The organism is Bacteroides sp. MSSM.1001136sp1_RTP21357st2_D2_RTP21359_211015, assembly GCF_040913205.1.
GTDB lineage: Bacteria > Bacteroidota > Bacteroidia > Bacteroidales > Bacteroidaceae > Bacteroides > Bacteroides ovatus.
Map to the genome: position 1 here is coordinate 115344 of NZ_JBDFVF010000008.1, position 53784 is coordinate 169127.

Sequence of the window (53784 nt, forward strand, 5' to 3'; positions counted from 1 at the left end):
GGAAACAACCTGTTGGCGTACTTCGCCGAACGAATGGATAGTTATGCTTTTTATGAGGTAGATGTATGGATAAAGAGTCTTTCGACGATGCTGATTGCCATTGTTACCCTTGTTGTTCTTTTCATTCTGGCGTGGCGCAACGGACGAACCTATTGTAATACGATCTGCCCCGTAGGTACTGTATTAGGGTTTATATCCAAATATGCGATATTCAAACCGGTAATTGATACTTCCAAATGCAATAGTTGCGGTTTGTGTGCCCGCAATTGCAAAGCATCGTGTATTAATCCGAAAGCTCATGAAATAGATTATAGCCGTTGTGTGACTTGTATGGATTGCATCGGAAAGTGTAAGCATGGAGCCATTACATACACAAGACGGAAACCTAAGAACGAAATAGCTACGAGCGAAGATACGAAAGCAAAGTCTGTCACTACTGAACAGGTAGACAATGCCCGTCGTAGCTTCCTTTCAGCATCGGCCATTTTTGCAACAACTTCTGTACTGAAAGCACAAGAGAAAAAAGTAGACGGAGGATTGGCTACTATCGAAGATAAAAAGATTCCCCAAAGAGAAAACCCTATCTATCCTCCCGGTGCTTTAAGCGCACGCAATTTCACTCAACATTGCACAGCCTGCCAATTATGTGTCTCTGTTTGTCCCAACCAGGTATTGCGCCCATCGGACAACCTATTGACATTGATGCAACCGGAAATGTCATACGAACGTGGGTATTGCCGTCCCGAATGTACTAAATGTTCGGAAGTTTGTCCTGCCGGTGCTATTCATCTCACCAGTCTTGCCGAGAAATCAGCTATTCAGATCGGACATGCCGTATGGATTAAAGAGAACTGTGTACCTTTGACAGATGGAATGGAATGTGGCAACTGTGCCCGCCATTGTCCGACAGGTGCCATACAGATGGTAGCTTCCGATCCTGAAAAAACAGATTCTCCAAAGATTCCGGTAGTAAATGTAGAAAAATGTATCGGTTGTGGGGCGTGTGAGAACCTTTGTCCGTCCCGTCCTTTCAGCGCTATTTATGTGACAGGACATCAGATGCATAGAATTATTTGATCTAAATCAGTATAAGATTATGGAAGATAAAAATAAGAAAGATATAAATAGAAGAGATTTCATTAAGATTGTAGGTATTAGTGCAGCCACGTCGACAGGGCTATTATACGGATGCTCTTCAAAAAGTACTTCCTCTTCAAGCAGCGCAACAGGAGAAGGAGAGGTGCCTAACGATAAAATGACTTACCGCACGTCTCCGACTACCGGTGACCGTGTTTCACTCTTGGGATATGGTTGTATGCGTTGGCCTCTTAAACCTGCTCCCAACGGTAATGGTGAAGTAATCGACCAAGATGCCGTGAATGGACTGATTGATTACGCAATCGCTCACGGAGTAAACTATTTCGATACATCTCCGGCATACGTACAGGGCTTTTCCGAAAAGGCAACGGGTATTGCATTGAGCCGTCACCCCCGTGATAAATATTATATTGCCACCAAGTTATCCAATTTCTCTCCCGATACTTGGTCTCGTGAAGCATCGCTCAAGATGTATCATAAATCGTTTGCAGACCTGCAGGTAGATTACATTGATTATATGCTGCTTCATGGCATTGGCATGGGAGGAATGGAAGCCCTTAAAGGACGCTACCTGGATAACGGAATGCTTGACTTTCTAGTGAAAGAACGGGAGGCAGGACGTATCCGCAATTTGGGATTCTCCTATCACGGAGATATCGAAGTGTATGATTATCTGCTTTCACGGCACGATGAATTCAAGTGGGATTTCGTACAGATACAATTGAACTATGTAGACTGGAAACATGCAAAAGAAACCAATACCCGGAATACGGATGCTGAATATCTGTATGGAGAACTGCATAAACGAGGAATTCCATCTATCATCATGGAACCGCTTTTAGGAGGACGTTTATCCAAGTTGAACGACAACCTGGTAGCACGACTCAAACAACGCCGTCCGGAAAGCAGTGTCGCTTCCTGGGCTTTCCGTTTTGCCGGTTCATTTCCGGACATTCTGACTGTGTTAAGTGGCATGACTTATATGGAACATCTGCAAGATAATCTCCGCACTTATTCTCCTTTGGAACCGTTGACAGATGAAGAAAAAGAGTTTCTCGAAGAAACGGCACAATTAATGTTGAAATATCCAACGATCCCTTGCAACGACTGCAAATATTGTATGCCATGTCCGTATGGGTTGGATATACCTGCTGTGTTGTTACATTACAACCGTTGTGTCAATGAAGGGAATGTCCCCAAGAACGGGCAGGATGAGAATTATGCGAAAGCCCGGCGTGCTTTTCTAGTCGGATATGACCGTAGCGTGCCCAAACTTCGTCAGGCAAGCCATTGCATCGGTTGTAACCAGTGTGTGGCACACTGTCCGCAGAACATTGATATTCCGAAAGAGCTGCATCGGATAGATCAATTCGTAGAACAATTGAAACAAGGTACTTTATAAAAGAAAAGATGGAAGAATTAATCAATTTACTACATACGGGAGGATATTCCTGTACTATTGCCAACAAAGGAGAAATCCGTACTTTCACTCAACGCGGTGTGGCTGATATCTATGATTTACTAACCCAGGAACCGGAGTTTCTTAAAGGAGCCTCGATTGCTGATAAGGTGGTTGGAAAGGGAGCTGCCGCCCTGATGATTCTGGGAGGTATCAAAGAGTTATATACTGATATTATCAGTACCAAAGCTCTGGAGTTGCTTCAGAAATCAGATATAAAAGTTGATTTTACAGAGGAAGTACCTTTTATCTGGAACCGTAACCATACAGAAGGATGTCCTGTAGAGACAATGTGCAGCGAAGTGGAATCAGCAGAAGAAATATTACCACTGATCCGCGATTTTCTGGAAAAGATCAGAAATAAGAAGTAAAAAGAAGAAACTTGAAACACGAAATAAAGTATGAAAAGAAATACAGCTTGTTTATTCCTGTTCGGTAGCTTGCTTTCCATCTCGGGAATGGCACAGACTAAAAAGGATAGCATACAGGCCGGAAGAAATTATATGATTGATGAAGTCGTAGTCACCGGAACACGTAATGAAACCGATGTGCGTCATCTTCCGATGACCATTTCCGTAGTCGGCAGGCAACAAATTGAGAAAAGATATGAGCCTTCTCTTTTGCCGTTGTTAACGGAGCAGGTACCGGGATTATTCACTACCAGTCGTGGCATCATGGGATATGGCGTATCTACCGGAGCTGCAGGTGGCATGAGCTTGCGTGGTATCGGTGGTAGTCCGACAGCGGGATTATTGGTACTGATTGACGGTCATCCCCAGTACATGGGGTTGATGGGACATCCGATAGCGGATGCTTATCAATCTATGATGGCAGAGAAAGTGGAAGTTTTACGTGGTCCAGCATCTGTACTTTATGGTTCGAATGCCATGGGTGGTGTGATTAATATTGTTACCCGTCGGCAACAGGAAGAAGGTGTGAAGACGAATATGCAAGTTGGGTACGGTTCATATAACACGTTGCAGACTGAATTTTCCAACCGTGTCAAGAAGGGACGTTTCAGTAGCGTCGTAACCGGATCATATAATCGTACAGATGGACATCGTCCCGATATGGGGTTCGAGCAATATGGTGGATACGCAAAGTTAGGTTATGATATCAGTTCTTTCTGGAAAGTATGGGGAGATGTGAATGTAACCCATTTTAATGCTTCCAATCCGGGGACTATCCAAGTACCACTGATTGACAACGATTCTCGTATCACTCGTGGAATGACATCGTTCGCTTTGGAAAATCATTATGAAAAGACTTCAGGAGGTTTGAGCTTTTTCTATAACTGGGGACGGCATAAAATCAATGATGGCTATCAGATAGGAAAAGAACCGCAAAAATCACATTTCAACTCTAAAGACAAAATGCTGGGTGTATCATGGTATCAGAGTGCCACTTTCTTTACCGGTAATCGTTTGACCGTAGGATTTGATTATCAACACTTCGGAGGTGAATCATGGAACAAAGTACTGGCTACGGGTGAACATACTCCGGGAGTAGACAAGCAAATGGATGAGTTTGCCGGATACGTTGATTTCCGTCAGGATATCAGCAGTTGGTTCTCACTGGACGCAGGTATTCGTGTAGACCACCATTCACACGTAGGTACAGAATGGATTCCACAAGGCGGACTGGCTTTTCATTTACCCAAGAATGCAGAACTTAAAGCAATGGTCAGCAAAGGATACCGTAATCCAACCATTCGTGAGATGTATATGTTTCCTCCTGCCAACCCGGAATTGAAACCGGAAAAACTAATCAACTATGAACTTTCCTATTCACAACGTCTGCTGGAAGGGGCATTGTCCTATGGAATCAGCCTTTACTATATCAATGGCGACAATCTGATTATGTCAAACGGACTCTTTCCTCCATTGAATATCAATTCCGGAGAGATAGAGAATTGGGGAGTTGAAACGAATATAGGCTACCACATCAATTCACACTGGAATGTGAACGCCAATTATAGCTGGTTGCACATGGAGAATCCCGTTCTTGCTGCCCCCGAACATAAATTGTATGCAGGGGCGGACTATACTTCCGGACGTTGGAGTATATCGACTGGAGTACAATATGTGAAAGGACTTTATACTTCTGTTGTAAAGGGTAGCGAGCAACAGGATCATTTTGTTTTATGGAATCTTCGTGGGAATTATCGTGTCTGCCGTTTCGCTAACCTCTTCATAAAAGGAGAGAACCTGCTGGCACAGCGTTATGAAATAAATGCAGGTTATCCCATGCCCAAAGCTACGTTTATGGGTGGTATTAATTTGAACTTTTAAATAATAAAATGATATGGAATCAACTACTGTAAAACTCTATTCGCTGAATTACGGCAATGTGAGAACTTATCTGGCAGCCTCGTTATTCATCGTTGGCAACATCCTTTTTCCCCAATTTTTTCATCTCATACCGCAAGGAGGAATAACCTGGCTGCCTATCTATTTCTTCACACTGATCGGAGCTTATAAGTACGGGTGGAAAGTCGGTCTGCTGACTGCTGTTCTTTCCCCTATTATCAACTCCTCACTTTTTGGTATGCCGATGCCGGTGGTGCTGCCTGCTATTTTATTAAAGTCCGTATTGCTCGCCATTGCTGCCGGTTGGGCCGCACAACGTTTCGGACGTATCTCCATCCCGGTATTGGTTGGCGTAGTACTTACCTATCAAGTTGTAGGGACATTGGGAGAGTGGATGTATATAGGAAATTTCTACAATGCCATTCAGGATTTCCGCATTGGAATTCCCGGAATGTGCCTGCAAGTATTCGGAGGTTATTTATTCATTAGATATTTGATTCGCAAATAACTTCCTTATCAATAACCGCTTTTCCCTGAAAAGAGTTATAAGCCTTGAAAAAGAAAGTTCTCCTCTGTTATAGATACCCATAACAGAGGAGAACTTTTTTAAATACAACGTATCTATTCGCTTTTTATTTATCAATCTTCTTCGTCATCTTCCAGTTCAGCAGAGGGATTGCCTCCTTCTTTAGCATACCTGCTCGGACTCATCTTATAGTATTTTTTGAATACTTCCCGAAAATATTTAGTTTCAGAGAATCCAACCATGTCTGAAATCTCATTAATAGCATATTCACCCTCTTTCAATAACTCGGTAGCACGTTTCAAACGCATCCCCCGAATAAACTCTGTCGGAGACTGTCCCGTCAATGCTTTCAATTTACAATAGAAACTGGTACGGCTCATGCCACTTGATTCACAGAGCACATTAACGGAAAATTCAGGGTTGTTTATATTCTCATCCACGATTTTCTTTACATTTGATATAAACTTCCAATCGAGGCTGTTAGTACCGTTTGCAGATGGAACCATTGATTTCGCTTCTATATCCAGATTGGCATATCTCATGCGCAACAGTTCCCGGTTTGCCAACAGATTAGCGATATTCGCCCGTAATATTTTCACGCTGAAAGGTTTGATGAGATATTCGTCCGCACCAATCGACAGTCCATCCAGAATATTATTTTCTTCTCCCAAAGCAGTGAGCAACAACACAGGAATATGTGAAATTTCAATATCACTTTTGATAGCCACACACAATTCATCTCCCCGCATCTCTGGCATCATGATATCAGAAAGAACCAGTTCCGGCCAATATTCTTTGATAATAATCAATGCTTCCTTTCCGTTAGCGCAAGCTTGTACATTATATATAGAAGACAATGAACTGACCAGATAGGAGCGTAGCTCATCATTGTCTTCTACAACAAGAATCCGTCGTAAATTTGGATCATCTATCGTAGCGGTTGTCTTTGCCGGTACATTCGGAGCGGGCAGTACAGGAGCCAACGCCTCAAATTTAGAAGATGCTTCGTCACTGATACTTTGAGAAGTCTTATTCTTTTTCGGAAAAACAATTTTGATTGTCGTACCTTGATGTTCGACACTATCTACACTAATTTTACCTCCATGAAGGCTCACCAGTTTTCCTACCAACATTAATCCGATACCACTACCCGTCACTTTAGAGTTAATAGCATTGCTGGCACGGAAATGAAGCTTGAACAACTTACTTTGTTCACTGGCAGGAATACCTATACCTGTATCCTTGATTATCACTTTCCATGAATCATTCGTATCGGACACGGAAATGCTGACCTTTCCATTTTCCGGAGTATATTTTAGCGAGTTCGATATTATATTCTTCAAAATAGAATCCATCTTCTCCTTATCAAACGATACATTCATATAGCTGAAAGTACTCTCGTATGTATATTCAATACGCCTAATGGCAGCATAAGAAGAGAATGAATTATATATTTCATTCATATAGGTATTCAACTCATACTCGGAAACACTCATTTTAGAGGAATATACATCCGTTCGCTCAAAATTAATCAGATTGCTGACCAGTCGTAAAAGAACTTCCACATTCCTCAATGCAATGTTCGTACGAGTTATTCCATTGTCGGTAAGCGTCTCTTCTTCCAATAATTCCTCCAAAGGTGCTTTTATTAAAGTTAATGGAGTACGTATATCATGGGCCGTATTGATGAAGAACTGCGTTTTTTCATCAGATATATTCTTTTGTTTTCTTAGATTTATCACACGTAGAACAAAATAAAATCCCCCTATTACCAACAGAATATAACACAAGATAGCCCACCAACTCGACCAAAAAGGTTGCGTGATGATAATTTTCATAGCACGTTCCTGAAAAACAATGTCATGTTCTTCTCTGGATATAGCACGTACATGAAGAATATATCTACCTGGAGGCAAATTGGTAAAACGAATCAAATTATTTGCTCCCGGTTGAGTCCATTTCTCATAAAAGCCTTCTAATTTCCATGAATATAGTGCATTTCCGGGAGAATCATAATTGATTGTAGAAACTTCAAATGAAAACGTATTCTCATCATAAGCCAGCTCTAATACATCTGTCTCATCGATACTTTTCTGTAAAGGAGAATCCTTGACACCCGGATAAACAGGTTGATAAGACAGATGAAAGTCGCTAAATACCAATCTGGAGAACTTATAATCCGGGAATTTCACATTCATCGGAAGTTCAATTGCTCCATCCGTACTACCGAATACAAAGTTTTTATTTTTACGCACCGTTCCTGCCGCTGCGTTAAAGTATGCAGGCAACAAGCCTTCTCCTCTAGTCCAATTACGAAATATCTTTTCTTTAGTATGAAAACAGGTTATTCCGTTCTCTGTACTCATCATTATACGTCCATCTACTTCCGGCAATATTGTAAATATTCTATTTGAAACTAAAGCAGAATTATCAGAAAAATAATGTTCGAAAGTCTTATCTTGAGGATTATAGATAAATACTCCCATACCATTTGTCCCGATATATAACAACCCATTATCTGCCTGATAAAGCGTATTAATATAAGTGATTCCTATCTCCATTTCAATATACTGATATTCACCAGTATTTCGATTCAATAAATACAAGCCAGCAGCAGTTCCGATCCACATATTATCTTTGTCTTTTTCAACAATTGATGTTATGGAATTCAGTCCCGGATATAGACGTGCACTGTTAGTCTCCAAATCAAAACATTTTAGATTATAATAGCCTCCCGACCAGATATGTCCTCTTGAATCTTTAACTATATCACGAATATATTTATCCGGACGCATATTGACGTGAGAAAGAAGGTAAGGAGAGAAGTATTCAACTGATAGCGTTTCTTTATTTATTTTATAAATGCCGGAAGTATATCCTCCTGCCCATATAATGCCAGGAGCCACTTCACATAAAGTAATAAATATATGATTCTTGTCCTTTAGTTGATGATTAAAAGAGCTTAGAAATGAATGCCACTGACCTGTTTTTGAATTATAAAGACTAATACCATTACTAGTTCCAAACCACAGATCACCTTCATGATCTTCGATAACCGCTTGTACCTGATCATTGATTAATGACTGTGCATTACCCATAGCATGTTTCATCCAATGATAATTTTCATAGCGATTATCAATCACTGTAATTCCTGTTGGATAATTAGCAAGCCATATCCGCTTTTCTTCATCTACAAAAACATCATTGATATTATTTCCATTCATTTCATTATAACTCTGATAATTAGCAATAATGTAATCTTCCAGTTCACAGGTATTTACGTTAACTTTATACACCCCCATTCCTTCCGTTGCAATCAGTAACTCTGTTTCATTCAATGGGCTGATACGAGCTATGTTTACATCACTAAGATCAGCGTCCGGACGTATAATTTCCTGTGTATTCATATCGTACACAAAAACTCCTCTTTCAAATGAACCAATGAACAATCTTTTTAATTGCCGATGAAAATACAGTTCACTCACCTGTGCATGAAAATAGTCCAGTGTTTCAACAGGCATGGTCTCTAAAATACCATTCTCCAGTTTGACATATCGTACGCCCGTCTCCGTTGCTATAAAGAAATGGTGCTCATCTACTTGTTCTATTGCCGTAATACTACTATGCAATACATTGGGAAATCGAACTATATGAGCATCTTTAATATTATACAGCAATACAGTATCTTTACGACATATCCAGATATTATCATTGCGATCCAGATAACCACAACTTATTGCTTCAGAGGTATCCGGTAATTTATATACCATTTTGAAATCGTCTCTGTCGGCTTCGTATTGAAAGACTCGTCCTTGTTTGCCAACCACCCATATACCGATATGTGGTTCTGTATATAACCATCCCAAACGTATGGGAGCATCCAAAATAGTGCCTTCTTTATTTAATTTATAGTGTTTTATATCTTTACCGTTGTATCGGTCCATCCCTTCATTTGTAAGAAACCACATATAGCCCTGAGCATCTTTCTGAATATTGAATATCCGGCGATTGCTCAAGCCATCTTCTATTCCTATATATTTGTATGTTTGTGCTGTAACCCAAACAGGAAAAAAGAGAAGAATATATACAATGTATTTCATATAAATAGTTGTTTTTTAAACTACTTCTAACGATCATATAAACATAACAGTTAACGAAACTAGACAAAAACAATGACAAATGCAAAGAAATAGGAGAGATTCTACAAGAAAACATCTATTTAGAAACATTTTTATTTCCAAAGTTGATTATTTACTTTGCGAAGTTGATTTATCTGAAAGTGTTCTTTTGCTATATGTTATAATTAGCGCATGTTTTGTTTTTGTTAATTTAACTAATCAGATTTGATTCCAGTTTCTTCTTATAGACCCATATACTTATTGTAAAATAAATAAGTGCCTGTATCCAGAGAGTTATATATTCCGGTCTGATATCAGCCATACTGGCTCCCATAGAATTCAGTTTCACAAAAGCGAGTGTGCCTGGTGCAGCTGGGAAAATGTAATGGACTACTTTCCAATACCAGGGCATTAGTTCCATTGGATAGGAAACGCCGGAAAGAAAGATTAATCCTACGGAGAAGAAGGCGATCATGAGTAGGGGAGCTTCAGAATCCGTAAAATACCTGGATGCAGCCAATCCCAAGAAAGAAGTTGCCATCAAATATGGAATCAATAATAGTACGATGTACAATCCGTTTCCAATATTGGGGATGCTGAAAAAGTGAGGGAGCAAGCCTAATAGAAAAAAGGCAAAGATGGCATAAAGAGTACAGTACACGGACGTTTTTCCTGCCACTATACGAATAGCAACTCCCCAGCCATACCCCAAAGGAGTATATGCACGGATTCCTTTACTACTGTATTCTTCTCCGGTCACCATACCAATAACCATCAGCAAGGTCTGGAAAATTATAATCATCATGACTGCCGGAATAAGATAGGAACCATATCCTTCGGTATAATTGTAGAGTGCAGTGCCTTCCACATTGATCGGTTTCGCCATAGCTACGGCGAGCAATCCTTGTGGTGGAAGAAACACTGCTTCATCTGGCCGGTATTTATCATTAATAGCCAGCATGACACGTGAAGAAGCACCTTGCAAAGCTTCGAAATACAAGAAGGCATCAGTAGTTGCATAAAGGGAAAATACGGCTTCATCTCCCCGGAACACCCGTTCCTCAAAATCATGAGGCAGGTAGAGTATTCCCTGTACTTTGCCTTCTTTCATCCATTCTTTTGCTTCGTGATAGTCCATAGCCTGACTAAAAATCTCTGCTTGGGGAGTAGCATCCAGCCAACGGATAAAATCACGGCTCAATTCACTGTGCGAATTGTCGACTACGGCAACAGGTACATCGGTTACAATATTCGGTGCATACATATAATTGTAGAGCAACCCGTAAACGAAGATTCCTCCCATCAACACCAGTAAAACCGCATAACTGGTACTGATAGCTAGAAATTCACGACGAATGATGAATGACAACTGTTGTAACTTACTTAATGTTTTCATACTTATGACTTTCTATAGCTCGTTTTAAATGAGGAAGCAGCGACAGGGCCAGCAACGGGAAGATACAGAGTATCACAGCCGACGGCCAAAGATGGATAAACCCACCGCCTCCATAGAGCATGGTTTGCATCATTTCCGTAAAATGACGGACAGGGAACAAATTGGAAGCATCCCTCACCAACGGATACATATTGGGAACCGGAAAGGTTACTCCGGACAAAGTAGCCCCCAGAGAACCTACCATAGAAACTACACTTATAACCAACGATATTGCCGGAAACAGCGAGAATAAAAACAGCCCTAAAGCCTGTGTTGCAATGATGAAAAGCACAGTCATGATATTCATTAACCACCAACTCCCCTGAAAAGGAATATGCAAAATACCAAACATGACGTAATTAGCCAACCATCCTATCAGTATATATATAATGGTATAAGGTAATAATTTACCTAAAACAGCTGTCACTATATTGCCTTTTGCAGTCGCCAGCCAATCATCTGCTGTGCGGAACTTGATTTCAATGCCAACCGCATACACGGTAATCAACAGAATCAAAACCTGAAACAGCACAAAGAAAAAGGGCTGACTTAAATATACCGAATAATCCAGACTAGGGTTATATATCGGATGGTTATTAGCTTGTACGGGTAATAAAAAGGTGGTAATCTGATCCTGTTCTACTCCGAGTGCCATCGCTTGCATCACCACAGGAGAAAGAGCCACCGGAGCTAAGGAAGTTTCGAATGCCGCCATCAACTCACCACCTACCGACATTAATGCATAATGATAATAGTAGGAGAGTGTTGCATTCTTTCCGGTAATCGCATTCTGTTCAAATTGGGGAGGTATGGAAAGATATCCATAAATCTCTTTCTTTTGCACAGATTCACGGGCAGCTGCTTCATTTACAAAATGCTTTGTCACTTTAAAAGTTGGTACGGCAGAAATATTCCTGACTATCGTCCGGGAAGTAGCAGTATTATCCTGATCGACAATACCAATAGGAATGTTTTCCATCTGTCCGTTACCAAAGATCGTAGCCATAAAGAAAAGGGTGAACAATGGCAAGACAATGCAGACACCAAAATAAAGGCGCCGTGAAGTCATTCGCCGCCACTCTCTGAGCAGTACGGAACGAAAAGGGGAATATGTTTGTGATTCATCCATTCTCTGGTTTATTTGATGTCGATTAATCTAAAGTCAATAACACGGACATGCCGGGACGCAAGTCATCCACCTTTTGGGTTGGACGGGCATGAATCTCAAAGGTACGTAAGTCATAACTTCCGGTTTGCTTGGTTGATTTCCAGGTAGCAAAACTGCCTAGCGGACTAATATAATAGATTTTGAATTCAATATTTTTTTTACCGATAGCGGGCACATCCGCAACAAATGTTTCGTCCATTTTAAATTGCGGCATCAGATCTTCACGCACGTTAAGAACAACATGTATATCATCCATCACCACCAAATTCATAATGGGAGTTCCCGGTGCAACCAACTCTCCACGTTTAGGGAAGATTGTTGCTATCTGACCGTTTTCCGGAGCGGTCAACCGAGCATCGACCAGCAAAGCCGAGACTTCATCCACTGTGCTTCGAGCAGCATCCACCATGCTGGCAGCAGACGCTTTATCTTCTTTTTGTGCACCATCTACAGCCATCTGATACTGTTCATAGGCAGCACGTTCGGCTGCTACAGCCGCTTTATACATAGCTTCTACTTCATCCTTTCTTTGAGAAGTAATGACACTGTCCTTATATAAAGTAAGAATACGGTTGTAAGTTGTCTGGGCGAGAGTAAGGTCGCTCTTCGTTTTATTCCATAATTGCAGTGCAGTAGCCACGATCTGACGACGGGTTCCGGCATCTATTTTCTTGTTCTGTTGCACCGCCACCTGTTCCAAGGCATTCACTTGTTGATACTTGGCATGTACTTCAGGGCTATTAATGACGACAAGAGTATCTCCCTGGTGTACCCAGTCTCCCTCCTGAACGAAGAAAGTGTCGATACGGCCGGGAAGTTTCCCACTGATACGGATTTCTGTTGCTTCAGCTTGTCCCTGCAAGACCAGCGGCTGTTTATGCATTAATATAACTCCCAGGCCGGTGAAAATACCGACAGCCAGAAGAATGATGACAAAAGCCCATGATAGGGTTTTACTAGTTGGTTTCATTGTTTGTTACGGTTTAGGTTGATAGTTTGCAAATTGTTCCGGTGTGCCACAAAGCGAGAGTAGATTCATTAGTGCCACATCATATTCATAATATGCTGCCAGGCGAGCCACTTTTACACTGGCAAGCATGGTTTCAGCATCAATAACTTCGGTAGAAGTTGCCATCCCTTCTGTAAATGATTTCTTTCGGATGCGTACCAATTCTTCACTTAAGGCAATCGTTGCATTTAAAGCTTTTACATTATCCTGTGCCTTTTCCAGCTGCGTGTAAAGCTTATCTACCCCAACAGCCAGATCATCACGGGCTTTCATCTGCCCTAAAGCCAGAGTTTGTTCCGTTAATTTCGATTGCCGCACTCTTTTTTCACGATCCAGTCCGTCAAAGAGGTTCCATGTAAAACCAATGCCTACCATGGTACGCGGTAATAAATTACTCTGAATGCCATGCGAATACAAGGTCTGTTTTCCGAAAAGGGCTATATTCGGCAAATAACCGCTTTGGGCAATCCGCACTTCTTGTTTGGCAATATGCTGCTGCAGCTGTAATTGGTTGAGTGTATAGTTCCCACTGTTTACTGAAAGATCAAATAGCATTTTAGGTGGCAATGAATCATTCATAAAAAGGGGAGAGGTAGGAATGATATTGGCATCTGCATCCTTTTTATTCAGCAAAACCTTTAAGGCACTTTGCACTACTGTTTCTTCTTTTCGCGCAGCTTCCAATGCACGTTTGGCTTCATCCATATTTACCTGGGCAAAAAGCCTTCCTGCTTTGTCAATCATTCCTGCTGCCTCTAACTTCAAGGCATTTTCATAATGTTTCTTCAATCCGTTGTAGGTTTCTTCACGAACCGTCACAATTTGTTGTGCCAGTCGAAGCCCGTAATAGCTTTCAACCAATAAACTTTGCTGATTGGCCGATACCTGTGCCCGACTTTCCCGTGCCAGATCAACCATCGTTCTTCCGATGTTGGTGGCATGAAAACGCTTACCACCGGAAAAGAGTACCCACTCGGCTGATAAATCAACAGTTGTCAAATTTCTTGGAGTCAAAGGAAATATAAGGGTATTTGCCCCAATTTGATCCAGTATAGACGAAATGATCTGGTCATCCGGAATAATGGAATGTACAAAGTCTTTAGCCGGATCGGTAAACTGCGATAAAGGCTGTTTAACTTCGATCTTCTCCGACATGTGTACAAACGCACCTGTAGACTGAAGACTGGGATACCAAAAAGCATTCAACTTATCACGTTCAGCCTTCGCAATCTCAATACTCTTATCCGCTATTTTCAGACTCTGATTTCCTTGATTCAACAGATGCAGTGATTCTTCGAAACTTAATGGTGTCTGTGCATCTATCTGACCGATGGAAAAATACAAAGTCAATAGTATACAAAGTCGCTTATTTTTTTTCATACTGGTTAGGTTATATCTGAATTTGAGATATTCTAACAGATGAAAAGAGAGGTTTGTTCATCAGAAAGAATATAGCAATACAACAAAAGAAGGTTTCAACGCTTTTTTATAAGATGTTCTATTTTTCATCTTCTCTTTGAATCACGTTTGTATCATTTCTATCAGATAGAAAAAATGATGCATAAAATAATGCAAGTATATGCAATAAGCGTGTTATTAATGGATATAAACTACTTGATTATACAAAATATAAATGCATATTGGAGTTGTTTCTTTAAAGGAAAAGCTCTGTTCCTTTAAATGGAACCAACCGTTGGTCGGTGAGAAGCGTGTTCTCCCTTTAAAAGGAAGCTACCAAATAGCCCATAAAGTACCTGTTTGTTTCTAAATCTTATTTATTTTGCTAGAAACTAAATCTGTCAATTTGAAATAATATAAGCAACTTTATTCTCACATATTCAATATTCATTCTCTATTTAGAACCTAGTGATAGATTATTCACTAAAATAGTTTATATCTGAATCTTATTAACCGGAAATCCTGGAGTTTTTTCTATAGCGACTATCGTCAATCTGTATATTTTTAATTATACGGGCTACTAATATGCGTTTTTTTATATCCGGTTGTTTTTCATCAAAACAAAAGAATTGAAGATGCTTTGATTTCTCTTTTTTCTTGCATTAAAATTTCTGCGATTTTATTTGAGATATAAAAATTATGTTTACCTTTGCATCACCATTTCATAAGGCTTTTGAGTCGAGAAATGCAGTAAATATGCGGTAATAGCTCAGTTGGTAGAGCGGCGGCTTCCCAAGCCGCAGGTCGCGAGTTCGAGCCTCGTTTACCGCTCTTTTGAAAATCAGGTGGTTATCTTAAATAAACTGCCTGATTTTTTATTTTTCAAGCCCCCTTTTCTATGGTTTTATCTATTATCGGAGGAAACCTAAACTGAACTATTGTAGAATAACCCTAATTGAATAACCAATATGGCTAAGAAAATAGAGAAATATCTCCCCGTAGATTACAGTGACAGTTTTTCCATAGAAGTTACAGAAAATCGTTTGTCTCCTAAAGATATTATTTTAAAAGTCTTTGCTCATAACCCCGCTTGGCTCCGAATGTTGTATGCAATAAGGGCCTGTTTAGTCAAACCTTTCGGTATAGAAACTAAAGCTATTGAAAGTGAAGAACTTATTATAGAGGAAGACAAGCAAGAAGCAATTATGAGAAAAGACGATAAACATTTATTGTTTTATGTCGATATTTTCATTACACCATTGGAAACAGGAAAACAAATGATTGAGGTTACCACATTAGTAAAATACCATAATTGGGTAGGAAAGGCTTATTTCTTTTGTATAAAACCTTTTCATCGGGTCATAGTGCCTTTAGTTCTCAAAAAGGCGCTATGCTGAACAAGCATAGTCGCGGATGCAACGATATAACGAATATGAAAAATGAGATATGTAATATAGAAGCAAATGACTTTAGAAAATTAATGCATGAAGAATAGGGCAGTTCATGCATTTTTCGTATTTTTGCACCCTGTTTTAACACTCAAGAAAACTTTAAATAGAAAAATATAATGGCAAAAGAACTGAAAGACCTTACCAAACGTAGTGAAAACTACTCACAGTGGTATAACGATTTGGTGGTAAAAGCTGATTTGGCAGAACAATCTGCCGTGCGCGGATGTATGGTGATTAAGCCTTACGGATACGCTATCTGGGAGAAAATGCAACGTCAATTGGACGACATGTTCAAGGAAACAGGACACGTAAATGCATATTTCCCGCTATTAATCCCGAAATCATTCTTAAGCCGCGAAGCAGAACACGTAGAAGGGTTTGCGAAAGAGTGTGCCGTAGTAACACATTATCGCTTGAAGAATGCAGAAGACGGTTCAGGAGTCGTAGTAGATCCTGCAGCTAAATTGGAAGAGGAATTAATTATCCGTCCGACATCAGAAACAATCATCTGGAATACTTATAAGAACTGGATTCAGTCATACCGTGACCTGCCTATTCTCTGCAACCAATGGGCGAACGTTTTCCGTTGGGAAATGCGTACCCGTCTTTTCCTGCGTACTGCCGAATTCCTGTGGCAAGAGGGACATACCGCTCATGCTACCCGTGAAGAAGCAGAGGAAGAAGCAATCAGAATGTTGAATGTATATGGTGAATTTGCAGAAAAATATATGGCTGTTCCCGTTGTAAAGGGAGTGAAATCAGCCAATGAACGTTTTGCAGGTGCACTTGACACTTACACAATAGAAGCCATGATGCAGGACGGAAAAGCATTGCAAAGTGGTACTTCCCACTTCCTGGGACAAAACTTTGCAAAGGCATTCGATGTTCAGTTCGTTAACAAGGAAAACAAGTTGGAGTATGTTTGGGCTACTTCATGGGGTGTTTCTACTCGTTTGATGGGTGCATTGATTATGACTCACTCGGATGACAACGGATTGGTATTACCTCCACATTTGGCTCCGATTCAGGTAGTAATCGTTCCTATCTATAAGAATGACGAACAACTGAAACAAATTGACGCTAAAGTAGAAGGCATTGTAGCTAAGTTGAAAGCATTGGGTATCTCTGTGAAATATGATAATGCAGATAACAAACGCCCGGGCTTCAAATTCGCTGATTATGAATTGAAGGGTGTACCTGTTCGTTTGGTTATGGGTGGTCGCGATCTTGAAAACAACACTATGGAAGTGATGCGCCGTGATACACTGGAAAAAGAAACGGTTACTTGTGAAGGCATTGAAACATACGTTCAGAATTTGCTTGAAGAAATGCAAGCTAATATCTACAAGAAAGCATTGGACTACCGTAACTCCAAGATTACAACAGTAGACACCTATGACGAATTTAAAGAAAAAATCGAAGAAGGCGGATTTATTCTGGCTCATTGGGACGGAACTACCGAAACAGAAGAAAAGATTAAGGAAGAAACCAAAGCAACTATTCGTTGTATTCCGTTCGATTCATTTGTTCCGGGCGACAAAGAACCGGGTAAATGTATGGTTACAGGTAAACCATCTGCTTGCCGTGTCATATTTGCACGTTCTTATTAAATAGAAATTGTATATCATTATAAAAAGGATGAAAGCGATTGAATCGTTTTCATCCTTTTCTTTTTTTCCTTCCATATTATATTATTTATGGCCTATCCTAACAGTTCATTAGACATTCAATAGTTATTTCAAGCTCTTTTTTCAATCCATTTCAGTTTTATTTCAGAAATATCCCTTTTCTTTGTAGTATGTAAAAAAGAAAGGAGACAAAATTATGAAGATATTGATTGTAGAAGACGAACCCTCTTTGAGAGAACTGATTCAATGTTCACTTGAAAAAGAACGTTACGTTGTAGAAACAGCCAGTGACTTCAATTCTGCTCTACGCAAAATTGAAGATTACGACTATGATTGTATCTTATTGGACATCATGCTACCGGACGGAAGCGGACTTGATCTTCTTGAACGACTGAAAGCTCTCCATAAGCGGGAGAACGTGATTATTATTTCCGCGAAAGACTCTCTGGAAGACAAAGTTTTGGGATTAGAACTGGGAGCGGACGATTATTTGCCAAAGCCATTTCATTTGGTTGAACTAAATGCACGAATTAAAAGCGTGATTCGTCGCCATCAGCATGATGGAGAGATTGATATCCGCCAAGGCAACGTACGGATAGAACCGGATAAATATCGTGTATTTGTCAACGAGCAGGAAGTGGAACTAAATAGAAAAGAATATGATATCCTGTTATATTTTATCAATCGCCCTGGGAGATTAATCAATAAAAACACTTTGGCCGAATCAGTGTGGGGAGACCATATCGATCAGGTCGATAATTTTGACTTCATATATGCACAAATCAAGAATCTTCGCAAAAAGCTCAAAGATTCCGGTGCAACTATTGAAATTAAAGCAGTCTATGGATTTGGGTATAAAATGATAGTAGAATAAAAAAGAAAGAAATTATTGTCCATGAAATTAATATATTACATCATTCTTCGTATTACTCTTGCTCTGACCCTTATACTGACGGTCTGGGCTATCTTCTTTTATGTTACGATGATCGATGAAGTCAACGATGAAGTGGATGATGCTTTGGAAGATTATTCGGAAACCATCATTATCCGGGCATTGGCAGGAGAGGAGCTACCTTCTAAAACCAATGGCTCCAACAATCAATATTATATGATGGAAGTAAGCAAAGAGTATGCGGAAAGCCGGGAGGATATTCAGTATAAAGACTCTATGGTATACATTGAAGAAAAAGGAGAGACCGAGCCGGCACGTATTCTTACTACTATCTTTAAAGATGATGAAGGACGATACCACGAGCTGACAGTATCAACTCCCAGCATTGAAAAAGACGATTTGAGAGATGCCATCCAGGTGTGGATTATATTTTTATATGTAGCTTTATTATTCTGCATTATTATCATTTCCGTATGGGTATTTTACCGGAATATGCGACCGCTCTATGTACTTCTACACTGGCTGGACGGTTATCAAACAGGAAAAAGAAATAAACCTTTGAGTAACGATACTCAAATCACGGAATTCCGGAAATTAAATGAGGCTGCCATTCGTTATGTGGAACGTACGGAGCAGATGTTCGAACAACAAAAACAGTTTATCGGAAATGCTTCACACGAGATACAAACTCCACTTGCTATCTGCCGTAATCGATTGGAAATGTTGATGGAAGATGATTCGCTATCAGAAAAACAACTGGAAGAACTGATGAAAACGCATCAGACTTTAGAATACATTACTAAATTAAACAAATCCCTATTATTGCTTTCCAAGATTGATAATGGTCAGTTTACGGATACCAAAGAATTGGAACTCAATGTACTTCTCAAACAATATCTGCAAGATTACGAAGAAGTTTATGATTATCGCAACATAGAAGTCACGATAGATGAACAAGGCGTTTTCAAGGTGACAATGAACGAATCCCTGGCTGTTGCTTTGCTCACTAACCTCCTGAAAAATGCATTTGTACATAATATTGATGGAGGACATATCCGAATCACCGTTACTAAGAACGGTATTACTTTCCGAAATTCGGGAGTGGAACATCCGCTGAACAAGGAACATATCTTCGAACGTTTCTATCAGGGTAGCAAAAAAGAAGGATCTACAGGGCTGGGATTAGCTATAGCCGATTCCATCTGTCGTTTGCAACATCTGAATATAAAATATTACTTCGAGCAGAATGAACATTGCTTCGAGATTTCCCAATCATAAGATTCATCTGAAAAACACAGAGGACACGGATTTTAAGTGAACGACCTGTCGGTTATCATAAAACCAATTTGTCAGGTATATCCATCCACCTGTTTCTCCGTGTCCTCTGCGTCTTTTATAGTGAGCAGGTTATCGGGATCGTATTTCTCTCCTCATAAACATGATATAAGAAATAGCGAAGCAAATAACCGTTGCCGCAATCAATCCGGTCAACTGTGGCCATACAACTAAAAGACTTTGTCCCAATGGGAGCGGACTAGGGATAGCTCCCTGTACCTGTTCCATAGTCAATGGCCCCAAACTTCTGACAGAAGGCATCAATAGTGTGGTGGTAGCTTCATTAAACAGTTCACTCGGTGCCAAACGCATCAACCCTAGAATAAACTTCTGATAACTGATAATCTGATAAGGTGATGCCATCTGTGACGGACTCAACCCTTTTGCCACCAAATTAACAATCATGGTATAGAATACACTAAAAAACAGCCAAACAGCCACAGATGCTAAGGCAGAAGCCGCTGCCTGACGGAAACGGAGTGAGAACAGAATAGCCAGATTCAACCAGAATGCTACATAAAAGATACTGGTAATGATGAAGAAAACAATTCTCCAAAACTCTTCTGCCGTAGGAGGAATACCAATAGCAATCAGCCCACATCCCATCACCAGAAAGCCCAATACAAACAACATGATACCTATCACAATCAAAGCAGCCACAAACTTCGCATTGATAATGCAATCGCGATGAATAGGCTGGGACAGCATACGGCTCAATGTTCCTTTATTTTGTTCGGAATTGACTGCATCAAATCCCAAAGCGATTCCCAATAGGGGACCTAAGAAGTTAATAAACAGCACAAAAGAGGGGAGAGTCCCATCTGAAACCGTAAACAACTTCAAGAAAAGAAACGAACCGTCCGGATCATTAGGTTTGATGGCTTCACTAATATTGGTGAGTGCTGTATATAGCGACCCCATACAGGTAAGTGCTATAATACCTATTAGTATAATAAAACGCCAACTTTTGACATGATCGGAAATTTCCTTGTTGACGATAACCCAAAAAGGATGATTGACTTTATTCATGTCTTTCTCCTCCTTCCTCAAAATAATGGTTATAAATATCAGACAATTCCTGCTTCTTATCTTTCAATTCTGCCATATCGATCAAAGCAAGTAATTGGCCATTACTGAACAAACCTACCCGGTCGCACACTTTCTGTACCTGATCCAGATGATGGGAAGAGAAAAGCACTGTCAGTCCTTCTTCTTTACTCAACCAGCGAATCAGTTCGATAAATTCCTGAACACCTGCAGGGTCAATCCCTGAAGTCGGCTCATCGAGAATAATAATCTCCGGATTTTTAATAAGTACATCAGCCAATCCCAACCGCTGTCTCATACCACGAGAGTATTTCCCTGTCTTTTTGGCTAACTGATCTTCAAGGCCTACCCGCTTCATCAGTTCCATAGCCTTGGTTTTTGCCTCTTTATCAGAAATACCATTTAATCGCGCTGTATAGATCAAATTCTCCGGTCCTGTCATATCATCATAGAATCCTACATCTTCTGGCAAATACCCAATTTTCCTTTTTACTTCAATGGGGTGTGTAGTAGAATTGATTCCACAAATTTCAACTGTTCCCGAAGTAGGCTCTGTCAATCCCAACATCATTAAGATAGTAGTTGATTTTCCAGCACCATTCGGTCCCAGTAATCCGAAGATTTCTCCTTTCCGGATATTCAGGCGAATATGATCTACAGCAGTGAAATTACCGTATTGTTTGGTCAAATCGGTAAGTACGATCACTTGTTCGCCCATAATTTACCTCCTTCCATATTTACGGAACAGATAGTAAACCACGCCGATGGTGGCAATAATGATAAGAACGCCTACCCATCCCCATATCATCGGAGTTTTTACTGCAACTCTGAACTGCGCATCTGCATTTACTTCAGGAGTTTTTGCCATGATGGTAGTCACATAGTCGCCTGGCAATGCTTTTTTAGAAGCTTTCAAAGTAGCCATAACCGTTGATGTCTCTCCGGCTTTTAGTGCATCGATTTTTGAAGGTTCGAAAGTTACTTCCCAGTCAGCAGGTTTATTAGCAGACAGCTGAATATCTTTCAGTAATGAAGAACCTGTATTTCTGACTTCCAGTTCTATTTTCTTTATATCACCTGCTGTGACATCTGTACTCAATAACCCACGGGGAGTAGTCAGTTCCATTTGATAAGAGCCAGTAACAACCACTTCTAGTTCCAATTCGGCAGAAGTGGTACCTGTAGCGGCGCGTACCGGAATTTTGTAACTGCCGGCTTCTACATTGGCAGGAGGAGTAATATCTATACTTACATTTTGAGTGCTGTTGGCTTCCACTTGTGCAGAAGTGGCTTGCTTATAGTTAGGTTTAAAAACTACATTCCAACCTCTGGGTGCATTAGCCATCAAAGCATACAGCTGCTGGTCGGCAGTCTGATTTTTTAAAGTGGCGCTGAAAGTGAAGGTTGATTTGGAATTTCCCTGCATGTTGGGTTGGTCGGTAGTAAATTCAGTCTGGTATGTTCCTTTTTGAGCAACCACCACATCCAACGGAAGTTTGGCGTTTCCGGCATATACCACAAAGTGATAATTACCTTTATTCACTTTTAATGGGACTTCGACTTTTAAATTGAAAGTCTTTTTCTCTTTGGGAAGTACCGATAGTTGGCTAAGGCTCCAGCCACCGGATTTCATCTCGTGTTTCCAACTGGAGGACAATCCGCTGACAGAAAGATTCGCATTCGTCAACTGGTCTGTGTTGTTGATAAGATCAATACTGTAGTCAATTGACGCTCCGGGAGATACGGAGATTTTTGTGTAAGGTGTGTACAGAATCACGCTCTTAGGTATTGAATCATTGGCGTGCGTGTAACTCATAGGGATCATCCCCAATAGAATAGCTAATAATAAAAAATAATTTGTTCTCATAGTCATACAAAAGTTCTTATGGTTGTTTAATATGAATATTGTCAAATTTGTGTGTGCAAAAATAAACGATGTATCTATTAGTAGTTTTAAAAGAATCCTAAAGAATCTAATTTCAAGAAGAAATTATAGTGACACTATCCCTATAGGATGGTGACGGTATCCTTTATGTATAGTGACGCTATGTTAACCGGATAGCGTCACTATATTTTTTCGATTTTTTTTTCGGAAATTCTCAAAATTCCCAAATCTTTTCAGATTCTCCTCTCATCTTTGCATTATCAAATTAATAATAATAGTAAAAACCAATATTAAAAAACAACGATTATGAAAAAGTTAGTATTCTTATTAGTGTGTCTTTTCACTTTGCAAACAGTAGCTCGTGCAGATGACGACAAACCAATCCAGGTAACTCAAATGCCACAACCGGCACAGCAGTTTATCAAACAGCATTTTGCCGACAGCAAAGTAGCATTAGCCAAAATGGAGAGTGATTTCTTTTATAAAAGTTATGAAGTGATTTTCACGAATGGCGATAAAGTGGAGTTTGACAACAAAGGCAACTGGGAAGAAGTGAACTGCAAATATAGTTCTGTACCTACAGCAATTATTCCGGCAGCTATTCAGAAATACGTAACGACCAATTACCCTGATGCTAAAATTCTAAAAATTGAGAGAGATAAGAAAGATTATGAAGTAAAACTGTCCAACCGTACGGAACTGAAGTTTGACCTGAAATTTAATTTGATTGATATTGATTTCTAAACCTATTTAAATTGAACAAAGATGAAACTAAAGATTTATACACTTTTACTGGCACTAAGCGTCACATGGAGTCTGCAAAGTTGTGACAACGATGACGATGGTTCAATAGCTGTTCCTGCCGAACTTCAAAGTGCATTTTCATCCAAATTCCCTAATGCTGCAAATGTGAAGTGGGAAACTAAGTCTGGATATTATGTAGCAGATTTCTATGACGGATATGAAGCATCTGCATGGTTCACCCAAGATGGTAAATGGCAAATGACAGAAACGGACATTCCTTACAATGCATTACCACAAGCAGTAAAAATGTCTTTTGAGAACAGCGAATATGCCTCATGGAAGCGGGATGATATAGACAAACTGGAACGGACAGGCGTTGAAACTGTTTTCGTAATTGAAGTCGAAAAGCAGAATCAGGAGGTCGATTTGTATTATTCTGCTGATGGAACTCTGATTAAAAGCATTGTAGACACTGATGATGATAACAGCGAACATCTTCCTGTACAATTGACTGAAGCTATGAAAAACTTCATCAATGAAAAGTATCCGAATGCAAGAATCATGGAAGTAGACGTTGAAGATGATAGAAATGATTGGGATTTTGGATTTACAGAGGTAGATATCATTCATAATGGAATCTCAAAAGATGTATTGTTCAACCAGACTGGAAATTGGTATTCTACTTCATGGGAAATATGTCAGAATGAATTGCCTGAAGCAGTAAACAATACTCTCAATAATCAATATGGAGAATATCGTTTTGACGAAGCGGAGTATATTGAAAAAGCAGATGGTAGCATATATTATCGAATTGAACTTGAGAAGGGGGATGTAGATAAAGTAGTAAACATAGGCGAGAACGGTACTGTCCTTTCATAGGTCAAAGTGCATAATTCTGAAACATAATTCTCACAAACAACAAACGATGACATAATTCCTGGGGGATATGTCATCGTTTATTATTTTTTTACTGCTCCTGTACACGTTTTCTTTTCACTGCCGATTTAGCAGTTTTATCAGTGATGCTGTCCGTTTGTTGCGGTTTCACCTTTTCAGCTTCTTCCCGTTTCCGCTTATTGCGTAACCGCCATTTATTCCAGAAATATAGATCACTCCATTTATTGAAATCCTTTTTATACATGATACCTACACCTTGTGTAGTCAAGTTTGTTTTTGTGTAATAACGGTCATTTGTCTCATTATAAGCCTTCAAACGAATATCTCCCGAACGGGTAATCAGCCATTCTGCTTCAAAGTCTCCTACAAAGTTAGTATTAGCCATCGGATTATCCCGATAACCGAAGTTTCCGTTTATCAATAAACGGTTATTCAATAATTGTCCCGACAAAATACCTTCTACTTCCATGTCTGTCCAACCCTTATCACCCGTACTCAAATTCGTACCGATATTCCAGTTATTCGTTTCAAAGACCTGTGAAAGTGCATTGTTCAACTGGCCGGAGAGAGTAGATGAGAGCACCGATGACATCACATTCGAATTCTGATTATTATTACGGGCATCTTCCGTATAGAACTTGCCAATACCCAGCAAATAAAGAATCTGCATATTCATTTGCTCTTCCGTACTGATATAATTACGTACCAATGTTTGTATTTCATCTCTTTCATTCGGAAGCTCAATACCCAGTTTGATAGTCGGTCGTACCAGCATACCACTTAGATTCATGATACAATTTACACGCACATTGGGTTGTTGTATAATAGCCGAAGCATCCGGTATCAAATCATTCAAAGAGGCAGAGTTCACTGTATATGAAGCTTGTATGTCCATGTTAGCATCCAAAGGTGCACCATTGAACGTTATTGTACTTCCATCTTTGATAATAAAGTCTTTACGAATCACTTCCTGCAAACTAAATTTATATACTCCTTGATTGATCCGGTAATTACCAAACATTTTCACATCGCCCTTATTATAAAATTCCGTCCGGATATTTCCCGTACCTTTTCCGCTGATATAATCTCCGGCAATAGGGTCCATAATGATTCGCATGGTGGCATCGGGAGTTGCATCCACGAGAATATTCAAACGGATATCTGTTTTCTGCTCTTCCTCCTCCTGACGTTTTTGCTGTATTTGTTCGTAATATGAGATTACTTGAACAGAATCCTGGATAGTACGACGAGGTGTTTTATCCACGAATTTGATAAACTGATTGCTAGTAGCCGATGCTACACTACCATTAATATAGGTAAAGGTAGTATTTCGATTTGTAGTCATGGCCACATTTACATCGAGCCCCTGTATGGCGTTTCCAGAGAGCAATACATTCCCGGTACCATATACCGTACCATAGAAAGGCATATCTGTCGATTCTTTTGTGTTCATCACAAGCATATTATTTGCCTGTATCTCGAAACGATAGTTTAGGTTCTTAAAATGCTGGAAATGCAAATATCCATTCATTCTCCCCGAATGCCCTTCCATATCAGAGATATGTATATTATTGAATGTCAATCCGGTAGGAGCCAAATGAATAGTATCTTTTACCGCAAAATGTGTGTTTAAAATATCAAAATTCATGGATGCATCTGTCATAACCGCACCATCCAGGTTCAATCCTTTAAATTTTCCATAGAAATGTACTTTTCCTGTTCCTCGCCCTTTAATATCATTGGCAATAGACTTCATATAATGTTCGAGGAATTTCAGATTCAATTCATTTGCTTCAATATTTAAATCAAGTCCGCTCTCGGGTTTTAATGGATAAATAATACCCGTGACACGCGACGGAGAAGGAGATATATCCTGAATGGATGCATCCAACCGGATACCTCTGTTTTCATTATCCCACTCACCATATATATCCAGTTCACCCAAACGACCGTGATTGAGTGAGAAATTCTTTATAAATAAACGGGTATTCATGATAGGCTTTTTAAACACTCCGCTTGCATAAGCCGTTCCTGTTGCATCGCCCTCAAAATTTACATCGTCGGATATACTTGCAATATCAAATACATATCCCATATTTATATCCTTTAGATCAACCTTTACAGTATCTTTAGGATTCTCGGAAAGCCGGCCGTTAATACGTACATACCTATCCTGATGACTAAAATAGAAATTATTCACATCCACTCGTCCGGAATCGACCACCACCTGCGAAGGATGTATCTTCCAGAGAGTATCATTTAAAATAACATCAGTAGGCTTCACATCCACCATCGCTTTCAACAATGACTTTTCTCCGCTTGTACGTAGAAATTTGGCAACAGCTGCTAATTTCCCGCTATATGTTGCTGCAGCATTATTTCCCCAATCCAAAGTCGTACTGACATTGTCATCTTTAGCTTGTGCATCCAGAGATAGATTGACTGCTCCTTTCTTTTTCAAATTAGTCAGACGAACCCGTGCACGAATATGATCTGCCGGATTCTCGCACAGAATCATACCTGACTCAATATAGTTGTTCTTATATTGCAGACGGGGAAAATATCCCTCTACACGCAAGCGTTGTAAAGCATCATTAAAATATCCCTTCAACGTAGAATGAGTATATACCGTTAACGGTATATCAAATATCGTAGATAAAATGTCCGTATTATATATATGTATATCAAACAAAAAGTTATTATGGGTTTCAATCGGCTTCTTGGGAGGTAATATCAAAGACGGCACATATTTCCGCATAATATTCAGAATACTGGCAGGCAATGTGTGATATTGGAATTTTCCCTCTATGCTTGCTTTCAGGAATTCGGAAGTCAATCTAAGCTGATTTTCTCCATTTTGTTTGGTTGCCCGGATATTCATATTCTGCATGAAATATGCTTTATCCGGAGCTGTAAATTCCAAGCTATCCACATTGATTTCTCCAATCATCTCATCCACTGATCCACCTGTAAAATTGGCTTTCAGTTTTAAAGAGAACTCTGCATCAGGATATTTGGTCGTAAGATTCAAATCATGTGGGCGTACTTTATTGACTACTGCAAGAAAATTAAAAGTAGGAACTTTGGATGCAACATTTACGTCTCCATTCAGATAAATAGAGCCATTAGGATCATCCAACGCAATCTTTCCATTAAATCCGCCTTGTTTGTATTCTCCGTCCAGTGTGATATTTTCATATCTATATCTGCTATAATCTATCGAAGCAATCAGTCCTTTCAATTCTACGGCAGGCAAGTGGTCAGCAATATGTCGGCCATGTACATCCAGATTGAAAGTAATTTCTCCCAATTCCTCATTATCCAATAATTTACCTAGTTGAAAATCCTCTGTTTTGACAGCTCCGGAATACGCAAACAATCCTTTTGTCTTATCAGAACTCAATTTTAAGTCGGTCTTTACATTTCCAAGACTCGTTTGTAATTGTCCATAAGTAACTAAGTCCGTGAAGTATCCCGAAATTTCTCCCTGGAAACTCACGTTGCCCAAACGTTCGAGAAGAGGAGGAACTCCATTATAATTAGGACTCAAATTACGCACTAAAAAACCGACTCCGCGGGTATTGGCCGAAAGTTCGGAAAGAGTTCCATATACATACGCATCTTGTGGACGCGATAAGTCCTGAAGCGATACATCTCCTCGCAGACGGAACTGACGGTCATCGGCTGTAATCTCCAGATGCGAACAAGTCAACTGATCCACAGTTCCCTTCACCTCCATATCCAACGTCACCGGTTCCTTGAAATGCGAGAGGATAGGGACAAAAGGAGAAATATCTTTTAAAGTAACTTGCGATGGCAAAGTACGGAAAGAGAAATGCACCTGTTCTGTAAAACGGTCAAAAGCTTTCAAACTATCATACTCCAAATGAATGGTATCAAGCTTGAGAGAGGTTTCGGGCAATTCTATTGTAAAATTATCAATGTTTGTCTGCTTGTTATTGGCAACCAGTTTCAAACTCATTTTTTTCAAAGAGAAGCCGGATGCTTTTTCATCAAGGCTCAATCGCTTGATCCCTAAATTCAAAGAGTCCTTACTTAATGCCTTCAGCGATATATTAGCGATGATATTTTGAAGCTGAATATGCTTAGCGTTAAATTTCCCCGGTGTTTCTTCTTCCGACAACACATGATAAGACATCCTTCCACGACGAATCAGGATGGAATTAATACGCAAATCAAGGGAGTTTTCTTTCTTCACGGTATCTTTGGAAGCAAAAGCATCCAAAACAAACTTAAAATTAGGAGGGGAATCCGGAGTCTCTTTCCGGAGATTGATATTAAATCCGAAAAGCTGGACACTGCTAATGGATATCTTTCCTTTAAAAAAGGGCATAATATCGAACTTGGCAGACAAACGTGTGACTTTGAGCATTTCCTGACCACTCTGATCGTCAAGCAATACATCATCAATAATAATACGGTTCAATAGACCCATATTAATTCTACCAATCACTACCTTTGTATTTAAAACTTCAGAAAGTTCTTCAGCTACAAATACACTCATTGCTTGCTGAATGTTTGGTATATTCAGCAAAACAATAGTCCCGATATATACTCCCAGTACAATACCTACTACCCAGCGTACAGTCTTTTTCAGCGTTCTGATATGCGATAACTTTTATTTTGCGAACAAAAATATAAAATAGTTCGTTACGAATCGTAGTTTTATGATTACTTTTGCACCGTTTAATAGTTTAAATACTTATGAGTGCAATAATTTTAGGAATTGAATCCTCCTGTGACGATACGTCGGCAGCCGTAATCAAGGATGGTTATTTGCTGTCAAATGTGGTATCAAGTCAAGCCGTACATGAAGCATACGGTGGAGTAGTACCCGAGTTGGCTTCACGGGCACACCAACAAAACATCGTACCGGTAGTACATGAAGCATTAAAACGTGCCGGCGTCACCAAAGAAGAGTTGAGCGCGGTAGCTTTCACTCGCGGACCGGGATTGATGGGGTCTTTGCTTGTTGGAGTCTCCTTTGCAAAAGGATTCGCTCGTTCTTTAAACATCCCAATGATTGATGTTAATCATTTGACCGGACATGTTTTAGCTCATTTTATTAAAGCGGAAGGAGAAGAAGAGAGACAACCTGTTTACCCATTTCTCTGTTTGCTGGTATCTGGAGGAAATTCACAAATCATACTGGTCAAAGCCTATAATGATATGGAGATTCTTGGACAGACTATTGACGATGCCGCAGGTGAAGCTATTGATAAATGCTCTAAAGTGATGGGACTTGGTTATCCCGGCGGACCGATCATTGATAAACTGGCTCGTCAGGGAAATCCGAAAGCTTTTACATTCAGCAAACCGCATATTCCTGGTTTAGATTACAGCTTCAGCGGATTGAAAACTTCCTTTTTATATTCATTACGCGACTGGTTAAAGGAAGATCCTGATTTCATAGAACACCATAAAGTAGATCTTGCAGCATCATTGGAGGCTACTGTAGTGGATATTCTGATGGATAAATTACGAAAAGCCGCCAAAGAATATAAGATTAATGAAATAGCTGTGGCCGGAGGAGTTTCTGCAAATAATGGATTGCGTAATGCTTTCCGGGAACATGCCGAGAAATATGGCTGGAACATTTTTATCCCTAAATTCAGTTATACGACTGATAATGCAGCCATGATCGCCATTACCGGATATTTCAAATATCTGGATAAGGACTTTTGTTCTATTGATCTTCCGGCTTATTCTCGTGTGACGTTATAATTGGGTATACCTTATTATATATAATAGGATAAAAACTAAGAAGTATGTTTGCCGAAATAATAACCATTGGCGACGAACTGTTGATAGGACAGGTTGTCGACACTAATTCAGCCTGGATGGGGCAGGAATTAAATAAAATAGGCATTGAGGTTCTTCGTATTGTTTCAATCCGTGACCGGGAAAAGGAAATCTTGGAAGCGATTGATAATGCGATGGAAAGGGTGAATATTGTTTTAGTAACCGGAGGACTCGGACCTACCAAAGACGATATCACCAAACAAACTTTATGCAAATACTTTCATACAGAACTGGTTTTCAGTGAAGAAGTATTCGAAAATGTAAAACGGGTACTGGCAGGGAAAATACCAATGAATGCACTCAACAAAAGCCAGGCAATGGTTCCGAAAGATTGTACAGTGATAAATAATCCTGTAGGAAGTGCTTCTGTCAGCTGGTTCGAAAGAGATGGAAAGGTACTTGTTTCCATGCCGGGCGTTCCGCAAGAGATGACTGCCGTAATGACAGAAAGTGTATTACCTAAGCTGCACGAGAGGTTTCAAACGGATGTAATTATGCATCAAACATTTCTTGTACAACACTATCCGGAATCCGTATTGGCAGAAAAACTGGAACCGTGGGAGAGTGCTCTGCCAGAATGTATCAAATTGGCATATTTGCCTAAGCTGGGGATTATTCGTCTTAGACTGACAGGACGCGGACAAAACAGGGAAGAAGTAAAAGTTCTTCTTGAACGTGAAAAGGTAAAATTAGAGAAAATACTTGGTGAAGACATTTTCGGTGAAGAAGATACGCCATTGGAAGTTATAGTCGGTGAACTTTTAAAAAAGAAGAAATTGACCGTTTCCACCGCAGAAAGTTGTACCGGAGGCAGTATTGCCGCACGTTTGACCTCCATTGCCGGTAGTTCTGAATATTTTAACGGAAGCGTAGTAGCCTATTCTAATGAAGTAAAAATGGGACTTTTACACGTTTCCTCCGAAACATTGGAGCAACATGGGGCCGTCAGCGAAGAAACTGTGATTGAAATGGTAAAAGGTGCGATGAAAGCACTAAAAACCGATTGCGCCGTTGCTACTTCAGGGATAGCAGGTCCTGGAGGGGGTACTCCCGAGAAGCCGGTGGGAACTGTTTGGATAGCCGCTGGTTATAAAAACGAAATTCGTACTTACAAACAGGAAACGAACCGCGGAAGAAGCATGAATATCGAAAGAGCAGGCAATAATGCACTATTAATGCTCCGTGATTTACTCAAATAAAGAAAAATAGGAGCCTGGAAGTGAATTATTTTAGGAAATTCTTGTTTTATACGGATAAAAGTGCTTACTTTGCGTCCTGTTTGAAAGAAGTATAGATATAAAACTATAAAAATAAGATAGAAATGTCGAAGATTTGTCAAATTACCGGAAAGAAAGCCATGATTGGCAACAATGTTTCACACTCAAAGAGAAGAACTAAAAGAACCTTTGATTTGAACTTGTTTAACAAAAAGTTCTATTATGTAGAACAAGATTGTTGGATCAGCCTTAGCATTTGTGCTAACGGGTTGCGTATTATCAACAAAAAAGGACTGGATGCTGCGCTGACTGAAGCAGTGGCTAAAGGTTATTGTGATTGGAAAAGCATTAAAGTAATCGGCTAAACGTAGAGGAGAAAACTTACAATGGCAAAGAAAGCAAAAGGTAACAGAGTACAAGTGATTCTGGAATGTACAGAACACAAAGACAGTGGAATGCCGGGAACATCTCGTTATATCACAACTAAGAACAGAAAGAATACTACAGAAAGACTTGAGTTGAAAAAATACAACCCGATTCTGAAGAGAGTAACAGTACACAAGGAAATTAAATAATAAAGTAGTATAACCCATGGCAAAGAAAACAGTAGCAAGTTTGCACGAAGGTTCTAAAGAAGGTCGTGCTTATACCAAGGTTATCAAAATGGTAAAATCTCCGAAAACTGGAGCATACGTTTTTGATGAACAAATGGTTCCGAACGAAAAAGTACAAGACTTTTTCAAAAAATAATCGAAATAGCATATACGCTATAACTGCAAAATCCTCTCATTGGCGAACAATGAGGGGATTTTTTATTGCTTCTTTTTTTACTTTTCCAATCCTTTGTTATATCTTTGTAGCAAATGTATTATACAAACAAGTGTAAATATGGGATTTTTTAGTTTTTTTTCAAAGGAGAAGAAGGAAACTTTAGATAAAGGATTATCTAAAACCAAAGAGAGCGTATTCAGTAAAATAGCTCGTGCTGTGGCTGGCAAGTCAAAAGTAGACGATGAAGTATTAGATAATCTGGAAGAAGTGCTGATTACATCTGACGTAGGTGTAGAAACAACTTTAAATATTATCAAGCGCATCGAAAAACGTGCAGCTGCAGATAAGTATGTAAATACTCAGGAACTGAATCTTATATTACGTGACGAAATAGCAGCTCTGCTTACTGAAAATAATTCGGGTGATGTAGCTGATTTCGACGTACCCATCGCAAGAAAACCTTATGTCATTATGGTTGTGGGAGTAAATGGGGTAGGTAAAACTACGACCATTGGTAAACTGGCTTACCAATTCAAGAAAGCAGGTAAATCCGTTTACCTGGGAGCCGCCGACACTTTCCGCGCTGCAGCTGTGGAACAGCTAATGATTTGGGGAGAACGGGTAGGAGTTCCCGTAGTCAAACAGAAAATGGGAGCAGATCCCGCATCTGTAGCTTATGACACCCTTAGTTCGGCTGTTGCCAATAACGCAGACGTGGTTATTATTGATACAGCCGGTCGTCTGCACAATAAGGTGGGCTTAATGAACGAGCTGACCAAAATTAAGAATGTGATGAAAAAGGTAGTGCCTGATGCACCGGATGAAGTTTTATTGGTACTGGACGGTTCCACCGGACAAAATGCATTTGAGCAAGCCAAACAATTTACTTTGGCGACGGAAGTTACCGCTATGGCCATCACTAAGCTTGATGGAACCGCTAAAGGTGGTGTTGTGATTGGTATTTCCGATCAATTCAAGATTCCTGTTAAGTATATCGGACTAGGCGAAGGCATGGAAGACCTGCAGGTATTCCGTAAAAATGAATTCGTTGATTCCTTGTTTGGAGAAAATGCATGAAAAGAAAAACAATAGATATTATTACTTTAGGATGTTCTAAAAATCTGGTTGACTCCGAGCAGCTAATGCGCCAATTGGAGGAAGTCGGATACAGCGTAACTCATGACACTGAAAATCCGCAAGGAGAAATTGCGGTAATCAATACATGTGGTTTCATTGGTGATGCCAAAGAAGAATCCATAAATATGATTCTGGAGTTCGCTGAAAGAAAGGAAGAAGGGGATTTAAAGAAACTTTTCGTGATGGGTTGTCTTTCCGAACGCTATCTCAAGGAATTAGCTGTTGAGATACCACAGGTAGATAAGTTTTATGGGAAGTTTAATTGGAAGGAGCTTTTACAGGACTTGGGAAAGGTCTATCACGATGAATTATATATCGAACGGACATTGACAACTCCCCAGCATTATGCTTACCTGAAAATTTCAGAAGGATGTGATCGTAAATGTTCTTATTGTGCTATCCCTATTATTACAGGACACCATATTTCCAAACCAATGGAAGAAATTCTGGACGAAGTACGATACCTGGTATCGCAAGGCGTGAAAGAATTTCAGGTGATCGCACAGGAATTGACTTATTACGGCATAGACCGGTATAAGAAACAAATGCTTCCGGAATTGATTGAGCGTATTTCTGATATACCCGGGGTGGAATGGATTCGCTTGCATTATGCCTATCCAGCACATTTCCCAACAGATTTATTCCGGGTTATGCGCGAACGTGACAATGTATGTAAATACATGGACATTGCCCTTCAGCACATCAGTGACAATATGTTGAAGTTAATGCGCCGACAAGTGAGCAAAGAGGATACTTACCAATTGATCGAACAATTCCGCAGAGAAGTGCCGGGCATTCACCTGAGGACGACTTTAATGGTAGGACATCCCGGAGAAACCGAGGAAGACTTCGAGGATCTCAAAGAATTTGTACGTAAAGTACGTTTTGATCGAATGGGTGCTTTCGCATATTCCGAAGAAGAAGGGACTTATGCTGCAGAAACATACGAAGATTCTATTCCACAAGAGGTTAAACAAGCCCGACTTGATGAATTGATGGATATCCAGCAAGGTATTTCGGCAGAGTTAAGTGCAGAAAAGATCGGTAAACAGATGAAAGTGATCATCGATCGTCTGGAAGGAGATTATTATATCGGACGGACAGAATTTGATTCACCGGAAGTAGATCCGGAAGTATTGATTGATCGTTCAGAGAGAGAACTTAAGATCGGACAGTTTTATCAGGTAGAAGTGGTGAATGCGGACGATTTTGATTTATATGCAAAGATTATAAATGACTATGAATAATAAGGAATTTACATCCGAACTAGCGGAAAGATTGGGATACACAATCAAGGATACTTCCGAATTGATGAATTCTTTGTTGTCCAGTATGACACAAGAATTGGAAGAAGGTAATGTGATTGCAATTCAAGGATTCGGTTCTTTTGAAGTGAAAAAGAAAGCGGAACGGATTTCAATCAACCCGGCAAGCAAACAACGCATGCTGGTTCCACCTAAATTGGTATTATCGTATAGACCTAGCAATACATTGAAAGATAAGTTTAAATAAATATTTCCCGTTATGAATGAAAGACTAACAATTCAAGACCTTACTGACTTATTGGCAGCCAAACATAGCATGACCAAGAAAGACGCCGAAGCGTTTGTTAAAGAGTTTTTCCTCTTGATAGAACAAGCCTTGGAGAACGAAAATACTGTAAAAATCAAAGGATTGGGAACTTTCAAACTTATTGATGTAGATAGCCGGGAAAGTGTCAATGTCAACACAGGCGAGCGTTTCCAGATAAAAGGACATACAAAAGTCTCATTTTCTCCGGATGCAAATCTAAGGGATACGATAAATAAACCTTTTGCACACTTTGAGACTGTTGTATTGAATGAAAATACAATTCTGGAAGATACTCCGATAGAAGAGACTGAGGAAGAAGAAACAGGAGAGGAAGCGTCAGCACAGGCAGTCTTGAATGAGATGGGGGATGACTCTGAAACTACTGTGATAGAAGAAAATGAAGGTACTGATGATGGTCTTTCGGAAGAAGAGCCGATTCAGGAAGAGCAAATAGCCAGTCAGCCACTTGTGGAAGAGTCCATTGAAGAACCTGCTATTACTGAGGAATCTGCAATAGCACAGGAATCGACAGAACAGACGTCTCCTAAAGAGCCCGAAGAAGCCATTACAGAGACTGATATCGAAGAAAAGGTAGAACAGCTGGAAGATGAAGAGGTTCCGGAAGAGGAAGTGATAATCAATGAGCAGCAAGCAGCATTTATAGAAGAAGAAAAAGAAGAGATCACTGCCGAAAAGATTATAGAGCAAGAGCTTCTAAAAGCAAATCTGCAACCTGTGACTCCTATAGTGCCTCCTGCTGAAAAAGAAACGATAAAACCGGTCCAACCGGAACAAGTATCCCAACCGGTTTCTAAAAAGACAGCCCCTGTGAAGGAAAAATCTCCTGTACCTTATTTAATAGCTGTTATTGTAGTCGTTTTGTTATTATGCGGAGGTGTCATTCTTTTTATTTATTATCCGGATTTATCCTCTTCTTCATCTGACAAGAATGCACTGGATATGCCGCCTGTGACCACTCAACCCGTTCAACCGGAAGCGCAGCTTTCTGATACGATTGCACATAAGGATACTACAAAGGTAATAACGCCTGATGTATCCAAAGTCGCTACCACGACACAACCGGTTGCCAAAAAAGAAGAAGCTATTCCTGTCAAAGCAGAACCTCAAACGGTTACACAACAACCTGCTACTTCTGCCTATCTGGATTCAGCATCTTATAAGATTACGGGAACCAAGACAAAATATACAATCAAAGAAGGAGAAACTTTGACTAGGGTTTCCTTGCGTTTTTATGGTACAAAGGCAATGTGGCCATACATTGTGAAACACAATCCGAAGGTTATTAAGAACCCCAACAATGTACCGTATGGCACAACTATTGAAATACCAGAACTTACAAAAGAATAAGTAGTTATAATCCATTCACCCGACCATGCAAATCCTGTATTGGTCGGGTGAAGTGTTATGGATGTACAAAAGCGTATGAAAGTACCTTAATCTAAAGATTTCGCATTGTTTTTTAATAAAAATTAGTTGCAATCGTTAATTATATGGCGTACTTTTGGGGCAAAATAAAAAGCCTTATGACACAGGCAAGGCTTACATAAAATTAATGGGATTTAAATAATAAAATATTAAGTATTTATGGCTGAATCAATTGATATCCGCGAGCTAAATGAGCGGATTGAAAGACAAAGTGCTTTCGTTACCAATCTTACGACAGGTATGGACCAAATCATTGTTGGTCAGAAACATTTGGTTGAATCACTGCTTATCGGATTACTTTCCGATGGCCACGTCCTCTTGGAAGGTGTGCCTGGTTTGGCGAAAACTTTGGCTATTAAGACACTCGCTTCTCTGATTGATGCGAAATATAGCCGTATCCAGTTTACGCCGGACTTATTGCCTGCAGACGTTATCGGTACAATGGTTTACAGTCAGAAAGATGAATCTTTTAAAGTGCAGCGCGGACCTATTTTCGCAAACTTTGTATTAGCTGATGAAATTAACCGTGCTCCTGCAAAAGTACAAAGTGCTTTGCTGGAAGCAATGCAGGAACGTCAGGTTACTATTGGTAAAGAAACATTCATGTTACCGGAACCTTTCCTTGTATTGGCAACTCAGAACCCTATCGAACAGGAAGGTACTTATCCGCTTCCTGAAGCACAGGTTGACCGTTTCATGCTGAAAGTAGTCATTGATTATCCGAAGTTGGAAGAAGAAAAATTGATTATTCGTCAGAATATCAATGGTGAGAAGTTCAATGTGAAACCTATTCTAAGAGCGGATGAAATTATTGAAGCACGTAAGGTTGTTCGTCAAGTCTATCTGGATGAGAAGATCGAGCGTTATATTGTAGATATCGTATTTGCAACTCGTTTCCCTGAAAAATATGATCTCAAGGAACTGAAAGATATGATCGGATTCGGAGGTTCACCTCGTGCGTCTATCAATCTGGCTTTAGCTGCTCGTACGTATGCATTCATCAAACGTCGCGGCTACGTTATTCCGGAAGATGTACGTGCTGTAGCACACGATGTTCTTCGTCACCGTATCGGATTGACATACGAAGCTGAAGCTAACAACATGACTTCGGACGAAATCATCAGTAAGATTCTGAATAAGGTTGAAGTACCCTAATTTGTAGTTATAATACAGTCAATAAGTAGTCATAAATATCTATGCATGACTACTTAACTACCTACTAATTAACTACTGTATAAATGGAAACAAGTGAAATACTAAAAAAAGTTCGCCAAATTGAAATAAAGACACGAGGATTGTCTAACAATATCTTTGCAGGCCAGTATCATTCGGCTTTCAAAGGTAGGGGTATGTCATTTTCGGAAGTCCGTGAATATCAATTCGGTGATGATATACGTGACATAGACTGGAATGTGACTGCGCGCTTCAATAAACCTTATGTGAAAGTGTTTGAAGAAGAACGTGAACTGACAGTTATGTTAATGGTTGATGTTTCCGGAAGTTTGGAATTTGGTACGATCAAGCAGTTAAAGAAAGATATGGTGACGGAAATCGCTGCTACTCTTGCTTTCTCTGCCATCCAGAATAATGATAAAATAGGTGTGATTTTCTTTTCAGACCGGATAGAGAAGTTTATTCCTCCCAAGAAAGGACGTAAACATATCTTGTATATTATCCGTGAATTAATTGATTTCCAACCGGAAAGCCGTCGCACAAATATTCGTCTTGCCTTGGAATATTTGACAAACGTAATGAAAAGGCGTTGCACTGCATTTATCTTATCAGATTTTATTGACCAGGAAAGCTTTAAGAATGCGCTGACCATTGCTAACAGGAAACATGATGTAGTAGCATTGCAAGTATACGACAGGAGAGTCAGTGATCTTCCTCCAGTAGGACTGATGCGAATCAAAGATGCAGAAACTGGGCATGAACAATGGATTGACACCTCTTCCAAAGCTGTACGCCGGGCACATCGCGACTGGTGGATACAAAAGCAGACTGAACTGAACGATACTTTTACCAAAAGTAACGTAGATGCTGTATCCGTCAGAACCGATCAGGATTACGTAAAGGCATTGTTGAATTTATTTGCCAAACGAAATTAATGGAATCAAAGATGAATAGAAATATTATTCTGATAGCATTATTAGGTCTATTGTTTGTCAGTAAAGCAGTAGCACAGTCTGTTACAGTAGAAGCAAAAATTGATTCACTGCAGATACTAATCGGCGAACAGGCGAAAGTGCAATTGCAAGTAGCCATGGATGCCAAACAGCGTGCTATTTTTCCTGCTTACACTGATACACTGGTAAGAGGTGTGGAAATTATAGAAACAGTCAAACCAGATACCCAATTCCTGAATGATCGTCAGAGGATGGTGATTACGCAGGAGTACATTATCACTTCTTTTGACTCTGCTCTATATTATCTGCCGCCAATGCCGGTTACCGTAGATGGGAAAGTGTACAACTCCAAAGCTCTCGCATTAAAAGTATATTCAATGCCGGTTGACACCTTACATCCGGACCAGTTCTTCGGACAAAAATCTGTGATGAAAGCTCCTTTTGCATGGGAAGACTGGTATGGATTGATCGCTTGTTCATTCTTGGCTTTACCTTTGCTTGGTTTGCTGATCTATCTGATTGTTCGCATACGTGATAATAAACCGATTATCCGTAAAATTAAAGTTGAACCTAAATTGCCGCCACATCAGGCTGCAATGAAAGAGATAGAACGTATCAAGACAGAGAAGGTGTGGCAGAAAGGGCAATCGAAGGAGTACTATACCGAACTTACCGATGCTATTCGTACATATATTAAGGATCGTTTCGGATTTAATGCATTGGAAATGACTTCTTCTGAAATAATTGATCAGTTACTGGAAATGAATGATAAAGAGGCCATATCAGACCTAAAACTATTGTTCCAGACTGCTGATTTAGTGAAGTTCGCCAAGCATAATCCTCAGATGAATGAAAACGATGCCAATTTGATTAACGCCATTGATTTTATCAATGAGACCAAACAACTGGAAGAGGAAAATCAGAAACCGCAACCAACGGAAATCACTATTATTGAGAAACGTTCTTTACGTGTTAAAGCTATGCTGATTTGTGGAATTGCATTGTTATCAGCAGCATTGATCGGTACCTTTATATATATAGGTCTACAGTTATACAATCTTTTTGTATAAAGGATGTATAGCTTAATACTAAATAGTAAACTGTTAAATCATAAATAAAATGGTTTTTGCCAATATTGAATATCTGTTTTTGCTATTATTGCTTATACCGTATATTGTATGGTATATCCTGAAGCAAAAGAAAAGTGAAGCAACTCTTCAAATTTCAGATGCCCGGGTATATGCGCATACACCTAAAAGTTATAAGAATTATTTGTTGCATGTTCCATTTCTATTACGCTGCCTTGCTTTAGTACTGGTTATTTTGGTTCTTGCACGCCCGCAAACTACTAATAAGTGGCAGAACAGTGAGATAGAAGGAATTGATATTATGCTGGCTATCGACGTTTCTACCAGTATGCTGGCTGAAGACTTGAAGCCGAACAGACTGGAAGCTGCTAAAGACGTAGCTGCAGAGTTTATCAATGGACGTCCCAATGATAATATCGGTATTACATTATTTGCAGGAGAAACTTTCACCCAATGTCCGTTGACTGTAGACCATGCTGTATTATTGGATATGATACATAATATCAAATGTGGTCTTATCACTGACGGTACTGCTGTCGGTATGGGTATTGCAAATGCTGTAACCCGCTTAAAAGATAGCAAAGCGAAATCCAAAGTTATTATCCTATTGACGGATGGTACAAATAACAAGGGAGATATTTCGCCTATGACAGCGGCAGAAATAGCAAAAAGCTTTGGTATTCGTGTATATACCATCGGAGTAGGTACCAATGGAATGGCTCCTTATCCTTATCCAGTCGGAAATACGGTGCAATATGTAAGTATGCCGGTAGAAATTGATGAAAAGACATTGACAGAGATTGCCGGAACGACAGATGGTAACTATTTCCGGGCTACGAGCAACTCGAAGCTTAAAGAAGTATATGAAGAAATTGATAAACTGGAAAAGACGAAACTGAATGTAAAAGAGTATAGTAAGCGGGACGAAGAATATCATTGGTTTGCTTTAGCAGCTTTCCTCTGTGTCTTGTTGGAAGTACTATTACGTAATTCGGTACTCAAGAAAATTCCATAAGGATGTTTGTCAATCGTTATTTGCCAATCATAAAATAGTAAGAAGATGTTTCGATTTGGAGAACCTACATATTTATATTTATTGTTGCTATTACCTTTTTTAGCAGCTTTCTACTTGTATTCCAATTACAAGAGGAGAAAGAATATCCGACGTTTCGGAGATCCGACTTTGTTGGCTCAGTTAATGCCTGACGTATCCAAATATCGTCCGGATGTAAAATTCTGGATTATTTTTGTTGCTATTGGTTTGTTCTCCGTATTACTGGCACGCCCTCAATTCGGTTCAAAACTGGAAACGGTTAAACGCAAGGGAGTAGAGGTAATTATTGCTTTGGACATTTCAAACTCTATGTTAGCGCAGGATGTACAGCCTAGCCGTTTAGAAAAAGCAAAAAGATTAATATCCAGATTAGTAGATGAGCTTGATAATGATAAGGTAGGTATGATTGTATTTGCCGGTGACGCTTTTACACAGCTGCCAATTACAAGTGACTATATTTCCGCTAAGATGTTCTTAGAATCCATTAGTCCTTCGTTGATTTCTAAACAGGGTACAGCTATTGGGGAAGCAATCAATCTGGCAGCCCGTAGTTTCACTCCGCAAGAAGGGGTAGGACGGGCTATTATTGTTATTACTGATGGTGAAAATCATGAAGGTGGTGCAGTGGAAGCTGCCAAAGCTGCGGCAGAAAAGGGTATTCAAGTAAGTGTATTGGGAGTAGGTATGCCTGATGGCGCTCCAATACCGGTGGAAGGAACGAATGATTACCGCCGCGACCGGGAAGGTAATGTGATTGTTACCCGTTTGAATGAAGCTATGTGTCAGGAAATTGCAAAAGAAGGAAAAGGTATATATGTACGAGTAGATAATTCTAATTCAGCCCAAAAGGCCATCAATCAAGAAGTGAATAAAATGGCGAAATCTGATGTAGAGTCGAAAGTATATACGGAGTTTAACGAACAATTCCAGGCTATTGCATGGGTTATTCTACTATTGTTATTGGCAGAAATCTTAATTCTGGATCGCAAAAATCCTTTATTTAAGAACATTCACCTGTTTTCTAATAAGAAATAGTTATACGTATGTTAAAAAGTAAATATATTCTATTCGCTGTATTTCTGTTAGCGGCAGCTGGTGTATCGGCTCAGAAAGCAGAACGCGACTATATCCGTAAGGGAAACCGTCTGTTTAATGATAGCGTATTTGTTGATGCAGAGGTGAACTATCGGAAGGCCTTGGAAGCTAATCCCAAGTCTACGGTATCCATGTATAATCTGGGAAATACCCTTTCGCAACAGCAAAAGTTTCAGGATGCCATGGAACAATATGTATCGGCCAGCAAAATAGAAAAAGATAAAATGAAACTCGCCCATATTTATCACAATATGGGAGTAATTTTCCAGGCTGGTAAAGACTATGCCAAAGCTGTAGATGCATATAAAATGTCACTGCGTAATAATCCTACCGATCATGAAACCCGGTACAATTTGGCTCTCGCACAGAAAATGCTGAAAGACCAACAAAATCAGCAGAATCAAGATCAAAATCAGGACCAAAACAAAGATCAGCAAAAGCAAGATCAGAAACAGGACCAGAATAAAGACAAACAGAAGGATCAGAAACAAGATGAAAAGAAAGATCAGCAGCAACCACCGAAATCTGAAAAGAAACAAGACAATCAGATGTCAAAGGAGAATGCTGAACAATTACTGAACTCTGTCATGCAGGACGAAAAAGATGTGCAGGATAAAGTGAAGAAGCAACAAAAAGTTATGCAAGGCGGTCGCTTGGAAAAAGATTGGTAATATAAAGTTGATGATATAAATTTCATAAGCAATGAAAAAACTGATTATTATATTGATGGCATTGATAGCATATAGCACTCATGTGTTTGCTGATAAGGTGTCTTTTACTGCTTCTGCTCCTGATGCAGTGGTAGTAGGCGAACAATTCAGGCTGTCGTATATTGTAACTACACAAAAAGTGAAAGATTTTCGGGCACCATCAATCAAAGGTTTTGATGTATTGATGGGTCCAAGCCGTTCACAACAAAGTAGTACTCAAATAGTGAATGGTAATGTTACATCTACTAGTAGTATTACATTTACATACATATTAATGGCTAATAATGCCGGAGAATACACAATACCCGGTGCCTCCATTGTTGCCGATGGTGACCAAATGGTGTCAAACTCAGTAAAGATTAAAGTATTGCCACAAGATCAAGGTGGCAATAGCGGACAAAATAATAGTAGTAGTGGTTCTATACATTCCTCATCTGGTACAAGTGTCTCTAATCAGGACCTTTTTATTATGGCAAGTGCCAGTAAAACAAATGTGTATGAACAGGAGGCTTTTGTCCTGACCTATAAAATATACACCAGAGAATCCAACTTACAACTTAATAATGCGAAATTGCCCGACTTTAAAGGTTTCCATTCTCAAGAAATAGAAATGACAACCAATGCAAGATGGACTCCGGAGCATTATCAGGGACGTAATTACTATACAACGGTTTATCGCCAGTTTGTTCTCTTCCCGCAACAATCAGGAAAGCTATATATTGATCCGGCACAGTTCCAGATGACTATCGGAAAACCTGTGCAATCAGATGATCCTTTTGATGCCTTCTTCAATGGAGGAAGTAATGTCATTGAAATTAAAAAAAATATTTCCACTCCTAAGATAGCAATAAATGTCAATCCGCTTCCTACGGGTAAACCTGCAGATTTTTCAGGTGGAGTGGGAGAGTTCAATATATCTTCTTCTATCAACAGTAAGGAACTGAAAACCAATGATGCTATTACTATTAAACTGGTAATATCCGGTACAGGTAACCTGAAGTTGATTTCTAATCCGGAAATTAAATTCCCGGATGATTTTGAAGTATATGATCCCAAAGTAGACAATCAAGTCAGATTAACCCGGGAAGGACTCACAGGCAATAAAGTTATTGAATATTTAGCAATTCCGAGACATGCCGGAACATATAAGATTCCGGGAGTATCTTTCAGCTATTTTGATATTCGCTCCAAGTCTTACAAAACACTGAAAACAGAAGATTATGTAGTAAATGTTGAGAAAGGTGCAGGTAATGCGGATCAAGTAATTGCTAACTTCACGAATAAAGAGGACTTGAAAGTATTAGGTGAAGACATCCGTTATATCAAACAGAATGAAGTTACTCTCCAACCTAAAGGAAGTTTCTTCTATGGTTCAATGACATATTGGTTATTCTATATCATTCCGGCTCTTGCCTTTATTATTTTCTTTATTATTTATCGTAAGCAAGCTGCTGAAAATGCAAATGTTGCTAAAATGCGTACGAAGAAAGCAAATAAAGTGGCAACGAAGCGTATGAAGCTTGCAGGAAAATTACTCTCCGAAAATAAAAAAGATGCTTTCTACGATGAGGTATTAAAGGCATTGTGGGGATATATAAGTGACAAACTGAATATTCCGGTATCTCGTTTATCTAAAGATAATATTGAAGAGAAACTAAGAAATCACGGAGTAAATGAGGAACTAATCAAAGAATTCCTGAATGCATTGAATGATTGTGAATTTGCACGGTTTGCTCCAGGTGATGAGAATCAAGCTATGGATAAAGTTTATTCTTCTTCAATAGAAGTAATAAGCAAAATGGAGAATTCAATAAAACATTAACCCAGAAGAGATTATGTCATGAAAAAGATATTATTTTTTATATTATTATCAATGTCGCTTACTTGTTTCGGACAAGATTCGTTAAGCATTGATACTAGACAAACGAATGGAGTTGATTCTATCCACGCTTCGCATACCACATTTTCCAGTAATACACTGGAAGATGCAACAAAAGCTGAAGGAGATTCCGCATATATAAAAGAAGATTATGCAGCAGCTATTCAGATATATGAAGCATTACTGAAAAATGGAGAAGCTGCCGACGTCTATTACAATCTGGGAAATAGTTATTATAAAATAGGGGAGATAGCGAAAGCTGTTTTAAATTATGAGCGTGCTCTGCTATTACAACCAGGAAATGGTGACATCCGTGCTAATCTTGAAGTGGCACGTGCAAAAACAATAGACAAGGTTGAACCTGTTCCTGAAGTATTCTTTGTTTCATGGATCAAATCTCTGACAAATAGTATGAGTGTAGATGCATGGGCCACATGGGGTATTGTCTCCTTTATTCTATTGATTATCGCTTTCTATTTCTTTATATTCTCCAAACAGATTATGTTAAAGAAAATAGGATTCATATCAGGAATCATTTTGCTGATTGTCACTGTTTGCTCTAATCTTTTTGCTTCGCAACAAAAAGAGCATTTGGTTAATCGAAGTGAGGCGATAGTAATGAATCCGAGTGTAACAGTACGAAGTACTCCAAGTGAGAGTGGGACTAGCTTGTTTATTCTCCATGAAGGGAGAAAGGTAAGTGTCAAAGACAACTCTATGAAAGAATGGAAAGAAATTCGACTGGAAGATGGAAAAGTCGGGTGGGTACCTGCTTCTGCTATCGAGGTGATATAAAGGTCATTAATAGATTTTATATATTCAAGAAAAAAAGATAAGCAAATAATTTGTTTTATCTTTTTTTTTGCTTAAGTTTATAGCGTGATAAAAAAATCACATAGTATTAACCATTAAATTTATGAGACATGAGAACAATAACGTTTAATGAACTTCGTAAAATTAAAGATTCATTGCCTAGCGGTAGCATGCATAGAATAGCAGACGAACTTGGTTTGCACGTAGATACAGTGCGAAACTTCTTCGGAGGACACAATTTCAAGGAGGGAAAAAGCGTCGGAATACATCTCGAGCCCGGTCCAGATGGTGGGCTTGTAATGTTGGATGACACGACCGTTCTTGATCGGGCTTTAAAAATCCTAGATGAATTGAATATGAGTATGCAAAAAGAACAGGCTACCGAATCTGTGCAAGTTTAAAATATAACAAACTGAATCCCAATTGAATCAAACAATTGGGATTTCTTATTTGTTTTCACCTTATAAAATGTACATTTATGGAAGACAAATTAGTAACCCTGGCCATTCTGACATACACCAAAGCGCAGATCTTAAAGAATGTCTTGGAAAATGAAGGTATAGAAACCTACATTCATAACGTTAATCAAATACAACCGGTTGTTTCATCGGGAGTGCGTTTACGAATTAAAGAAAGCGATCTGCCACGTGCTTTGAAAATAACAGAAAGTTCTACATGGCTGTCTGAAAGTATAGTGGGAGAGAAGGAGCCCAAAGTAAAAGATAAATCAAATAAGATTTTAATTCCCGTCGACTTCTCTAATTATTCGATGAAAGCATGTGAATTTGCATTCAACCTGGCAAAAACAGAAAATGCAGAAGTCATCCTGTTGCATGTCTATTTCACGCCTATTTATGCATCGTCGTTGCCTTATGGGGATGTTTTCAATTACCAGATTGGAGATGAAGAATCTGTAAAAACGATTATCCAAAAAGTCCATTCTGATCTCAATGCTTTATCAGAGAAGATAAAAGAAAAAGTTACATCAGGCGAATTTCCCAACGTTAAATATAGCTGCATCTTACGTGAAGGTATTCCAGAGGAGGAAATCTTAAGATATGCTAAAGAACAGCGTCCTATGGTCATCATTATGGGTACCCGAGGCAAAAATCAGAAAGACATTGATTTAATTGGCAGTGTAACCGCTGAAGTTATTGACAGGAGTCGCACGGCTGTATTGGCTATTCCGGAAAATACACCATTTAAACAGTTTAGTGAAGCAAAACGGATTGCCTTTATTACCAATTTTGATCAAAGAGATCTAATTGCTTTCGAGGCATTCTTTAATACTTGGAAATCATTCCATTTTTCTGTATCTTTGATACACCTTACAGATTCTAAAGATACCTGGAATGAAATAAAACTAGCAGGTATAAAAGAATATTTTCACAAGCAATATCCGGGGCTTGAAATTCATTATGACGTAGTGATGAATGATAATTTATTAAAAGGACTTGATCAGTATATCAAAGATAATCATATAGATATAATCACTTTGACTTCTTACAAAAGGAATATATTTGCTCGATTATTTAATCCAAGTATTGCCAGAAAAATGATTTTCCATTCAGATACACCATTGCTTGTTATTAACAGCTGATCAAATCAGGCAAAAAATGAGCATCCAAGATTAGGGAATAATTAATATTATGTTTAATAGAAAAAGGAGTAATATAATGACCTTACTCCTTTTTCTATTTTTATTTAAATGAAGAAATTTACCTGTTCCACTCAAGTCCATATCAAATATAAGATTTTTCAATTACTACTTTAAACTATTGAATAAAAAAAAGAAGACTACTATTTCTAATAGCCTTCTTATATTTTTTCAGAAAACGATCTTACTTCATCATCTTATCGATTTCTTCGAATTCAGGTCCCATATTCAAGTTATAGTAAACTCTGTAAAGACCTTGCAACCATAAATCTTGTTGATCGGGTTTTAAAGCTCTGGCTTTTTCATAGAATGGTTTAGCTTCTTCGTAGAATTTCTTAACCACAGCTTGTGCTTCAGCGTACTTAGGATCATTGATATCTGTTGTTGCTTTATCAGCATAATCCTGTGCTTTCATCAAATATACCAAACCTACATTAGAGTATGCTTCTGCATATTCCGGATCAGCAGCAATAGCTTTTTTGTAGTATTCGATTGCATTATCATATTCTTTCATATTATGATAAAGATATGCTTTTACATACAAATACAACTTGTTATTCGGATCATTAGCTAACATTCTATCAGCAAACTCCATAGCTTTAGAAGCTTGATTAGAGCTATTATAATAATCAACCAAATTAGCGAAGAAATAATCATTTCCAGGGAACTTAAGGATACCCTCTTCCAAAGACTTAATCCATGCAGCAGTATCACCTTTAGCTTTATAAGCATCAGCCATCAATTGCATTGCAAATTTACCTCCATCTTTATCGGATAAAGCCATAGGAGCATATTTAATGATCGCATCTTTATCGCCTACTCTATCAGCAGCTAATGTTGCATAATAAGCAATTTGCGGAAGAAGAGTATCGTTTTTAGCCAATTCTTTATCAGCTAACATCGGATAAGAAGCTGACTCTACATAGGTTGCAAAGAACTTCAAAGCCTCTTTATTCTTGTCCAGGTTGAAATACTGAATACCACCATTAATCAAATTAGGACGTTCAGCCAACATACTGGAAGCATTAGCCTTCCGATATTTGTTTTTAACTTTTCCCTTTTCATTAGGTATTTCCGCTAATTCATCACACTTATTATAGTACTCATACATTTTCAGAATACTATTGTATACTTTCAATGTATCATACGGTTTCTTCAAAAAAGCATTTTTCATTTGCTCCTCGTTGATACGTCTCTGAATAAATCCAGCAACGTCCCATGTGTCAGCAAGATCCTTCGTTTCAGGATTCTTCATAGCCTCCTTAATAAGCTGTTCAGCCTGCTTAAAATTAGGTTTTACGTCATTAGCCATACTCTTTGCTTCTTTCACATTCTTCATCTGAGCGAATGAGAAGCTAACAGCCATCAATAAAACCATAGAAAATAATACTCTTTTCATGATTGTTGTTTGATTAATTATTAATATTATGTCTATTCCTCAATTTCGTTATTGCTTTCGTTTTCATTTACGTCCGCTGCATCATCAATATCAGGAACATCAGCATTCGGATCACTCACGATTGTACCCTCTGCCTCTTCTGCCGGAATTTCATCTTCAAGACTTTCTGTCATAACCTTACATACCGAACCAATCTGGTCGTTACGTTTTTCAAGATTTATCAGACGAACGCCTTGAGTAGCACGGCCCATTATACGAACATCCGCTACCTTCAAACGAATAGTGATACCAGACTTATTGATAATCATCAAGTCATTTTCATCGGTTACCGACTTGATTGTTACCAACTTACCTGTCTTTTCGGTAATATTCATGGTCTTCACACCCTTACCTCCACGGTTCGTTTTACGATAGTCTTCAATTTCAGAACGTTTACCATATCCTTGTTCGGAAACTACCATTACAGATTCTGTCTCCAAATCTTTGATACAAATCATTCCTACTACTTCATCCTGACCATCATTATCCAACGTAATACCACGTACACCTGTTGCTGTACGTCCCATTACACGAACTGCTGCCTCATGGAAACGAATTGCACGACCATTGCGGTTTGCAATGATGATTTCATTATTTCCATTCGTCATACGAACTTCAATTACGCTATCATCTTCGCGGATAGTTATAGCATTTACACCATTCTGACGAGGACGAGAATACTGTTCAAGCAATGTCTTCTTTATTACACCTTTCTTAGTACAGAATAATACATAGTGGCTATTGATAAACTCGGAATCCTCTAAACTCTTCACACGCAAGTATGCAGTTACATTATCATCCGAATCAATATTCAACAAGTTCTGAATAGCACGGCCCTTAGAATTCTTCGTTCCTTCAGGTATTTCATATACTTTCAGCCAATAACACTTACCCTTTTGTGTAAAGAACATCATGGTATTGTGCATGGTAGCAGGATAAATATGCTCTACAAAGTCTTCATCACGGGTTTCCGTACCTTTCGAACCTACTCCACCACGATTTTGGGCACGGAATTCGGTCAACGGTGTACGTTTAATATAACCCATATGAGAAATTGTAATAATCATCTGATCATCTGCATAGAAGTCTTCCGGATTAAATTCTTCTGAAGAATAAACAATTTCAGAGCGACGTACATCTCCATATTTCGCTTTGACTTCTAACAATTCCTCTTTCATTACCCGACGACATACTTCATCATCAGCCAGAATACTTTCCAAATAAGCTATCTGCTTCATTATTTCTTCGTATTCCGCATGAAGCTGATCCTGCATCAGACCAGTTAACTGACGCAAACGCATTTCTACAATTGCACGAGCCTGAATTTCTGTCAGGTTAAATCGCTCAATCAAGCCTGTTATTGCGTCATTCGGAGTTTTTGCAGCACGAATGATACGAATTACTTCATCAATATTATCTGAAGCAATAATCAAACCTTCAAGAATGTGCGCACGCTCTTTCGCCTTACGAAGATCGAACTGAGTACGACGAATAACAACTTCGTGTCTATGCTCTATGAAATATTTAATTAAATCTCTTAGATTCAACGTTTTTGGACGTCCATGAACCAAAGCCACATTGTTAACACCAAAAGAGGTCTGCAAAGCTGTCATTTTATAGAGTTTATTCAACACTACACTTGCATTTGCATCACGTTTTATGTCAATAACAATACGCATACCATCACGGTCAGACTCATCGTTGGCATTTGAGATACCTTCTATCTTCTTATCATTTACAAGATCAGCAATATATTTAATCAGTTCGGCCTTATTTACATTATAAGGAATCTCTGTTATTACGATCTTGTCATGTGTTTGTCCGCTTTCAATTTCAGCTTTCGCACGCATAATTACACGTCCGCGACCTGTCAAATATGCTTCGCGTACACCACTCACACCATATATATATCCGCCAGTAGGGAAATCCGGTGCTTTAACAAATTCCATCAGTTCCTCTACCGTAATTTCCGGATTATCAATATATGCATCACATGCTTCAATCACTTCCGAAAGATTATGAGGAGGCATATTGGTAGCCATACCAACAGCAATACCGGATGCTCCGTTCACCAGAAGGTTCGGGATACGCGTCGGCATCACCTTAGGTTCCACCAGCGTATTATCAAAGTTTGGCTCAAAATCAACGGTTTCCTTATACAGGTCATCCATCATTGCTTCACCCAACTTATTGAGACGAGCTTCTGTATAACGCATAGCAGCAGGGCTATCACCATCCACAGAACCAAAGTTTCCCTGTCCATCTACCAAAGGATAACGCATTGCCCATTCCTGCGCCATACGTACCATTGCAAAATAAACAGAAGAATCCCCATGAGGATGATACTTACCAAGTACCTCACCCACGATTCTCGCTGACTTTTTATAAGGTTTGTCTGAAGTATTGCCTAATTCCATCATTCCGTATAAAATTCTACGGTGAACAGGCTTAAATCCATCTCTAACATCCGGAAGGGCACGCGAAACGATGACCGACATGGAGTAGTCAATGTACGATGACTTCATTTCCTCCTCGATGTTAATCTTTATAATTCTGTCTTGTTCAAGCATTTAAAATGATTATTAATTATACATTCTACGGTTTGTGAAAAACCACGCTAAAGTACTACTTTTCCCCGATATACGAAAGTTTTTAGAAAGAAAGTTTTATCATGACCGGGACGATAACCCGCCAAACTTTAAAATACAAAAATAAAAAGATAAAAACGATAAATATAATATGGAAAGATAAATAACATCGGTAAAAAAGAGCCTATTATTTGTTATACCTTATATATATAATACAAATACACTGTTTTTATGGCACGCCATTTGTAGATATAAGAAATAAAGCAAATATTGCAATACAAACTTGATTAAATGCGTATATTTGCCAGTGAATAACCCTTAGAAGAAAAGGAAAAAAGTATGAATAATCAATTCTCACAAAGAGTTTCCGACATTATCGTCTATAGTAAGGAAGAAGCGAATCGGTTGAGAAGTAGGTATATAGGTCCCGAACACCTGCTTCTGGGAATACTCCGTGACGGTGAAGGAAAAGCTATCGAGATATTGTCTAAACTCAACACCAATCTGGCTGCTATAAAGCAACAGATTGAAGCTCAGCTGAAGGCAGAAGCTGATGAAATGTTATTGCCTGATGCAGAGGTGCCGTTATCTAATGATGCGGCAAAGATATTAAAAATGTGTATTTTAGAAGCTCGTGGAATGAAAAGTAACATCGCTGATACAGAACATGTATTATTGGCTATTTTAAGAGAAAAAAACAATATGGCGGCTTCCGTACTTGAAGCAAACGATATAAACTACGTGAAAGTACTGGAGCAAGCTACATTGCAGCCGGATATCAATTCCGGCATGGGCTTTTCGGAAGACGATGAGGATGACGAAGAAATGTCTTCTCCTCGTTCCGGCAGAGGTGGCTCGGATGAACGCCAACAGGCACAAACCGCTTCCAAGAAGCCGTCTAATGATACGCCAGTACTTGACAATTTCGGTACTGACATGACAAAAGCGGCAGAAGAAGGACGGTTGGATCCTGTTGTGGGCAGAGAAAGAGAAATCGAACGTTTAGCGCAGATATTAAGTCGACGCAAAAAGAATAACCCAATTCTGATTGGTGAACCCGGTGTAGGAAAATCAGCGATTGTTGAAGGTCTTGCATTGAGAATCATTCAGAAAAAGGTTTCGCGTATCCTGTTTGATAAACGAGTCGTTGCTCTTGACATGACTGCTGTTGTGGCAGGAACAAAGTATCGTGGACAATTCGAAGAACGTATCCGTTCCATTCTCAATGAATTGCAAAAGAATCCGAATGTTATATTATTCATTGATGAAATTCATACGATTGTAGGTGCAGGCTCTGCAGCAGGCTCTATGGATGCCGCCAATATGCTAAAGCCAGCATTGGCAAGAGGAGAAATACAATGTATCGGTGCCACCACTCTTGATGAATATCGTAAGAATATTGAGAAAGATGGCGCATTGGAACGTCGTTTCCAAAAAGTAATCGTAGAACCGACTACTGCTGCCGAAACTCTGCAGATTTTGCGTAATATCAAGGATAAGTATGAAGATCATCACAATGTGTATTATACAGATGAAGCATTGGAAGCATGTGTCAAGCTGACAGACCGCTATATCACAGATCGTAATTTCCCTGATAAAGCCATTGATGCTTTAGATGAAGCCGGCTCACGTGTACATCTTACTAATGTCAATGTACCCAAAGAGATAGAAGAACAGGAAAAGCTGATCGAAGAAGCTAAAAACAAGAAAAATGAAGCCGTAAAATCGCAGAATTTTGAACTTGCAGCCAGCTTCCGTGATAAGGAGAAAGAACTTTCTATCCAATTGGATGAGATGAAAAAAGAATGGGAAGCCAATCTAAAAGAAAACAGGCAAACTGTTGATGCAGAAGAAATTGCCAATGTTATCTCAATGATGTCAGGCATTCCAGTACAACGAATGGCACAGGCCGAAGGCATCAAGCTAGCAGGTATGAAAGAAGATTTGCAAGCTAAAGTCATCGCACAAGACACAGCGATAGAAAAGCTGGTCAAAGCCATTTTGCGAAGCCGTGTAGGACTCAAAGATCCTAATAAGCCCATTGGCACGTTTATGTTCTTAGGTCCGACAGGAGTTGGTAAAACTCACCTAGCAAAAGAGTTGGCCAAGTATATGTTCGGTTCTGCCGATGCACTGATTCGTATCGATATGAGTGAATATATGGAAAAGTTCACTGTTTCACGCTTGGTTGGGGCACCTCCGGGATACGTAGGATATGAAGAAGGTGGCCAGCTGACAGAAAAAGTGCGCCGTAAACCATACTCTATTGTATTGCTTGATGAAATAGAAAAAGCACATCCGGATGTATTCAATATCCTGCTTCAGGTAATGGATGAGGGTCGTCTGACTGACAGTTATGGCAGAATGGTAGATTTCAAAAATACCGTTATTATCATGACTTCCAATATCGGAACCCGCCAGCTGAAAGAATTTGGACGTGGTGTTGGTTTTGCGACACAAAGCCGCCTGGATGATAAAGAATTCTCGCGAAGTGTTATACAAAAAGCTCTAAATAAATCATTCGCGCCTGAATTCATCAATCGTGTAGATGAGATTATCACGTTTGATCAACTTTCTCTGGAAGCGATAACAAAGATTATAGACATAGAGCTAAAAGGATTGTACGATAGAATAGAATCTATTGGTTACAAGCTTGTTATTGAAGATAAGGCGAAAGAATTCATCGCTAGCAAGGGATATGACGTACAATATGGCGCCCGTCCTTTGAAGCGCGCAATTCAAACCTATCTGGAGGATGGTTTATCCGAGCTCATCATTTCCTCGTCTTTAAAAGAGGGAGATACTATTCAAGTAACCCTTAATGAAGAAAAAGGCAAATTGGAGATGAAAGTTGTTTCTCTGGAATAGAGTTATTTCCTGAATAAGAAAATAATTTAAGGTGGGTTCTATCAATTCCATTTTTTATTTCTTGCATAAGGCAGCAGAACCCTTTAACTGTCTTGAGCAAGAT

The 53784-nt window shown here is 39.2% G+C and carries 42 protein-coding genes and 1 tRNA gene (1 of these 43 cut by a window edge); 32 read left to right on the plus strand and 11 right to left on the minus strand.

The features are described 5' to 3' along the window. The 5 genes in view from AB5217_RS07580 to AB5217_RS07600 are tightly spaced (at most 30 nt apart) and all read left to right on the plus strand, a layout consistent with a single transcriptional unit that may run on beyond the window. On the plus strand, nt 1-1077 hold the 3' portion of the coding sequence (locus AB5217_RS07580) for a 4Fe-4S binding protein (RefSeq protein ID WP_004306092.1). Its footprint begins 432 nt before the window's first position; the window shows 1077 of its 1509 coding nt (coding positions 433-1509); its start codon lies off the left edge, out of view; the stop codon is at nt 1075-1077. Between the two features lie 19 nt (nt 1078-1096). After that, nucleotides 1097-2500 (plus strand): aldo/keto reductase, encoded by a 1404-nt coding sequence (locus tag AB5217_RS07585; RefSeq protein WP_032846978.1) that lies wholly within the window; start codon nt 1097-1099, stop codon nt 2498-2500. 8 nt (nt 2501-2508) lie between these two features. Then, nucleotides 2509-2928 carry a DUF1893 domain-containing protein gene (locus tag AB5217_RS07590; protein WP_008775685.1) on the plus strand — a complete coding sequence of 140 codons (420 nt, stop codon included), beginning with the start codon at nt 2509-2511 and terminating at the stop codon, nt 2926-2928. A 30-nt stretch (nt 2929-2958) separates the two neighbouring features. After that, nucleotides 2959-4848, plus strand: a complete 1890-nt coding sequence (locus tag AB5217_RS07595) for a TonB-dependent receptor (RefSeq protein ID WP_022198944.1) — start codon at nt 2959-2961, stop codon at nt 4846-4848. Nucleotides 4849-4861: 13 nt separating this feature from the next. Continuing rightward, a complete protein-coding gene (locus AB5217_RS07600; protein WP_004296005.1) occupies nt 4862-5374 on the plus strand; it encodes a hypothetical protein in 513 nt (170 codons plus the stop codon). Between the two features lie 131 nt (nt 5375-5505). Here AB5217_RS07600 and AB5217_RS07605 read toward each other — a convergent pair whose 3' ends face one another. The 5 genes from AB5217_RS07605 to AB5217_RS07625 all read right to left on the minus strand — a co-directional run bounded on the left by AB5217_RS07605 (nt 5506) and on the right by AB5217_RS07625 (nt 14502). Continuing rightward, complete coding sequence (locus AB5217_RS07605) at nt 5506-9492, minus strand: two-component regulator propeller domain-containing protein (protein ID WP_008775682.1); 3987 nt, start codon at nt 9490-9492, stop codon at nt 5506-5508. A gap of 229 nt (nt 9493-9721) precedes the next feature. Then, the gene (locus AB5217_RS07610; protein ID WP_004296002.1) at nt 9722-10906 is read right to left on the minus strand and encodes an ABC transporter permease; all 1185 of its coding nucleotides are present in this window, start codon (nt 10904-10906) and stop codon (nt 9722-9724) included. Beyond that, nucleotides 10890-12074, minus strand: coding sequence for an ABC transporter permease (locus AB5217_RS07615; RefSeq protein ID WP_004306085.1), 1185 nt, complete (start codon nt 12072-12074; stop codon nt 10890-10892). Before AB5217_RS07615 ends, AB5217_RS07610 begins: the two co-directional genes overlap by 17 nt. A 22-nt stretch (nt 12075-12096) precedes the next feature. Further along, nucleotides 12097-13083: an HlyD family secretion protein gene (locus AB5217_RS07620; protein WP_004306084.1), complete on the minus strand. Its 987-nt coding sequence runs from the start codon at nt 13081-13083 to the stop codon at nt 12097-12099. A 6-nt stretch (nt 13084-13089) separates the two neighbouring features. Further along, complete coding sequence (locus tag AB5217_RS07625; protein WP_004318253.1) at nt 13090-14502, minus strand: TolC family protein; 1413 nt, start codon at nt 14500-14502, stop codon at nt 13090-13092. 776 nt (nt 14503-15278) lie between these two features. On the opposite strand from AB5217_RS07625, the gene AB5217_RS07630 reads away from it, so the two are divergent. The 5 genes from AB5217_RS07630 to AB5217_RS07650 all read left to right on the plus strand — a co-directional run bounded on the left by AB5217_RS07630 (nt 15279) and on the right by AB5217_RS07650 (nt 19769). Further along, nucleotides 15279-15351, plus strand: a tRNA-Gly gene (locus AB5217_RS07630). A gap of 137 nt (nt 15352-15488) precedes the next feature. After that, the gene (locus tag AB5217_RS07635) at nt 15489-15917 is read left to right on the plus strand and encodes a DUF2867 domain-containing protein (protein WP_004295997.1); all 429 of its coding nucleotides are present in this window, start codon (nt 15489-15491) and stop codon (nt 15915-15917) included. Nucleotides 15918-16087: 170 nt separating this feature from the next. Further along, a complete protein-coding gene (gene proS / locus AB5217_RS07640; RefSeq protein WP_007752799.1) occupies nt 16088-17581 on the plus strand; it encodes a proline--tRNA ligase in 1494 nt (497 codons plus the stop codon). A 214-nt stretch (nt 17582-17795) separates the two neighbouring features. Next, complete coding sequence (locus tag AB5217_RS07645; RefSeq protein ID WP_004295994.1) at nt 17796-18473, plus strand: response regulator transcription factor; 678 nt, start codon at nt 17796-17798, stop codon at nt 18471-18473. Between the two features lie 21 nt (nt 18474-18494). Further along, nucleotides 18495-19769 carry a sensor histidine kinase gene (locus AB5217_RS07650; protein ID WP_004295993.1) on the plus strand — a complete coding sequence of 425 codons (1275 nt, stop codon included), beginning with the start codon at nt 18495-18497 and terminating at the stop codon, nt 19767-19769. 129 nt (nt 19770-19898) lie between these two features. Here AB5217_RS07650 and AB5217_RS07655 read toward each other — a convergent pair whose 3' ends face one another. The 3 genes from AB5217_RS07655 to AB5217_RS07665 are packed head-to-tail and all read right to left on the minus strand — an operon-like array spanning nt 19899 to nt 22746. Continuing rightward, complete coding sequence (locus AB5217_RS07655; RefSeq protein ID WP_368112690.1) at nt 19899-20855, minus strand: ABC transporter permease; 957 nt, start codon at nt 20853-20855, stop codon at nt 19899-19901. Continuing rightward, on the minus strand, nt 20848-21591 hold the full coding sequence (locus tag AB5217_RS07660; RefSeq protein WP_004295990.1) for an ABC transporter ATP-binding protein: 744 nt from the start codon (nt 21589-21591) through the stop codon (nt 20848-20850). The genes AB5217_RS07655 and AB5217_RS07660 overlap by 8 nt, the downstream gene beginning before the upstream one ends. Nucleotides 21592-21594: 3 nt before the next feature. Continuing rightward, complete coding sequence (locus tag AB5217_RS07665; RefSeq protein ID WP_009041127.1) at nt 21595-22746, minus strand: NEW3 domain-containing protein; 1152 nt, start codon at nt 22744-22746, stop codon at nt 21595-21597. Nucleotides 22747-23064: 318 nt separating this feature from the next. Between AB5217_RS07665 and AB5217_RS07670 the strand changes: the two genes are divergently transcribed. Continuing rightward, nucleotides 23065-23502: a PepSY-like domain-containing protein gene (locus AB5217_RS07670; RefSeq protein ID WP_004306079.1), complete on the plus strand. Its 438-nt coding sequence runs from the start codon at nt 23065-23067 to the stop codon at nt 23500-23502. Nucleotides 23503-23523: 21 nt separating this feature from the next. Next, the gene (locus AB5217_RS07675; RefSeq protein ID WP_032843507.1) at nt 23524-24381 is read left to right on the plus strand and encodes a PepSY-like domain-containing protein; all 858 of its coding nucleotides are present in this window, start codon (nt 23524-23526) and stop codon (nt 24379-24381) included. Nucleotides 24382-24469: 88 nt separating this feature from the next. Here the strand turns inward: AB5217_RS07675 and AB5217_RS07680 are convergent, their stop codons facing one another. Beyond that, nucleotides 24470-28924, minus strand: a complete 4455-nt coding sequence (locus AB5217_RS07680) for a translocation/assembly module TamB (RefSeq protein WP_032843506.1) — start codon at nt 28922-28924, stop codon at nt 24470-24472. A 200-nt stretch (nt 28925-29124) separates the two neighbouring features. On the opposite strand from AB5217_RS07680, the gene tsaD reads away from it, so the two are divergent. From tsaD to AB5217_RS07775, 19 genes are all read left to right on the plus strand, one after another. Continuing rightward, nucleotides 29125-30144 (plus strand): tRNA (adenosine(37)-N6)-threonylcarbamoyltransferase complex transferase subunit TsaD, encoded by a 1020-nt coding sequence (gene tsaD, locus AB5217_RS07685; protein WP_004306076.1) that lies wholly within the window; start codon nt 29125-29127, stop codon nt 30142-30144. Between the two features lie 44 nt (nt 30145-30188). Further along, the gene (locus tag AB5217_RS07690; RefSeq protein WP_004306075.1) at nt 30189-31421 is read left to right on the plus strand and encodes a competence/damage-inducible protein A; all 1233 of its coding nucleotides are present in this window, start codon (nt 30189-30191) and stop codon (nt 31419-31421) included. A 122-nt stretch (nt 31422-31543) separates the two neighbouring features. Next, nucleotides 31544-31804 carry a 50S ribosomal protein L28 gene (rpmB, locus tag AB5217_RS07695; protein WP_004295983.1) on the plus strand — a complete coding sequence of 87 codons (261 nt, stop codon included), beginning with the start codon at nt 31544-31546 and terminating at the stop codon, nt 31802-31804. Nucleotides 31805-31825: 21 nt separating this feature from the next. Then, the gene (gene rpmG, locus AB5217_RS07700) at nt 31826-32014 is read left to right on the plus strand and encodes a 50S ribosomal protein L33 (RefSeq protein WP_002560155.1); all 189 of its coding nucleotides are present in this window, start codon (nt 31826-31828) and stop codon (nt 32012-32014) included. Nucleotides 32015-32030: 16 nt separating this feature from the next. Further along, nucleotides 32031-32189 (plus strand): DUF4295 domain-containing protein, encoded by a 159-nt coding sequence (locus AB5217_RS07705; protein WP_004295982.1) that lies wholly within the window; start codon nt 32031-32033, stop codon nt 32187-32189. A 138-nt stretch (nt 32190-32327) separates the two neighbouring features. Then, on the plus strand, nt 32328-33287 hold the full coding sequence (ftsY, locus tag AB5217_RS07710) for a signal recognition particle-docking protein FtsY (RefSeq protein WP_004295981.1): 960 nt from the start codon (nt 32328-32330) through the stop codon (nt 33285-33287). Continuing rightward, a complete protein-coding gene (rimO, locus tag AB5217_RS07715; protein WP_004306074.1) occupies nt 33284-34594 on the plus strand; it encodes a 30S ribosomal protein S12 methylthiotransferase RimO in 1311 nt (436 codons plus the stop codon). The genes ftsY and rimO overlap by 4 nt, the downstream gene beginning before the upstream one ends. Further along, the gene (locus tag AB5217_RS07720) at nt 34587-34859 is read left to right on the plus strand and encodes an HU family DNA-binding protein (protein WP_004306073.1); all 273 of its coding nucleotides are present in this window, start codon (nt 34587-34589) and stop codon (nt 34857-34859) included. Before rimO ends, AB5217_RS07720 begins: the two co-directional genes overlap by 8 nt. 12 nt (nt 34860-34871) lie before the next feature. Next, entirely contained in the window at nt 34872-36287 is a 1416-nt protein-coding gene (locus tag AB5217_RS07725) for an HU family DNA-binding protein (RefSeq protein ID WP_032845040.1), read from the plus strand. 237 nt (nt 36288-36524) lie between these two features. Next, nucleotides 36525-37520, plus strand: coding sequence for an AAA family ATPase (locus tag AB5217_RS07730; protein ID WP_004295977.1), 996 nt, complete (start codon nt 36525-36527; stop codon nt 37518-37520). Between the two features lie 83 nt (nt 37521-37603). Next, the gene (locus AB5217_RS07735) at nt 37604-38473 is read left to right on the plus strand and encodes a DUF58 domain-containing protein (RefSeq protein ID WP_004295976.1); all 870 of its coding nucleotides are present in this window, start codon (nt 37604-37606) and stop codon (nt 38471-38473) included. Beyond that, nucleotides 38473-39561, plus strand: a complete 1089-nt coding sequence (locus AB5217_RS07740; RefSeq protein WP_004295975.1) for a hypothetical protein — start codon at nt 38473-38475, stop codon at nt 39559-39561. Before AB5217_RS07735 ends, AB5217_RS07740 begins: the two co-directional genes overlap by 1 nt. Nucleotides 39562-39610: 49 nt before the next feature. Then, nucleotides 39611-40594 carry a vWA domain-containing protein gene (locus AB5217_RS07745; RefSeq protein WP_004295974.1) on the plus strand — a complete coding sequence of 328 codons (984 nt, stop codon included), beginning with the start codon at nt 39611-39613 and terminating at the stop codon, nt 40592-40594. Nucleotides 40595-40639: 45 nt separating this feature from the next. Further along, nucleotides 40640-41668, plus strand: coding sequence for a VWA domain-containing protein (locus AB5217_RS07750; RefSeq protein WP_004295973.1), 1029 nt, complete (start codon nt 40640-40642; stop codon nt 41666-41668). 8 nt (nt 41669-41676) lie between these two features. Then, on the plus strand, nt 41677-42399 hold the full coding sequence (locus AB5217_RS07755) for a tetratricopeptide repeat protein (protein WP_004295972.1): 723 nt from the start codon (nt 41677-41679) through the stop codon (nt 42397-42399). Nucleotides 42400-42430: 31 nt separating this feature from the next. Continuing rightward, nucleotides 42431-44260 carry a BatD family protein gene (locus AB5217_RS07760; protein WP_004325924.1) on the plus strand — a complete coding sequence of 610 codons (1830 nt, stop codon included), beginning with the start codon at nt 42431-42433 and terminating at the stop codon, nt 44258-44260. An 18-nt stretch (nt 44261-44278) separates the two neighbouring features. Then, complete coding sequence (locus AB5217_RS07765; protein WP_004295970.1) at nt 44279-45112, plus strand: tetratricopeptide repeat protein; 834 nt, start codon at nt 44279-44281, stop codon at nt 45110-45112. A gap of 128 nt (nt 45113-45240) precedes the next feature. Beyond that, nucleotides 45241-45531, plus strand: a complete 291-nt coding sequence (locus AB5217_RS07770) for a hypothetical protein (protein ID WP_004295969.1) — start codon at nt 45241-45243, stop codon at nt 45529-45531. Nucleotides 45532-45608: 77 nt separating this feature from the next. After that, nucleotides 45609-46730: a universal stress protein gene (locus AB5217_RS07775; RefSeq protein ID WP_004295968.1), complete on the plus strand. Its 1122-nt coding sequence runs from the start codon at nt 45609-45611 to the stop codon at nt 46728-46730. Nucleotides 46731-46971: 241 nt separating this feature from the next. Here AB5217_RS07775 and AB5217_RS07780 read toward each other — a convergent pair whose 3' ends face one another. Then, complete coding sequence (locus AB5217_RS07780; protein ID WP_004295966.1) at nt 46972-48186, minus strand: tetratricopeptide repeat protein; 1215 nt, start codon at nt 48184-48186, stop codon at nt 46972-46974. Nucleotides 48187-48218: 32 nt separating this feature from the next. Continuing rightward, nucleotides 48219-50795 (minus strand): DNA gyrase subunit A, encoded by a 2577-nt coding sequence (gyrA, locus tag AB5217_RS07785; RefSeq protein WP_004295965.1) that lies wholly within the window; start codon nt 50793-50795, stop codon nt 48219-48221. A 357-nt stretch (nt 50796-51152) separates the two neighbouring features. On the opposite strand from gyrA, the gene AB5217_RS07790 reads away from it, so the two are divergent. Further along, nucleotides 51153-53681 (plus strand): ATP-dependent Clp protease ATP-binding subunit, encoded by a 2529-nt coding sequence (locus tag AB5217_RS07790; protein ID WP_032843495.1) that lies wholly within the window; start codon nt 51153-51155, stop codon nt 53679-53681. Nucleotides 53682-53784 lie beyond the last annotated feature (103 nt).

Coding starts and splice junctions, on each gene's coding strand:
- AB5217_RS07585 (WP_032846978.1), top strand. CDS start 1,097: ATGGAAGATAAAAATAAGAAAGATATAAATAGAAGAGATTTCATTAAG.
- AB5217_RS07590 (WP_008775685.1), top strand. CDS start 2,509: ATGGAAGAATTAATCAATTTACTACATACGGGAGGATATTCCTGTACT.
- AB5217_RS07595 (WP_022198944.1), top strand. CDS start 2,959: ATGAAAAGAAATACAGCTTGTTTATTCCTGTTCGGTAGCTTGCTTTCC.
- AB5217_RS07600 (WP_004296005.1), top strand. CDS start 4,862: ATGGAATCAACTACTGTAAAACTCTATTCGCTGAATTACGGCAATGTG.
- AB5217_RS07605 (WP_008775682.1), bottom strand. CDS start 9,492: ATGAAATACATTGTATATATTCTTCTCTTTTTTCCTGTTTGGGTTACA.
- AB5217_RS07610 (WP_004296002.1), bottom strand. CDS start 10,906: ATGAAAACATTAAGTAAGTTACAACAGTTGTCATTCATCATTCGTCGT.
- AB5217_RS07615 (WP_004306085.1), bottom strand. CDS start 12,074: ATGGATGAATCACAAACATATTCCCCTTTTCGTTCCGTACTGCTCAGA.
- AB5217_RS07620 (WP_004306084.1), bottom strand. CDS start 13,083: ATGAAACCAACTAGTAAAACCCTATCATGGGCTTTTGTCATCATTCTT.
- AB5217_RS07625 (WP_004318253.1), bottom strand. CDS start 14,502: ATGAAAAAAAATAAGCGACTTTGTATACTATTGACTTTGTATTTTTCC.
- AB5217_RS07635 (WP_004295997.1), top strand. CDS start 15,489: ATGGCTAAGAAAATAGAGAAATATCTCCCCGTAGATTACAGTGACAGT.
- proS (WP_007752799.1), top strand. CDS start 16,088: ATGGCAAAAGAACTGAAAGACCTTACCAAACGTAGTGAAAACTACTCA.
- AB5217_RS07645 (WP_004295994.1), top strand. CDS start 17,796: ATGAAGATATTGATTGTAGAAGACGAACCCTCTTTGAGAGAACTGATT.
- AB5217_RS07650 (WP_004295993.1), top strand. CDS start 18,495: ATGAAATTAATATATTACATCATTCTTCGTATTACTCTTGCTCTGACC.
- AB5217_RS07655 (WP_368112690.1), bottom strand. CDS start 20,855: ATGAATAAAGTCAATCATCCTTTTTGGGTTATCGTCAACAAGGAAATT.
- AB5217_RS07660 (WP_004295990.1), bottom strand. CDS start 21,591: ATGGGCGAACAAGTGATCGTACTTACCGATTTGACCAAACAATACGGT.
- AB5217_RS07665 (WP_009041127.1), bottom strand. CDS start 22,746: ATGACTATGAGAACAAATTATTTTTTATTATTAGCTATTCTATTGGGG.
- AB5217_RS07670 (WP_004306079.1), top strand. CDS start 23,065: ATGAAAAAGTTAGTATTCTTATTAGTGTGTCTTTTCACTTTGCAAACA.
- AB5217_RS07675 (WP_032843507.1), top strand. CDS start 23,524: ATGAAACTAAAGATTTATACACTTTTACTGGCACTAAGCGTCACATGG.
- AB5217_RS07680 (WP_032843506.1), bottom strand. CDS start 28,924: ATGAGTGTATTTGTAGCTGAAGAACTTTCTGAAGTTTTAAATACAAAG.
- tsaD (WP_004306076.1), top strand. CDS start 29,125: ATGAGTGCAATAATTTTAGGAATTGAATCCTCCTGTGACGATACGTCG.
- AB5217_RS07690 (WP_004306075.1), top strand. CDS start 30,189: ATGTTTGCCGAAATAATAACCATTGGCGACGAACTGTTGATAGGACAG.
- rpmB (WP_004295983.1), top strand. CDS start 31,544: ATGTCGAAGATTTGTCAAATTACCGGAAAGAAAGCCATGATTGGCAAC.
- rpmG (WP_002560155.1), top strand. CDS start 31,826: ATGGCAAAGAAAGCAAAAGGTAACAGAGTACAAGTGATTCTGGAATGT.
- AB5217_RS07705 (WP_004295982.1), top strand. CDS start 32,031: ATGGCAAAGAAAACAGTAGCAAGTTTGCACGAAGGTTCTAAAGAAGGT.
- ftsY (WP_004295981.1), top strand. CDS start 32,328: ATGGGATTTTTTAGTTTTTTTTCAAAGGAGAAGAAGGAAACTTTAGAT.
- rimO (WP_004306074.1), top strand. CDS start 33,284: ATGAAAAGAAAAACAATAGATATTATTACTTTAGGATGTTCTAAAAAT.
- AB5217_RS07720 (WP_004306073.1), top strand. CDS start 34,587: ATGAATAATAAGGAATTTACATCCGAACTAGCGGAAAGATTGGGATAC.
- AB5217_RS07725 (WP_032845040.1), top strand. CDS start 34,872: ATGAATGAAAGACTAACAATTCAAGACCTTACTGACTTATTGGCAGCC.
- AB5217_RS07730 (WP_004295977.1), top strand. CDS start 36,525: ATGGCTGAATCAATTGATATCCGCGAGCTAAATGAGCGGATTGAAAGA.
- AB5217_RS07735 (WP_004295976.1), top strand. CDS start 37,604: ATGGAAACAAGTGAAATACTAAAAAAAGTTCGCCAAATTGAAATAAAG.
- AB5217_RS07740 (WP_004295975.1), top strand. CDS start 38,473: ATGGAATCAAAGATGAATAGAAATATTATTCTGATAGCATTATTAGGT.
- AB5217_RS07745 (WP_004295974.1), top strand. CDS start 39,611: ATGGTTTTTGCCAATATTGAATATCTGTTTTTGCTATTATTGCTTATA.
- AB5217_RS07750 (WP_004295973.1), top strand. CDS start 40,640: ATGTTTCGATTTGGAGAACCTACATATTTATATTTATTGTTGCTATTA.
- AB5217_RS07755 (WP_004295972.1), top strand. CDS start 41,677: ATGTTAAAAAGTAAATATATTCTATTCGCTGTATTTCTGTTAGCGGCA.
- AB5217_RS07760 (WP_004325924.1), top strand. CDS start 42,431: ATGAAAAAACTGATTATTATATTGATGGCATTGATAGCATATAGCACT.
- AB5217_RS07765 (WP_004295970.1), top strand. CDS start 44,279: ATGAAAAAGATATTATTTTTTATATTATTATCAATGTCGCTTACTTGT.
- AB5217_RS07770 (WP_004295969.1), top strand. CDS start 45,241: ATGAGAACAATAACGTTTAATGAACTTCGTAAAATTAAAGATTCATTG.
- AB5217_RS07775 (WP_004295968.1), top strand. CDS start 45,609: ATGGAAGACAAATTAGTAACCCTGGCCATTCTGACATACACCAAAGCG.
- AB5217_RS07780 (WP_004295966.1), bottom strand. CDS start 48,186: ATGAAAAGAGTATTATTTTCTATGGTTTTATTGATGGCTGTTAGCTTC.
- gyrA (WP_004295965.1), bottom strand. CDS start 50,795: ATGCTTGAACAAGACAGAATTATAAAGATTAACATCGAGGAGGAAATG.
- AB5217_RS07790 (WP_032843495.1), top strand. CDS start 51,153: ATGAATAATCAATTCTCACAAAGAGTTTCCGACATTATCGTCTATAGT.